The organism is Endozoicomonas atrinae (assembly GCF_001647025.1).
Taxonomy (GTDB): domain Bacteria; phylum Pseudomonadota; class Gammaproteobacteria; order Pseudomonadales; family Endozoicomonadaceae; genus Endozoicomonas; species Endozoicomonas atrinae.
In genome coordinates, this window is record NZ_LUKQ02000007.1 from 1 (window position 1) to 51,496 (window position 51,496).

A 51,496-nucleotide genomic window follows, 5' to 3' on the forward strand; every position below is an offset into this window, starting at 1 on the left:
GCGTCATTCGTAAGGCGATCAAGAACCGGAAGATTTTTCGGACTGATGAGTCAGTCATGAAGGTAATCTATCTGGCCATGGAAAAAGCTTCCGAGAAATGGACCATGCCGATCAGGAACTGGAAAGCAGCCATGAACCGGTTTGAAATTATGTTTCCTGACCGGTTCAAGGAGTAATAGTTTTGGTGGCGTTTACACAGAATTATTTACAGGCTCGAATTGAACACCGTACAAGGCGGCATTATCTTTGCCTGATGTATTGATTTTCGTACTGCCTTCGTCAATATTAAGATTCAGTTTCATACGGTTGTAACCAAGGGTTCCACCAACAAAGTATTTTGTATTTTCAAGTTGAAGCAGATTGTCGACATAGTCCAGAGATATGCTCAGCTCCTGATTTTTGATTTTTCCCTGTGTTGTTCCATCTTCATCGCTGTCTTTTTCAGTTCCTTTTACCTGGCTCAGATTTGCGTAAACACGAATGTTATCATTAATAAAGGTACCTGCTCTCAAGCCAGTGTAGGTATCCTTGAATTTTGGTTTATCACCCTCTTCATCTGCTTTGAATCCATGATTAGCACTACCGACGGTTGCACCCACAAACCAGTCATTAGCCATAACGGCTGAAGAACTCATTAATACAGAAGCAGCGATGGTTGCGGATGCGATATGCTTTAACATTCTTTACTACCTTGAAGATAAATCTGTGCTGATTCGAATACTATTTTCGAACAGAAGGTTAATTGAGTTTTGGGTTTGTTCAGAGTGAAATGAAAACAGTGATGTTTGCTCAACTTTATTTCAGTTCACACTCTCCCTGTTAGTGGGTGCCATTATGCACAGTGAACCTTAATGGATTCTTAACCGGTGAATGCTTTTTAACAGCATAGGGGAAGATAACTATCAAGATAGGGGGAGGCATAAGTGCCGCTTATATAGGGCATTCATGCACTCTCCATTTGTTTTAGATATGTCTGTTAAGCCACACACAAAGCTGATCAATAACTTCCTTATTGTTTGTTTCATGAAACAATTCATGTCTTGCATCTGGATATAGCATTAATGTTGTATTGCTGTGGCCAGAATTGATCAATGCTTTTTGCAGGTCTTTTAAGCCATCTGGTGCGCTGACAGGGTCTCGATCCCCCCCCATAATCAGTATTGGCAGCTGGTGCTTAATCTTCTTTAACGTATTTTTAGAGCATATTTCCTGCAGGCCCCCAAACAGGTCATACCAGAGCTGGTTGCTGCAGCGAAAACCACAAAGAGGATCTCTAACATATTGCTTAACTGATTCAGGATTGCGGCTTAACCAGTCAAACTCCGTCATATTGGGTTTAAAACTGCTGTTGTATCCGGCAAACGTCAGTTGGTGGATGACAGGGCTGTATCCCATAATTCCCTGGCGCAGGGTTTCGAGTTTTGCCACTAGCCTGCCCAGAAGGAGCAATGGCTTTGCCACAAAGTTTGACCCAGAGAGAATGACGCCAGATATCTTCGGGTTATGTCTGCTCAGGTAACTTTGGAGTATATAGCTTCCCATACTATGACCCAGAAGAAAGCAGGGTAAAGAAGGGTGTTGAGCAAGAATATGGTCAACAACAAGCTTCAGATCCTGAACCACATTATTCCACCCATCATGGTTGCCAAAATGTCCCTGGTTGGAAGTTTGGCCTTTTATAATGGTCGCTCCATGCCCCCGGTGATCGTGAGCATAGACATGGAACCCTCTCATGGTCAGTTGTTCCGCCAGCTCCTGATATCGAGGACCGTGTTCAGCCATACCATGACTGATATGTATCACCGCTTTTGGATTTTTTTCAGCCAGCCATTGGTAAACTGGAATACGATGGTTGCTTGATTGGCTGTTGATCGTTACGAATGACGGTGGAGACTCAGGGGGTGCCATACAACGTCCTTAAATAGGATAAAAGATTCATTTTATTATGCTGCTTATAGCATTATGGTACTGGATGATTGCTATAGGCCGCCAGAGCTATCGCTTGTGCTTACCGTCTGTTCAGTTGAATAGATACTGGCTCAAGTATCTTAACTGTTATTGTATGGAAGTGTGGCTGATTCAGACAGTCAGCAGTGATCACGGATAGTGCTTCGACCTCAACCATCTGGTCAATATCAAAAGTCGAAGTGTCACCAGAGCGGCTATCGACCAGAGTGTGTTTCTGAAGTGATAATATCGTCCTGACTGAAACATCACCGTTATCAAGAATTCGTGCTTCAGTTCTTATTTCTCTTTCAGGCAATGATAAAATCAAATTTTTTCCAATGAAATAAAGATTTAATAGGTTGTGGAAAATATTGGCAGATTTTTGGCTGCAGAAGAAAGCCAATGTGTGTACTAATTTGGGAGAACCTAGGATTTTATCAAATTTTGCTTTGATCCGGGCTTGGAACTTCTTTTCTTGAGTAACAAGGTCTGTAAGGTTGTCTGTGTCCAAAGTCATTTGTTCAAGGATATTACCGCTTTCTTCACTTTCTTCGTATGAGCAGGTTTTTGTATTGCCATAAATTCTAAGCAGTACATGTCCTGATGGCGAGTACAGGGCAACATTCATTCCTCGTAATAAGTCATTTGAAAAACAAAAACTTAATTTCATGGTGGAGGATATTTCGAGATCTTTTTGATGTTCTGTTTGCAGGTGCATGTTGCACTCATCTAATTCTTTGTGCTCTGGATCGTCCATGGACATTGTGTAATGGCTTTGTGAGAGGTTTGTTAAATGCCTTTTTATATCAAAGCTGTCATTTATACAGGCTTCGACCTGATTAAGAACGGCAGGAAGAGCCGATGCACGCATGGGTGGATGGTTTGGAGTTCTTAAATGGTGTTCGACTGTTTTTCTGTCATTTCTAAAGCCCTGAATAGCTCTGTTCAGATGTTCCCCGAATTTAATGACGTAGAAGTTTGTGAGTGTTTGCAGTTGCTCGTCATAGGTTAATGTCAGCGCATTTAATTGCTTTGTAAGTGCGCTCACTTTGTTGGGGAAAAAGAGGCTAATGATAAAATTCTTAAGTACGTTTGTTTCAGTTATCTGTTGCCAGAGGCTTGTAAATTCATCGATTAACTGAGTTCTATTGTGTCTTTTGGGTAATAAAGGCTTACTCTCGTCAGGGTGAGACATTTCTGTCTCGATATGAAGGGGGATTATGGGGGGGAGGCTGGCTTTTTGTTGAAGAGGAGCAACCATCAGGGATACAGTTCTCTCAGATAGATTTGTCCCCTGTGATGGTTTCATGTTGGGTGGAGTTACTAATTGGGGCGTGGTTAATAATCTGTCGGCATCATGGCCATTAGCTGGCTGTTTGTAAGTAGCAGCTGAGGCATAAATGTTGGTCATTCTGTCCATTGACGTTTCTCTTGTGAATAATATTGGTTATGTCTTCGTTGAAAACTAAGTTAGAAGTATTTACCGTAGGTCGTCTATCAGGAGCAGAAGAAAACTGATAACCTCGGAAAATTTTCCAATGCGATAGTTTGCAAGACAGGTTGAACAGTTTGCGAGCCAGTTTTTATCCTATACAGCTTCATCATGGATGTGGGAGGCTTACCCCATGACCACCGGTTTCTGGAAAGACAAGTATCCGGAAGGCATTCCTGCAACGATTGATGTTGGGCAATACCGCTCGATTATTGATGTTCTGGAGTACAGTACCCGCAAGTTTGCCAGTAAGCCGGCATTCAGCAACATGGGGCATGAGCTGAGCTATTCCCGTCTTTATGAGCTCAGTGGCCATTTCTGCAGCTACCTGCAGAATCATACCGATTTGCGTCCTGGTGACCGTATAGCGATTATGCTGCCCAACGTTATGCAGTTTCCTGTAGCGGTTTTTGGAGCACTTCGAGCCGGGTTGATTGTGGTGAACACCAATCCGCTCTATACCGAGCGTGAAATGGAACATCAGTTCCGTGATTCTGGGGCCAAAGCGCTGGTTGTGCTGGCCAACATGGCCCATATGGCTGAGAAGGTCATTCCCAAAACAGCGATCAAGCATGTTGTGGTGACTCAGGTCGGTGATATGCTGCCGACATTCAAGCGCACACTGGTAAATCTTGTCGTTAAACACGTCAAGAAGATGGTACCTGATTATTCGCTGTCATCAGCCGTGCCGTTTACTACGGTTCTCAGTCGAGGAGCCCTGCACCATTGCTCGGATGTTCGCAGGGAAAATGACGATGTTGCCATCCTGCAATACACTGGCGGAACAACCGGTGTCGCGAAAGGTGCCATGCTGACTCACCGAAATATTCTCAGCAATATGTTCCAGGTAAAAGCGCTTGTTGGGGGTAACCTTCGGGAAGGTGAGGAGCTGATTATTGCACCTCTGCCGCTTTATCATATTTTTGCTTTTACCGTGCATTGCATGGTTGCTATCTTGCTGGGTGAGCACAATATGCTCATTACCAACCCACGGGATATGAAATCCTTTATTAAGGATCTGACCGGTAAGCCCTTCAGCATGTTTATTGGTCTGAATACCCTATTTGTTGGTCTGATGAACCAGGAAGCCTTCCGTCGCCTTGATTTCTCCTATCTGAAAAACACCATTTCCGGGGGTATGGCACTGCAACTGGATACGGCGGAGCGATGGGAGAACCTGACAGGCAGTCGTATCTGTGAAGGTTATGGTATGACGGAAACTTCACCGGTCGTAACGATTAACCCGCTGGGTAAGATCAAACTGGGTACCATTGGTTTGCCAGTGCCGTCCTGTGAATTAAAAGTGGTTGATAGTGACGATAACGACCTGCCCATTGGTGAGGTGGGGGAACTCTGCATAAAAGGTCCCCAGGTGATGAAGGGTTACTGGCAGAGTGAGCAGGCCACTGAAGAAGCCATGCTGGACGGTTGGCTGCGAACCGGGGATATCGCCCGAATCGATGAGGAAGGTTATGTCACCATTGTGGATCGTAAAAAGGACATGATCTGTATTTCCGGTTTCAATGTTTACCCGAATGAACTGGAAGAAGTGCTCTCCGCCCATCCTGATGTTACTCAGTGTGCCGTGATCGGTGTTCCCGATAAACGCTCCGGAGAGGCAATCAAGGTGTTTGTGGTGTCCAGTAACCCAGGGCTGACCAAAGAAGAAGTGATTCACTTTTTCCGTCAGAATCTGACTGGCTATAAAGTTCCAAAGCTGGTTGAGTTCAGAGATGAGCTGCCCACGACCAATGTGGGTAAGATCCTCCGTCGTCATTTACGTGATGAAGAGCTGGCTGCCCGGAGCAGTCAGTAGCGGAAAGAACTACTCACCCTGAGCGATGAAAGTTGCCTGGGAAGCTTAATGAGTGGTTAGAATTCCTGTCAGGCGGCCATTCAGGCCGCTTTTCCAAACCTGTATAATCAGCTACTGATTTTATATAAACGGGAGTACCTGGGTGTCCGGCTTTTCCGATAAGCAACTGCGCCAGTCCATCAATCAATGCATGATACGTGATCGTTACCGCTTGCGGGGGCAATTGCGTCGGCTTAAGCGGGATGATGAGACAGGTCTGGACCGGATCCAGAAAAAAATAGAGTCCTCTCTATCGCTGGTAGAGCAGAGACAAACCTCTCTTCCTGAGATCCGTTATGAGCAGGAGCTACCGGTTGTTGACCGGAAAGCGGATATAGCAAAGGCTATCCGTAATCATCAGGTGGTGGTGATTGCCGGTGAAACTGGGTCTGGTAAGACAACCCAGCTGCCAAAAATCTGCCTTGAGGCTGGCCGTGGTATTTTTGGAACGATTGCCCATACTCAGCCTCGCCGACTGGCCGCTCGTTCCGTTGCCAATCGAATTGCTGAAGAGCTTGGTGGAGTGCTGGGAGAGCAGGTCGGGTATCAGGTGCGTTTCACCGATCACTCCACAGAAACCACCCTGATAAAGTTGATGACCGACGGTATTCTGCTGGCTGAGATTCAGAATGATCGTTTTCTTAACCGCTATGACACCCTGATCATTGATGAAGCCCATGAGCGCAGCCTGAATATCGACTTTCTTCTGGGCTATATAAAGCTGATTCTGCCTAAACGACCAGATCTGAAAGTGATCATCACTTCGGCCACCATTGACGTTGAACGGTTTTCAAAGCATTTTGATAATGCGCCGGTGATCGAAGTCTCTGGCAGAACCTATCCGGTAGAGACTTTATATCGTCCACTGGAAGATCTCGAGCTGGAAGGTCGGGATGCTGACCAGCGATTACAGCAGGGGATTCTTGCAGCACTGGAAGAAATTGATCACATTGAACGCTCAGGAAAGGGCAAGCGACTGGGAGATGTGCTGGTTTTTCTCAGTGGTGAACGGGATATCCGCGAAACTCATCAGTTCCTGCGGGATGCAAAACTGCCGCATACTGAAATTCTGCCCCTGTATGCCCGTCTTTCTGCCGCAGAGCAGAACCGCATCTTTCAGGAGCACTCTGGTCGTCGTGTTATTCTGTCGACCAACGTAGCAGAAACCTCGTTAACGGTACCAGGCATTCGCTATGTGATTGACCCGGGGACTGCGCGTATCAGCCGATACAGTGTCCGTTCAAAAGTTCAGCGACTGCCGGTAGAAGCTGTGTCACAGGCGTCGGCAAATCAACGTAAAGGGCGGTGTGGCCGTGTCGCCGAAGGTATCTGTATTCGGCTTTACTCTGAGGAGGATTTTTTTTCCCGCCCGGAGTTTACCGATCCAGAGATTCTCAGAACCAACCTTGCTGCCGTTATTTTGCAGATGCTGCGGATGGGGCTGGGCGATATTGCTGCGTTTCCATTTGTTGATCCACCGGATGGCAAAGCGATTAATGATGGTTTCAAGCTGCTGCAGGAGCTGGTGGCGGTGGGTAAAGACCGGCGCATTACCCCGGCTGGCCGACAGCTGGGGCAGCTGCCTGTCGATCCACGTCTTGGACGGATGCTGATTGAAGCGAATAAAAATAATGCACTGCATGAAGTGTTGATTATTGTCAGTGCCCTGGCAGTACAGGATCCAAGGGAGCGCCCACAGGATAAGCAGCAGGCCGCAGACCAGAGACACCGCGAGTTTTATCACGAAGACTCGGATTTCATGACCTATGTGAATCTCTGGGAAGCCTATGAAGAGCAGCGGCAGGCACTGTCACAGAATCAGCTGCGAAAATACTGCAATAAGCAATTCCTGTCTTTTATGCGCATGCGGGAGTGGCGCGATCTCCATCGACAGCTGACATTGGCCTGTAAAGATCTGCAATTCCGGTTGAATGACAGTCCTGCCAGCTATGGCGATGTTCATAAGTCACTGCTATCGGGCCTTTTGTCGCAGTTGGGCAGTAAAGATGACGAAGCGGATTACATGGGGGCCAGAAACCGGCGCTTCTATCTGTTTCCGGCATCGACGCTGTATAAACGAAAGCCAAAATGGATTATGGCGGCGGAGCTGGTAGAAACCTCCAGGCTCTTTGCCCGAACCAATGCCAAGCTGGAGCCGCAGTGGATTGAGCCACTGGCAACGCACTTGGTTAAGCGGAATTATTTTGAGCCGCACTGGGAGAAAAAGCGTGCCCAGGTGGTAGCGTTTGAGCAGGTTACTCTTTATGGGTTGATTGTAGTCGGTCGTCGTCGGATAAATTATGGTCCAATCGATCCAGTCGTTGCCCGGGAGATCTTTATCCGTGAAGCCCTGGTTGAAGGGCACTTTGATTCCAATGGTGCGTTTCAAAAGCATAATCTGGCATTGATTGAAGAGGTGGATGAGCTGGAAGCGAAGTCCCGACGTCGGGATATTCTTGTGGACAGTGAAACGCTCTATCACTTTTACGATGAACTGATTCCTGCTGATATCTGTAATGGTGCGGGTTTTGAAAAGTGGCGCAAAGGTGCTGAACGGCAGCAACCTGATTTGCTTCACCTCTCCAAAGACTACCTGATGCAGCATGATGCAGAGCATGTCACGGTCAACAGGTATCCGGATCGTTTACGTTGGGAAGGGTTGGAGTTGCCCCTGAGTTATCACTTTGCCCCAGGTGAGCCTGATGACGGTGTAACCCTGACGGTGCCTGTAGAGGCATTAAGGCTGTTGCCCAGAAATCGTTTGGAATGGCTGGTGCCCGGAATGCTGTTCGACAAGTGTGTTGCGCTGGTTCGATCCATGCCTAAACCGGTGCGCAAGAACTTTGTGCCTGTACCTGATTTTGTGAATGGTGCGCTGGAATCTCTTTCTGCCTGTGATGAGCCTTTGACAGAGATGCTTGGGCGGCAGCTGACTCGTATGTCTGGTGTGCGAATTCTCGAAGAGCACTGGAACACAGAGGGGCTGGATGCGCATTTGCTGATGAATATCCGGGTGGTGAATGAGGATGGTGACATCATCGGGCAGGGCCGTGACTTGAACCAGCTCAGGCAGCAGTTCTCTGATCATGTACAGGATACGATCCGTAAGCTCGCCAAAAGCCATTTAGAGCAAGAAGGTTTGCTGGACTGGACCTGTGGTGAGTTGCCTCATGAAATTACCCGAAAAGCCGGAGGGCTGGTATTAAAGTCATACCCTGCTTTGGTTGATCAGCGTGATTCAGTAGCCGTTCAGTTGTTTGAAAGCCCCGCCATGGCTGACTTTGAAAACCGTAAAGGGTTGACCCGATTACTCAGGATAAGGCTATCCACACAACTTAAGTTTGCCCTGAGTAAGATGGCCAGATTGAAAGAAACCAAGTTGCTGGCCACAAATCTGATGAATCAGAATCAGCTTGAAGATGACTTGCAGAGTCTGATTATCAGCGGCGTCTATCTGAATATTGACAACGAGCTGCCCAGAAACCGGGAGTCATTTCTGGAGTTACTTGAGAAGCATAAAGGTGACATTGTGCCTTTTGCCGAAAAAGTTGATCCCATTATTAATGAGGTCTTTCGTATCGCTCAGGGGGTTAGTCGTCAGCTGAAAGGTAAGATCAGTTTTGATCGAGCTCTTGCTCTGGCTGATATCAAGCAGCATGTACAAAGGTTGTTGCAACCGGGGTTTATGACGTCTGCTGGTATGGAATGGCTAAGCCATTATCCTCGTTATTTCAAGTCGATTGAGGTCAGGCTGGAGAAGCTGCCAGCCCAGGTAAACCGTGATCGTGCCTGGACGGAAGAACTGACCTCTCTTCAGCAGAAGTATGAGAAGCGCCGGGATGCTCACAGTCAGCATAAGGTGGTTGATCCCAATCTTCAGCAGTTCTATTGGATGATTGAAGAGTACCGGGTATCTCTGTTTGCCCAGCAACTGGGCACTCGCTTTCCGGTGTCGGATAAACGACTTCGAAAATTATGGGAAGAAGTGGAAGAGATTTAAATCATCAGCGCTTTCCCTCTATGACTCTGATGTTATGGAGGGAGGCTGTTTTGTTGTTGAAATAAAAGTTTCATTTGACGTTAACCTGCCTGAAATATCCCGCCTCCAAGATACCTTCCGCAGTAATCAAAAAGTGCCAGGGGAAAATGATTAAATTAGTGACACTCTTAATAGCTGTTACTAATCAGAATCGTTTTGGCACTTAAGGACAACAAAAAATACTAAGTGAGAGTATCTGGGAATGAAACTTAAGCCAATTGCACTTTTTCTGGGGATGAGTGTTTTTCTGCAGGCAAACGCAGGCGTGGTTAAAACGGAAGGTGACGATATTATTGTCAGCACCAAAAATGGCGGTCTTCAGTTAAAAACAGAAAGCGGTGATTTCTCTTTTAAGCTCAGCGGCAAGCTCCAGTGGGATATTGCCAGCTATGATGATCTTTATGGACAGGACACTGCGAATTTAGCAAATCCCAAAGATGGCTTAACCTCTTATATTCGGCGGGGTGAAGTCAAGGTCAGTGGTAAAGCCTATGATCTCTGGAAATACGGACTTAAACTGAAAACAAACAGTGATGATTCCGTCGATCTGGATGATGCCATTATTGGTTATACCGGTTTTAGACCTGTTGAGATTGCTGTCGGTCGCTGGGATATGGATTTTGGTTTGGAAGACTCTACCAGTTCTTCATGGATTACCGGCATTGAAAGGCCTTTTGTCTTTAACATGATGAATGGTGCCGGTGGTAATGATTATGGTGTGAAGGCATCCAGCTCGGCAAAAAACTACACCGCACAGTTGGCACTTGTTAATACCGGTAACAGCGAAAGCAATAACACCAGTAAAGACCGTATCGGTTATTCATTCCGGGGTACTTATGTTCCTATTATGAATGACAATATGCTGTTACATCTTGGCCTCAGTATCTTTGATGGTAATCCCGACAGTGCTACTGTTGAGGGTGACACCCGGCTGGGAATCAAGAAAGGTCAGGAGAGTACCCTGTTCAGCAGTGTCAGTAATGTGACCAGCGATCGTGAATACGCAGTTGAAGCAGCCTTTCAGATGCAGTCTTTTAAGTTGCAGGGCGAATATCTGCAAAGGAACATCAAATCTGGCGTTGCGAATTCTGATGTTAAGCTGAATGGTTACTATGGAGAGCTTTCTTATATGTTGGGTGGTGGTAAGCGATCCTACAAAAAAGGAAGCTTCAGCAAGCCAAAAGGGGGTAAGTGGGAAGCCTTCGCTCGATATACAGCAATGAATGTTGATGCCCAGAGTGCTGTATCAAAAGGTATTAATGGTAAGGATGTAGACGCTTCCAGCTATACCGTAGGGGCGAATTACTTCCCAACCTCGAATATTCGAACCAGTCTGAACTATGTGACAGGCCAGCTGGATAATCACGTGGATATTGATGGAGTAGCCAATGCAGAGGATAAAGGATCTGCGATTGTTGGTAGAATTCAGTATGTATTTTGAGTGAAATGGTGATTTCAGGCCCTGATACCCATCAGGGCTTTTTGCGTCTTTAAAGACTAAATAATTTTCTTTTATGATTTTTTGAAATAAAAAACAAACAAAAATTTGACGAATCTGTTTTTTGGTTCTTTACTGAAATAATAAGAGGTAATTTAATTTCGAAAATTTTTATCTACGCTGTATAAATTAACCGGATGACAAGGATAGTCGTCTTATGGAAACAGCTGAACAGGTACTCATCATTGAAGACGCGGAACAGCGTCGGCATGACTTCAGCACCATTCTGCAGTTCATGGGCTATCACACAGTGGCTATTGGTGCAGCCTACTGGGAAGATGCCGTCAGTGCTTTTCCTCCGGAAACCTTCAGTGCCTTATTCCTGGGTGATTTTTTACAGGCAGAAAGCTCCCTGCAGGGAATGCTTTCCAGAGTTCAGGGCTGGTGTGGCGGGGTTCCGGTCATCCGGATTTCTGAGTCACTGCCAGATAACTTGCCAATAGCACTTGCCAGGCAGATTATTGCCCGAGTTGACTGGCCATGCAGCAAGCCTCAACTTTTATCCAGCCTTCATTATGGTCAGGTCTACCGTGAGCAGTGGCGCCAGGCTCATCAGACTGGCTATAACCAACAGGTACAACTGTTCCGTGGACTGGTTGGTAAGAGTGAGCGTATCCGAAAAGTGCGGGCCGCGATGGCTCAGGTGGCTGATCGGGACGTCAATGTTTTGATCACTGGTGAGTCTGGAACAGGTAAAGAAGTGGTTGCCCGTAACCTTCATGAGCATTCCTACCGCAGAAGTGCGCCTTTTGTTCCGGTAAATTGTGGTGCAATCCCCACAGACCTGTTGGAAAGCGAGCTTTTTGGTCATGAAAAGGGTGCTTTCACTGGTGCTGTTACTACTCGAAAGGGACGGTTCGAGCTGGCTCAGGGCGGGACGCTGTTTCTTGACGAAATAGGCGATATGCCTCTGCACATGCAGGTTAAGCTGCTAAGGGTTCTGCAGGAAAGAACGTTCGAACGGGTGGGTGGAACAGAGCCAATTGAGGTGAATGTTCGGATTATTGCTGCAACCCACAAGAATCTTGAAGGTATGATCACTGAAGGAAGCTTTCGGGAGGATCTTTATTACCGGTTAAATGTATTCCCTATCGAGATGCCTTCTCTCAAAGAGCGGCCCGAAGATATTCCGCTGATGATTAATGAGCTGACTCATAATATGGAAAAGCAGGGGAGAGGGTCCATTCGACTCAGCTCAGCTGCAATATTGTCGCTTTGCCGACATGACTGGCCGGGAAATGTCCGGGAAATGGCAAACCTTCTGGAGCGTCTTGCGATCATGTACCCCTATGGGGTTATTGGTGTCCAGGATCTGCCAGAAAGTTTCTGTCACCTCGATTTGATCAGTCAGGAAGATGATGGTGTTGCTGATTTATTTCCGGACAGTATTCAGCCAGCAGGCGCTGCCACTTCGGAAGACCTTGCTGTATTGCCTGTAGGGGGATTAAACCTTAAGGAATATCTAACCCGACTGGAAAAGAGTTTGATTCAGCAGGCGCTGAGTGACTGCAACAGTGTTGTCGCCAGAGCTGCAGATAAGCTGCAGATACGGCGAACGACTCTAGTGGAAAAAATGCGCAAGTATGGTCTTCAAAGGTATGAGGATTCTGTTAAAACCTGATATACAATGATACAAAAAAAGGCTACATACTCATGTAGCCTTTTTTTTGGGCTAGTTAGCTACTATCTACACTCATGACGTTGTGTTTTTAGATTTATTGAGTTGGCCAACACTTCCATATATTTGTTTCTGTGTTGTTCTGCTGTCGTTCGAACTTATTCTGTTTCTTGCGATCTTGCATATTGAATCACTCTTGCTGATTGGTTCTTGTATGGTCTGTATTTGTGTTTTGATAGTTCCTAAATGATTAATTCATAATGCTCGCAGCGTATGGTTGGAGGTGTATCGTATTTTTCTTTACAGTTTTATTCGATCTTTCTAAAGATGCTGTTTCTGTTCTCAAGTTATATGATTTAGCGTCGAATGGTTGAAGGAGCTATGTCCAGTTTATTGATTTGTCTTTTTCCTCCTTTCTATTGATTTAGCTCTGCCATTTTTGCGTCACTATAAAGTGACACTGTCAAATAACTATCTTTTTAGATGGTTCAAAAAAGTGTTCAAGATATTATTAAATCAACCGAAAAATATTCTATGTCAAAAAAATAGCGAATTATGAGTGGTAACGTTTTAGAAAGTTGTTTAAAAACATTGAGTTGTGTTTTTTTGTTTTTCTTTATGTGTTCTTTTGGGGTTTGACAGCTGTTTTTATTTTTCAAATCAAAGTTGGCACGCTCATTGATAAGTATATTTTGTCGTTTTTCTATATGCGTTTCTTGAGCAATTGAAAAATTAAAGTGAGAACGATGGCGCAAGCAAAGAAAAGAGTGATTGCGGTTTCAGGGTGTAAAGGAGGTGTTGGTAAAACCGTAGTTGCAGTAAATCTTGCTCTGGCTCTGGCAAAGCTGGGTCAGCGTGTCGTTTTGATGGATGGTAACCTCTCTGTGCCAGATGTTGAGTTCACCCTTGGGATGAATCAAGATGGTTTAAAGAGACAATCGTCGTCTGACTTGATTTTTTCATCTCCTGCTGAAGGTGAGTTAGTAAGTGAGGCCTCTAGCCATCAGCAGAAAGGATTATTGGATGGTCCTTCAGGTGTTAGGGTATTTACACCGGCTGCTCAAGGGGACTGGAAAGACAGTATTCAAGTTATTCAGGCAGTGGAGCTGATTCAGGACATGGATGATCTTGCATCGGATCTGGATACTTTGATTATTGATACGGCTCCGGGCTTGGCCCCGGATAATGTAACTCTCATTCAGGCTGCAACAGAGGTAGTCGTTGTCGTCAGCCCGGAAGACGTGTCTGTTATTGATGCTGTTCGACAGATAAGGCTTCTGTATCGGATTTTCAATGTTCACCAGTTTTATATTGTTGTTAACTTGGTAAGCAGCAGAAGAGGCGGTGCTAAACAGTTTGAGAAGTTACAGGAGTATCTGAAAGACGACAAACAGATAGTTTTAAGCTATCTGGGGGCAATTCCACATGATAAGACTGTAAGTGAAGCTGTATTAAAGCAGTCGGCACTTTTGACTGTAAGTAACGATTGTCGGGCTGCAAGAGCATTTCACAGAATTGGACATCAGTTATCTAAATTACCGGTGCCTGAGCCAAAAGGTCGTATAGAATTCTTTTTGCCTGGTAGGATCAAGGAGAGGATCTAATCATGACAGAGACCGCACAGGAAGTGCAGAAAAAGACATTGAGCATGGAAGAGATGGTTGTAAAGCATCGCTCATTGGTAAAAAGAATTGCTAATCATCTTGCCGCAAGAATGCCAGCCAGTGTGCAGATTGATGACCTAGTCCAGTCAGGAATGATTGGGTTGCTTGAAGCAGCCTCAAAATATGACGCATCCAAAGGTGCCAGTTTTGAAACGTTTGCGGGTATTCGAATTCGTGGCGCAATGCTGGATGAAATTCGAAAAGGCGACTGGGGGCCAAGATCGGTTTATCGAAATAGCCGTCGTATCACTGAAGCCGTTCAGGTTGTTGAAGCCAAACTGGGAAGAGATGCCCGGGATGCTGAAGTGGCAAAAGAACTTGATGTGAAAATTGATGAGTATTACACCATTCTGAGTGATTTAAGAGGGTGTCGCCTTTTTAGTTATGAAGAGCTGTTTGATAGTGAAGAATCAAGAATGCAGGCTCGGTCTGGAGATAGAGGGCCTTCTGCAGATATTCAGGAAGAAAAATTTAAAACAGCTTTGATAGAAGCCATTGATAAGCTGCCTGAAAGAGAAAAGCTGGTATTGATGCTTTATTATGATGAAGAAATGAATTTGAAAGAGATCGGTAAAGTATTAGGGGTCAGTGAATCAAGAGTAAGCCAGATTCATTCTCAGGCTGCCCTTCGCTTAAGGTCGCGGCTTCAAAGCTGGCTGAGTTAATATCTCAGCCACTCTATTATAAAAGGGAAGTGACAAAATACCGTCAAGCGTCGGGGAGCTGGTCTTTTTGTTTTTAATTTTGACAAAGTTTGGTTGAGTTGATCTGTTTTCAGAAATATATGCCGGTTATATGCTGAATTGCTTTGAACATTTTGTTTTTAGTTTCTTATTGTTCCAAGTAGGTGGGTCTTAGCTCCATATACTTCTTTAATAAAGTTGTTTAATAACGGACCTGCATTATATGAAATGGACTTCTATCTCGGCTGTCATACTGTTGTCGGCGCTTTCCTTTATGCTTCCGGCTCAGGAAGAAGCACCAGAAGAAATTAACGGTGTTATTACCATCAATACTCACCAGGCAAAACGCCTTCATGATATCGGTGCACTTTTTATTGATGTGCGCCCCTATCAACAGTGGCAGTATGGGCACGTAGATGGATCGCATAGCCTTGACCTAAGAGGTGGGTTTCGTCAGCTACTGGTTCCCGGGGTTCTGGAAAAAGAGACCCCTATCGTGATCTATGGTAACAGCACATACCATATGAGAGGGGCTATTGGCAGTTACCTGGCGGCATTATGGGGTTATGAGCGCGTGTTTTTCCTCAGAGATGGTTATTACTCATGGTTGGCGCTGGATTATCCCGTGACATTAAAGTCTGATGCCGTGGGTGAGTCCTACACAACAGGCGTTATGGATCAGTAAAAGCTCTTGTCTTCCCGCGGGGGCTCTTCTTCCTCAATACTTTTATCTTCACTTTCTCGATTGGAAGTGAAGATGGGGATGCTAAAAGACCTTCTCAGGCATCTCCAATGCTCCCAATAAAGCGTATTTACCCCCGCAGTCAGCAAAAAATCCTGATATAATCGCGTCCCTACGCTAATTAGGGACATCAGATAAAGCAGGGCTTTCTCATTGCTTATGGCTTTGCTGCTTTGCGAATCCGGGTCTCAGCGATACACGCTTTTGGTGATTGTTAGAAGATTCAGGAGCTCGCTTTGCTGAATGTGGTTCAGTTAAGTTGTGAACGAGACGACAGGATGCTCTTCAGCAACTTGTCCTTTCAGCTTGATCGTGGAGAAATTCTCCAGATTGAGGGGCGAAACGGCGCAGGAAAAACATCGCTGCTTCGTATTATTGCTGGCTTTTCATCCAGTCTCGATGGGGATATCTTTTGGAATGATCAGCCTTTATCGAAGGTTTATGCTGACTTTCGCCTTGATTGCTTCTTTCTTGGTCATAAACCTGGGCTGAAACTTGACCTGACCCCCTTGGAAAACCTTACCTGGCGGGCCAAGCTGGCCAATACAGCAATCAATCGAGAAGTGTTGCTCTCGGCTCTTGATCGAGTGCAGCTTACTGGTTATGAAGACATTCCCTGTAGCCATCTATCGGCCGGACAGTTACGGCGGGTGGCTTTTGCTGGTCTGATCGCCAGCCGGGCGCGACTCTGGATTCTCGATGAGCCATTCACTGCGATTGATATTGAAGGTGTCTCTTGGCTGGAGAGACTCTTTGATGAGCACACCCAACACGGCGGTATGGTGCTGATAACCAGCCATCAACCATTGAATGACCGTCAGGGAAAACTGCGCAAGTTGAATTTGGAACGCTTTGCCTTACAGAGAAGTGCAGAAGAAAAAGTTGCTGATGACAGGGAGGCCCTGGATGTCGAACTTTGATAAGCAATCCATGCATGGTTTTTCAGCCTGTCTTGCTCTGATTCGCCGGGACCTGACGCTTACATTTCGGTCACCTGGTCAGGCAGTTAATCCAATGGCGTTCTTTTTGATGGTGGCTACTTTATTTCCCCTTGGTATTGCGCCAGACCGGGAAGTGCTTTCAGAACTGGCGGCTGGAGTTATCTGGATTGGCGCTTTATTGGCTGTTTTGCTGTCGCTTGACTCATTGTTCAAAAGTGATCAGGACGATGGGGCTTTGGATCAATTATTGATGTCACCACACCCGCTTCCCTTGCTGGTATTGGCCAAAGTGTTCAGTCACTGGTTGACCAGTGGTTTTTGTTTAACACTGATGGCGCCATTGCTGGCCATCATGCTGCACCTGCCAACAGAGGCCTTTTCCGCTCTTATGGTGACGCTTTTGTTGGGAACGCCTGTACTCAGTCTGGCAGGGGCTATTGGTGCTGCATTAACGGTAAAAGTGCAGCGTGGTGGAGTGTTGCTGACTCTGCTTTCTCTCCCGCTTTACATACCGGTACTGATTTTTGCCACGGGAGCCGTTAATGCGGCAATGCAAAACATGCCATATACAGGCCATATTCTCTGGCTGTCTGTTTTTCTGATACTTGGGATATGTCTGGCACCGCTGGCGATTGCCGGGGCATTAAGGGTGATTAATGAGTAATGAATGTTTTTCAGGATATGGTAAAGAGTCTTGTCTTTATTCAGGCAATTTCTTGAAAAATGAAGAGATTTCCAGCATTGTGTCCCTGCAAAATCAGGTCGCATTGGTGGCGGCCTCAGTAAGTAGAACAAGATCATGAACTGGACGTTTTTTCATAAGTTAGGCTCTCCCAAGTGGTTTTATGATATCAGCGGGAAGTGGCTGCCCTGGCTTCAGGTGTCGTCCCTGGTGCTGATATTGGTGGCGCTTGTCTGGGGACTGGCGTTTACTCCACCGGATTATCTGCAGGGTAACAGCTACCGAATCATCTTTATTCACGTGCCTGCCTCATTTCTTGCCCAGGCGGTCTATATGATGATGGCAACGGCGGCGGCAGTGACTTTGATCTGGAAAATCAAACTCGCCGATATGGCACTGAAAGTTATGGCGCCCATTGGGGCTTCTTTCTGCATACTATCCCTGGCTACCGGAGCCATCTGGGGGCAGCCGACCTGGGGTACCTGGTGGGTATGGGATGCGCGCCTGACTTCTATGTTGATTCTGCTTTTCCTGTACATCGGCATTATTGCCCTGCGCGGTGCAATCCATACAACGGAAGCTGCAGCTAAAGCCTGTGCGATCCTCAGTCTGGTAGGGGTTGTGAATATTCCGATCATCAAGTTTTCTGTGGATTGGTGGAATACCCTCCACCAGGGGGCCACACTGAAGCTGACTGAAAAACCATCCATGGCACCTGAAATGCTATGGCCCCTGCTATTGGCCATTCTCGGATTTTATCTGTTTTTTACGCTGGTGATGGTGCTTCGTCTGCGTATAGAAATTCTGAGTCGTGAACGAAAGACCCGCTGGGTAAAAGAGCTGGTGAGTTGATGTCTATGTATTTTGACAGTTGGAGTGGTTTTCTGGCCATGGAGGGGCATGGGCTTTATGTCTGGAGTGCCTACGCCGTTGCTGCGGTAGTGATTGCTTACAATCTGATTTCACCGGTTATGGCAAAACGGCAGGTAGTTGCGCAAGTAAGACGACAGGAACGATTGGTCAAAAGAAAAGTCGTCGTAAATGACTTCAAGGTCACTACAGATAGTGGTAATGACCTAGAACAACGCTTTGCCAACCCTGAAAGCGCACAACAAAAACATCGCGCTGAGCGGCAGGAAGAAAGCCTTGAGTCTGTAGAGGGGAGTGCCCAATGAATGCAGTTCGCAAACAGAGATTGATACTCGTATTACTGCTGCTGGCAGGTGTTGGGTTGGCTGTGGCTCTGATGTTGTTTGCGCTTCGCGAGAACATTAATCACTACTTCTCTCCCGCTCAGATGGCTGCTGGTGAAGCGCCGGTTGGTCAGCGGATGCGTGGTGGTGGCCTGGTGGTTCCGGGCTCAGTTGAGCGTGATACCGAAAGCCTGAAGGTGAGCTTTCGCATCAGTGATGGTGCGGGAGAAGTGACTGTCCGTTATGAGGGTATTCTGCCAGATCTTTTTGTTGAAGGTTCTGGCGTCGTTGCCCTGGGGAAACTCAGTAATGACGGCGTTTTTGAAGCATCGGAAGTGCTGGCCAAGCATGATGAGAACTATATGCCCCCGGAAGTGCAGAAAGCTATTGATGACGCACATCCAAAGTCGGGTTACTCAAAGCCGGCTGCACAAACCACTGCTCAAAGTGAGTTGAGGAGTCTGCAAGATGGTAGCTGAAGCTGGCCTGCTGGCTCTGATTATTGCTCTGTGTCTGAGTCTTTTGCTCAGTATCTTCCCGTTGGTGGGCAGTTACACCGGTAATATCCGTTTGATGAATCAGGCCCGCTCCCTGTCCTGGGGCCTGTTTGCCTTTGTTGGCTTTTCTTTTTTATGCTTGGTCTGGGCATTTATTACTGACGACTTTTCTGTGGATTATGTCGCCAGGCACTCAAACAGTCTGTTGCCTGTACAGTATAAAGTGAGTGCCACCTGGGGTGGTCACGAGGGATCGCTTCTGTTGTGGGTCCTGATTCTAGTCGGCTGGATGGCGATGGTTGCACTTAAAAGCTACCGCCTGCCTCCTGAACTCTCCGCCAGGGTACTCTCTGTCATGGGGATGATTACCGTTGGCTTTTTGCTGTTTACTCTGCTGACGTCAAACCCGTTTAACCGGATCCTGCCTTTTTCTCCGGAAGATGGTGCAGACCTGAACCCTCTGCTTCAGGATTTTGGCCTTATCGTTCACCCGCCCATGCTTTACATGGGCTACGTTGGTTTTGCCGTTGCCTTTGCCTTTGCCATTGCCGCACTTCTGGGTGGACAGCTTGATACTGCCTGGGCTCGCTGGGCCAGACCATGGACGACAGTGGCCTGGGTTTTTCTGACCCTGGGGATTTCACTGGGTAGCTGGTGGGCATATTACGAGCTTGGCTGGGGTGGCTGGTGGTTCTGGGATCCGGTAGAAAATGCTTCTCTGATGCCCTGGCTGGTGGGAACGGCACTGATTCACTCTCTGGCAGTAACAGAAAAACGCGGACTGTTTAAGAGCTGGACGCTGCTGCTGGCCATTTTCACCTTCTCATTGAGCCTACTGGGTACATTCCTGGTTCGCTCAGGTGTGCTCACATCGGTCCACGCTTTCGCCAATGATCCGGAAAGAGGGGTCTTTATCCTTTTTTACCTGATGATTGTCGTTGGTGCATCGTTGACGCTGTTTGCCCTCCGGGCGCCTGAGGTACGCAGTCGAATCAGTTTTTCCATGGCATCTAGGGAAACACTGCTGCTGGTCAATAATATTTTGCTGACCGCCAGCGCTGCGACGGTGCTTCTCGGAACTTTATTCCCGTTGCTTCTGGAATCTCTCGATATGGGCATGATTTCAGTTGGGCCTCCTTATTTTAATTTTGTGTTTGTCCCAATGGCCATGTTGCTGGCCTTTGCCCTGGGTTTTGGTGTTCTGCTCAACTGGAAGAATGGTTCCGTTAAATGGCTGATCAGTCAGACTCGATGGATTTTGCTGGTATCCATCATAGGTGGTTTAGGGTTCAGCCTGTTCTACGGTGAAAGCTTCCTGATCAGTGAAGTGCTGGCCATGGCACTGGTGCTTTGGATCGTGCTCACCATGGTCCGGGATATTCTGAATAAAACCCGAAACACCCGGGCTAGAAACGGACTGATGGAGGCGTTAACGCGACTGAAACCCGCGTATTACGGGATGCATCTGGCGCACCTGGGCTTGGCCGTCACTATTGTTGGTGTCGCAATCACCAGTGGTTACAGCAGTCAGCGTGACTTGCGGATGGCTCCCGGTGACCGGGTAACCCTCGGTGAGTATCAGTTCCGTTTTGATGGTGTCAGGTTGCAACCCGGGCCTAACTATACATCCGAATACGGTTCAGTGACTGTATACGAAAATGGTCGTCAAATAGCGGTGCTGCACCCTGAGAAGCGAGTCTATACCGCGCAGCAGATGCCCATGACAGAAGCCTCCATTGACCCCGGACTAACCCGCGATATTTATGTTGCGCTGGGGGAGCCATTGGGTGATGACGGCAGCTGGGCCCTGAGACTGCATATTAAACCTTTTGTCCGCTGGATCTGGCTGGGCTCCATATTTATGGGACTTGGTGGTGCTGTGGCGATCTCAGACCGGCGATACAGAATGAAAGTTCGTCAGAAAGTGAGCGCATTGAGACCGTCTGGAAATGAGGGAGTAGCCAGCGCATGAAGCGACGTTTGCAACTGTTTTTGCCGCTGGCGATTTTTCTCGGGCTTTGCCTGATGTTTTATGTGGCGCTATTCCGGGATAACCCGGGAGAGCTGCCATCCGCCTTGCTGGATCAGCCTTTACCGACATTTGAACTGGCAACGGTTAAGAATCCTGACAGAACAGTGACCAGAGAGAGCCTGCTGGGTGAAGTCGCCCTGATCAACGTCTGGGCCACCTGGTGCCCTGCCTGTCGTGTAGAGCATCCATATCTTGTGGATCTGGCCAATAAAGGCATTCCCATTTACGGTGTGAACTACAAGGATGATCAGCCTGAAGCCAGAAAGTGGCTGAAGACGCTGCATGACCCTTATCGCTTCAGCATCAACGATAAGAGCGGTTCTCTGGGCATAGACCTTGGCGTTTATGGCGCACCGGAAACCTATTTAATCGATCATCAGGGCGTTATTCGGTATAAGCATGTCGGCATTGTTGATGCCAATGTCTGGAAAAATGACCTTGAGCCCAGGTTCAGGCATCTGAAAGAGAAGGCGCTCAAAGCATCCGCAAATAACCATGAAGGGGAGGCCAGGTGATGAAGCGCTTAACCTCCCGGTTGATCATTGCGCTGTCGACCATTCTGTTTATGGGGACGGCTTATGGTGTTATCGATTCCTATGAGTTTTCTAATCCTGAGCAGGAGCAGCGCTTCTTCGAACTGACCAATGAGCTGCGTTGTCCAAAGTGTCAAAATCAGTCCATAGCCGATTCTAATGCCCCCATTGCCCAGGATCTTCGGCGAGAAGTGCACCGCCTGTTAAATGAAGGTGCAGACAACCAGACTGTTGTCGACTTTATGCTCGCACGTTACGGTGACTTTGTGCTCTATAAACCCCGTCTTTCAGGGGTGAACCTTGTGCTTTGGCTTGGGCCTCTGTTGCTGCTGCTGGCAGGTCTGACAGTGCTTGTTGTTGTCGTTCGCAAGCATAAAGTGGCTGTTGCGGAATCCACACAGGCTGTTCCTGATGGACAGAACGTCGAAGAGGAAGCGTTGCTGGATCAAAAGCTGAATAGATTTCTGGCAGACTCGTTGAGCGAGCGTTCATCAGAAGATAAAAAAACGGATGGTAAGGAGTAATGATGGAGTTCTGGTTAGTTGCCGCATTGCTGATTGCCATTGCTGTGCTGGTTTCTGTCTGGCCATTAATAAAACCAGCAGTGTCGGCTCCGGATGAGTGTGAATCTGAAGAGTCTGCCAACGTTGCCAGTTTTCGTGATCAGATGGCAGATCTCGACTGGCAGTTCCAGCAGGGGCTGGTGTCAGCAGAAGAGGCGGAAAAGCTGAAACTTGAGTTAAAGAAAAAACTGGCTGATGAGTTAGGGGATGAAACGCCAGCCAGTGCGTATTCCCTGTTGAAAAAGCCGGGGTTTGCACTGCTCATTGCACTGATTGTGCCTGTGTCCGCTGTACTCCTTTATTTTAAGCTGGGTGCAACCACCGAGATCGCGGTAGTCAACGCCATGAGAAATGGCCACCTCAATAGCGAACAGGTGGAAACCGTTCTTAAAGACTGGGTGGCCAAACGACCTGAGAATAATCAGGCGCTGTTCATGCTGGGCAGTCATTACCTGAGAGCAGGCAAGCTGGATGAAGCGGTTAAAACCTATCGACACCTTGCCAGTATCAGTAATGGGCATCCCCAGGTAACCGCAGAACTGGCTCAGGTATTGTTTTTAAGCAGTAATAATGTGGTGACACCTGAAATCCGGGAGCTTTATGAGCAGACACTGCTGAAGGAGAGTCAGAATACCACGGCACTAGGATTGAAGGGGATTGATGCCTTTTCCAATGGTAACTACCAGGAAGCGATTGCCGCCTGGCAGCTGGCGTTGACCCATGAAGTCGATCCGACAGCCCGGCAGTCGTTAAGTGCGGGCATTAATCAGGCTCGCTCAATGCTGGGTGATACCGTGGTTGCTCTTCGGGTCATGATTGATCTGGACCCAGAGATGGGTGAACTGCCGGATGATGCGCGTGTGGTAGTCTTTGCCCGCCCTGCCGGTGATGCTAAACAGCCCCCCGTGGTTGCTGTTCCGCTGAGTGTCAGAGACCTTCCCCGGGAAGTTGTACTTGATGATAACAGTGCGATGATGATGGGTGGACAGCTGTTGTCATCAATCGACAGCCTTGATATCACGGCACGGATCAGCCTCACTGGCAATGTGATGTCCCCTGATTATCAGGTGCAGGCTAAAGGGGTGAAAACCACGGCAACCGAGCCGGTCAGGCTTACCTTTACGCCAGCAGGGTAAACTGTGATTCTTTGAACTAAAGTGCTTCAAAGCAGTCTCAAGTTATTAAAAATAATGGAAGTCGCCTTTTTCATTTCGGAAAAGGCGACTTTTCTATTAACTGTGGTAATGTGTAAGATCTGGATTGAAAGAAATATAAACTCTTTCAAATAAACGATTCGCTATGACAAGGAACCGGAGCCCAAAGCAACATGCTATGAATGGTGGTTTTACCGGAGCATAAAGCCCCATAGCGTGAACTATTGGTCAGTATTCAGGCTTGTATATTCTATACAGAGCCGGGCCCCGACAGTGAAGAGCTAAAGGAAACGATGCGTTTAAAATCCATCAAACTGGCCGGATTCAAATCTTTTGTGGACCCCACAACGGTTCACTTTCCCTCCAATATGTGCGGTGTTGTAGGCCCCAATGGCTGTGGAAAATCCAATGTTATCGATGCCGTCCGCTGGGTAATGGGGGAGTCTTCTGCCAAGCACCTGCGTGGCGAATCCATGACCGACGTTATTTTCAAGGGTTCCAATAGCCGAAAGCCTGCGAATCAGGCGATGGTAGAGCTGATTTTTGATAATAATGAGGGGCGGGTTACCGGTGAATTTGCCGCCTATCGCGAAATTTCTGTTAAGCGCACTCTTAATTCGGATGCCAAAAACACCTATTTCCTCAATGGCAGCAAATGCCGACGCAAAGATGTTATGGATATCTTCCTGGGCACAGGTCTTGGGCCCAGGAGCTATGCCATTATCAGTCAGGGCATTATTTCCAACCTGGTAGAGTCGAAACCTGATGAGCTTCGGGTCTTTATTGAAGAAGCTGCCGGTATTTCCCGCTACAAAGAGCGCCGCCGTGAGACGGAAAACCGTATCCGCCGGACCAATGAAAACCTTGAGCGACTGACAGACCTGCGGGAAGAGCTGGGGCGTCAGCTTGGCCATCTGCAACGTCAGGCTCAGGCGGCGGAAAAGTACAAAGAGTACAAAGCTGAGGAGCGGCTTAAAAAGGCTCAGCTCCAGGCGTTGAAATGGCAGACCATCAATACTGGAGCTCAGTCCCAGGAACAGGCTATCCGTGAGTTTGAGGTCCAGCTGGAAGCGGCGATCAGTCAACAGCGTTCGGCGGATGCCGCCATGGAAGACGATCGTGTCCAGCAGATGGAGCTGAGCGATCGTTTTCATGAAGCTCAATCCAGCTATTACGGTACGGGTAATGAAGTTACCCGTATTGAACAGACCCTGCAGCATCGGGAAGAACGCTCCAAAGAGTTGAGTCACGACCTTGAACAGGTGGAGCACAGCTGGGAAGAAGCCCGTGAACAGCTGGCGGATGATCAACAGCAGCTGGAAGCGTTTCAGGAAGAGCTGATTGAGCTGGAGCCGGAGCTGGCCATGCTGCAGGATCAGGAGTCGGACTCCGGTGATGTTCTGACCCAGGCAGAAGAGGCCATGCAGCGATGGCAGCAGGAGTGGGATAATTTCAATCAGCGATCCCATGAGCCAAAACGAACCGCTGAAGTTGAACAGTCCCGTATCAATCATGCCGAGCAGGTGATGGGGCGTTTGCAGGAACGGGAAGGGCGTCTGAAAGAAGAGTCAGCCGCTCTGGGTGGCACTGAAGATCAGGAGGAGATGACCCTTCTGTCGGAAAAGCTGACCGAACTTGAGTTGACGGCAGAAACCGTTGAGCTGCGTATTGAAGAGTGTGTCGAAGCGGTTGAGCAGCAGCGTGATCAGGTACAGAACCTGACGGCTGAGCTGGAAAACAACCGGGATGAACTCAGCATGGTGCGTGGTCGACACGCATCTCTGGAAGCCTTGCATCAGGCATCACTGCATCAGGATACAGGAACCATTGAGTGGCTTGAGCAGTATCAGCTTAATGAACATACCCGTTTGATGGATAAGCTTCAGGTAGATACTGGTTGGGAACGTTCAGTCGAAACTGTCCTGGGCGACAGCCTGCAGGCAGTGTGTCTGGATAGCCTTGATCCAGTGGCTGATGCGCTGGGTGCGTTAGAACAGGGATCTCTGGTTCTGTTGGAAGCAGGTACCAACCATCGGTATTCTCCTTCGTTAAGTGAGCTGCCACTGCTGACAGACAAAGTGATCAATGGTCAGGAAGCTCTGCCCCTGTTGGCAGGCATCTATGCCGCGGATTCACTGGAAGCAGCGCTTTCCCTTCGTTCAAAACTCCAGTCCGGTGAATCGATCATCACGCCGGATGGCATTTGGCTCTCTTCCGGCTGGCTGCGGGTTAACCGAGGTGTTGATAATAATGCCGGTGTTCTGGAGCGCCAGAAGGAAATGGATGCTCTGGGTGAAAAGCTGATCACTCTGGAAGAAAGCAGTCAGCTATTGAAAGAGCAGCTTGAGAGCGCAAGAGGAAAGCTTGAACAGCACGAGTCCCAGAGGGAACAGCTGCAGAAGCAACTGTCCGATTTAAATCGGAATCAGGGTGAGGTTCGGGCCGACCTCGGCGCTCGAAAGGTCAGGCTTGAACAGTTTTCAGAGCGTCGTCGACGCCTTGAACATGAGCTGCAGGAAGTCAGGGAGCAATATGAGCTTGAGCAGGAAGTGATTGGTGAGTCCCGAATGCGCCTGCAGGAAGCGCTGGACCATATGGAAGAAGACATTGGTCGTCGGGAAGTGATGCAGGAGCAGCGTGAGAAGCTGCAGACCCGTCTTGAAGAGGTGCGTCATCAGGCACGTTTTGATAAAGAACGCGCCCATCAGCTTGCTCTGCGCCAGCAATCCATCAATACCCAGATTGGTTCTTTGAAGGCAGCGATTGAGCGTTTAAGCCAGCAGTCTACCAAGCTCCGTGAGCGACGGGAGTTTCTCAGGGAGTCCATGTCAGAATCCAATTCTCCAGAAGGTGATCTGCGGGAACAGCTGGAGGAAATGCTGGCCAGACGCCTTGAGGAAGAAGAGGCGATGCAGCAGGCGCGGATGGCGCTTGAAGAAGTTGAACAGCGAATTCGTGCCGGAGAGAAGGTTCGCCACAGTGCTGAGCAGCAGGCACAAAAAGTTCGGGAGCAGCTGGAAAAACTGAGGATGGACTGGCAGGGGATGCAGGTTCGTCGAACAACATTGGCTGAACAGTTGAAAGAGGATCAGTTTGATCTGGAAACGGTACTTGAGAACCTTCCGGATGATGCTTCCGAAGAGCAATGGGAGCAGGAACTGGAGAGGATCGCTGCACGAATTGAGCGTTTGGGTGCCATCAATCTGGCGGCTATTGAAGAGTACGAAACCCAGTCAGAGCGAAAGCAATATCTGGATGCCCAGAATGATGATCTGGAGTCAGCTCTCAATACACTGGAAAATGCCATTCGCAAGATTGACAAGGAGACCCGTCAGCGGTTCAAGATGACCTTTGATAAGGTTAATTCTGGTCTGCAGGAGTTGTTCCCCCGGGTATTTGGCGGTGGGCAGGCGTATCTGGCGTTAACCGGTGAAGATCTGCTGGATACCGGAGTAGCTATAATGGCTCAGCCGCCCGGAAAGAAAAACAGTACCATTCATCTGCTTTCCGGTGGTGAAAAGGCACTGACGGCGATTGCACTGGTATTTGCCATCTTCCAGTTGAATCCGTCGCCCTTCTGTATGCTGGATGAGGTTGACGCCCCTTTGGACGATGCCAACGTTGGGCGGTATGCCAAAATGGTTTCTGAAATGAGTGATAAAGTGCAGTTTGTTTACATCACTCACAACAAAATCGCCATGCAGGCCGCCAGCCAGCTGGTGGGTGTGACCATGCATGAGCCCGGAGTGTCCAGACCAGTATCGGTGGATATTGAGCAGGCCGCGGCAATGGCTGAGTTGTAAGTATCCATAGTGGGATGCTTAAGAGTTGGATAAATAAGCTATGACTTTGACACTAAGCAGTCTATAAAGCGCGTAAAGTAAGCGTTCATAGCTTAATTTGTTATTTTTTTATTGTAATATTGCAACGTTGGCCGATTGCAGCAGTAATTAATGCAGATGTGATAAATGACAGTGGTCTATTTTTCATAATGGTTATTGTCATAAAGTGTTATCACAGGGAAGCAGACTGTAATTCGGGCGTTGTTTCAAGGTCTACAGGGCAGCAAGGACATGAGTTTGCGAGAATGGCTAATACTCATAGGAATACTGGTAATCGCCGGCGTATTGGCTGACGGTTATCGCAGGATGCGACTGGCCAGAAAAAGGTCATCGGAAATCAGCTTTGGCCTGGAGGAGGTCAAAGGCTATGACGATGATTTCTCCAGTGAACTACCTAATGGTGGTGCCCGGCCCAGTTCTCTGAAGGAAACTCTTCTGAAAGAAGGGTTTGCCAAAAAGGATTCTGCCAGAACTCGTGTTGAACCCGGGTTTTCAGGGGGGGATTATTCCGATGACTACTCAGAAGGGGCTGTTGAAGAAGCGCCTGTTTACCCTGAATCGTTGAGACAGCGTCACCGTCATTCTGCTGGAGAAGCTGAATTACACGCTGAGGAAAGTTCAGCAAGGGACTCTACTTCCAGGGAAAAAGTGAGAGCTCAAAGGGCACTTGACCTGGATGAGCCTGTTCCAGTGCTTATGAATCTGGATGACTCACAGCAATCCGCAAGAGAAAAGCGCCTTTCATCTGCCGAGGATAAGTTACAAGCTGAAGGTTTTTCACAGACTGAAGACTTTTCACGAGTTGAAGGCTCTGACCGATCTGTTCGCTCTCGTGAAACGTCCAGACTGGATGCCGAGCCGGAAGAGATTGTTGGTCGCCCAAGAGTGGCAGCCAGCCAGGGGAAGGCTCCGATTCAGGAACGTGAAGTTTCGGCCAGAGAGAGTTCGAACCCGCAGAAAGAGCTCAATCTGGGAGGCCGTGAAAAAGCTGAGAAATTAAAAGACCGTCCACCTGCCAGTGAAGTGATTGTCATCAACGTGCTGTCAAAAGGTGGTGGTATTTTTGCGGGTGAACAACTGATGCAGTCCATGCTGGCCTCAGGTATGCGCTTTGGCGATATGTCGATTTTCCATCGTTATGCGAATGCCGATGGTACCGGAAAAATTTTATTCAGTATGGCCAATGGCGTTAAGCCAGGTACCTTTACCATCGATAATCTGGAAGCCACTGAAACGCCGGCGTTGAGCCTGTTCATGAGTCTGCCGGGGCCAGAAAAACCCATGCAGGCATTTGCCCTGATGGAAGAGACAGCTCGTCGTCTTGCCCTTGATCTGGGTGGAGAACTGAAAGATGAACAGTTCAGTGTGATGACTCAGCAGACCCTTGAGCACTGTCGTCAGCGTATTCGTGAATATGAACGCAAGCAGTTGGCGAAACAGCCGGTGCATTGATATTCCTGCGGGCGGGCTATAGCCATTCAGGGTGAAGCCAGCGGCCTGATGTTTTCTACAGCGGGTTCTCTCTTAGAGAACCCGCTTGCATTTGATAATCTCCATGAGCATGACTTCTTCAGATCTTCTTTCCCCTGAGCTAGCAGAGCAAGAGATACTTCAGCTGCGTCAGCAGATCAGTGAGCACAATTATCGATACTATGTTCTGGATGAGCCGGAAATTCCGGACAGCGAATACGATAAGTTGTTTATCCGCTTGAAATCGCTTGAATCTGAATATCCACAATTGATTACTGAAGATTCTCCTACTCAGCGGGTTGGAGGTACTCCATTGAAAGCGTTTGGTCAGGTTCGTCATGAACTGCCAATGCTCTCTCTGGATAACGCTTTTGATGAAGAAGATCAGGCGGACTTTAATCGCCGGGTTAAAGAACGTCTGGGTACCACTGAGGATATTGAATACGCCTGCGAACCCAAGCTCGATGGTATCGCCGTCAGTCTGTTATACGAAAATGGCCTTCTGGTCAGGGCGGCTACCCGTGGTGATGGTACTACCGGGGAAGATATTACCCAGAATATTCGTACGATCGAGTCCATCCCACTGAAGTTGATGGGGGATGACTGGCCTGAGCGTCTTGAAGTCCGTGGAGAGGTGTATATGCCGAAGGCCGGTTTCGAGCAGTTAAACCGGCGGGCCAGTGCTAAAGGTGAGAAGACGTTTGTAAATCCGAGAAATGCGGCTGCTGGCAGCTTACGACAGCTCGATTCACGCATAACGGCCAAGCGCCCTTTGACGATCTATTGCTACAGTGCAGGCGTTGTGGATGGTGGAGTGCTGCCGGATACGCATGGTGAGATTCTTGCCTGCTTCAAAAAATGGGGATTACGGATCAGCCCTGAATTAAAGGTCGTCAAAGGTGTTCAGGCCTGTGAAGACTACTATCAAGCCATGGCTGAAAAGCGTGAGGGGCTTCCTTACGAGATTGACGGTATTGTTTATAAAGTTAACTCCATTGCCCAGCAGCAGGCTTTGGGGTTTGTTGCCCGGGCTCCTCGCTGGGCTATCGCCCGTAAGTTTCCGGCACAGGAAGCAATCACTACGCTTAAGGATGTGGAGTTTCAGGTAGGGAGAACCGGTGCGATCACTCCGGTCGCCCGTTTGCAGCCCGTGTTTGTTGGAGGGGTAACGGTCAGTAATGCGACCCTGCACAACATGGATGAAATTGAACGCCTGGATATCAAAATAGGTGACAGTGTCGTTATCCTCCGGGCTGGTGATGTTATTCCCAAAGTGGACCGGGTAATCCATTCCATGCGCCCTGATGACGTCCGGGATATCAAGTTTCCTGATCGCTGCCCGGTGTGTGATTCTGAACTGGAACGGGAAGAAGCCATCTTGCGTTGCTCTGGCGGACTGTTCTGTTCCGCTCAGCGCAAAGAGGCCATTAAGCATTTTGCCTCCCGCAAGGCAATGGATATTGATGGCCTTGGGGATAAACTGGTTGAGCAGCTGGTCGATCGTAAATTGATAGAAACGGTTGCAGATCTTTTCAGTCTTTCTGCCTTGGAAGTTTCCAGCCTTGAACGTATGGGTAAAAAATCGGCTGAAAACCTGATCAATGCCCTTGATCAATCCAGAAAAACCACGCTCTCCCGTTTTATTTATTCTCTGGGTATCAGGGAAGTGGGTGAGGCAACCGCACAGGGGTTGGCAGGTCACTACCGAGATTTGAATAAGTTGATGGCTGCCTCCGTTGAAGATTTGCAAACCGTTGATGATGTTGGCCCCATTGTCGCAGGTCATATTGAGAAGTTTTTCCGTCAGGAGCATAACCGTGAGGTGATTGATGCGCTTCTGGCGAAAGGCGTTGCCTGGGAAACCGAATCTTCCGTTGTAGAAGAGGGTGATCAACCGCTTGCTGGTGAAATCTGGGTATTAACCGGAACTTTAAACGCAATGACCCGCGATGAAGGCAAAGCCATCCTGCAAAAGCTGGGCGCCAAGGTGACTGGCTCAGTTTCCGCAAAAACGTCAGCGCTGCTGGCTGGTGAAAAAGCCGGTTCAAAACTGGTCAAGGCAGAGAAGCTGGGAGTGCGCATCGTCACTGAAGATGATTTTATGCAGATGCGGCAGGAGTGGGGCGTGTAGTGCCTGTGGCAATTTGATTTGAGTTGAACCCCGGAGTTCACAAAGTTCCGATAAATACTCCTGAAAGTCGGAATTGATCAAGCGGAATAAAGCTTATCTTTTCTCTGTGTGCTTTGTGATCTCTGTGGCTGAAATTAGGAGGATGGCGGCTGAATGTCAAACCTGAGCCGAAAGCTGTTTGTTTTGATCGTGTCTGCAGTACTGGCAGGCTGTGCCACCAAGGCACCACCCGAGAAGCCCCACAATCTCTGTAGTGTCTTCAAAGAAAAACGTGGCTGGTATAAAGACGCCAAAAAATCAAACCAGCGCTGGGGGACGCCCATCCAGATCATGATGGCCATTATGTATCAGGAATCATCTTACCGGCACGATGCCCAGCCTCCGCGCCCATGGTTTCTCTTTATTCCATTACCCCGTGATTCTTCTGCCTACGGCTACTCCCAGGCTCAGGATGGTACCTGGGATCAGTATGTCAAAGAGGCAGGGGGCTTTTTCTCCAGCCGGAAAGATTTTGGCGACTCCATCGACTTTATTGGCTGGTATACCCATAAGTCCCGCAAGATTAATGGAACTTCACTCTGGGCAGCGGACCATCAGTACCTGAATTACCATGAAGGCTGGTATGGTTACCGCAAGGGAACCCACAAGAAAAAGAAATGGCTGCTGAATACTGCCGGTACGGTTAAACGAAGAGCCAGTGACTATGGTGAGCAGCTGCGCCGCTGTAGCCTGTAATGGATATAGAAGGCTTTCAGGCTGTAAAAGTGATCTGGGTCGTCGATAAAATAAGTTGTCTTAAATAAAGTTGTAATTGCCCCATTTTGGTCTGTTGCCAAGGTATTCCAAAGGGAATTGATAATGCCTTCGCGTACATTTTTTCTGCCATTTCTGCTACTAATGGCCTTCCAGTTACCCCTGTTCGGATGCTCGTTGGTTTTCGAAGAGGGGTTTGATTCTGATCAGAGCAGCCAATTCTGGTTGGCCAGGTCTAATCCTGAAGCCTTGGAGGTTCTACGCTTCTGGTTTGAAGAGTGGGATGCCGACATGGAGCAGGGGGGGGCGGGTCGATACAATGAAAAATGGTTTCCCCATGGTCCAAATGGGCTGGCAGGTAGCCAGGAGATTGACCGTCTGACCCGTGAGAAATTCCTATCACTCTTTGAGTTCGTAGTTTCTGGTCAGCATGACTGGGATATTCATCGTAATCCTTTTGATAACCTTGCTTACATTATTCTGATTGATCAGTTCAGTCGAAACATGTTCCGTAACCAGGGAAGAGCTTTTCGTTATGATGGTTTGGCTCGGGATGCGGCGAAGGTCAATCTGGAAAAGCAGTTTCACAAGCACTACTTCACGGGCTATCAGAAGTTATTTGTTATTTTTCCCATGATGCATCATGAAAATCTGGCTTCACAACAGGTTGCTCTTGATTATCTAAAAGCATTGAATGAACACCCTGATCATCCGTATGAATTCCTTAACGCGCTGAATAAAGCTTTTGAGCACTACCAGATGGTGTATATGTTCGGGCGTTTTCCACATCGAAATCAGGCGAAACACAGAATATCTACAGCGCTTGAGGAGGCGTACCTTTCGAAGAAAGGCACCAAAGGGTTTATCGATGGTGCCAGCTGGTAGTCATCGTCGACGGTCAGGCGTCCAGCTCTCTCAGGATTTGCTTTGCAACATCCTTGTGCAGAATATTGGGTGTCTGGCTCTCCTGATCAAATACGATCACCATCTCTCCAGATTTTAAGCGGGATAATACCTGCGCTACTCTCTTGGAAAGTGTTTCGTCATAGCCGTTATCCGTCCCTTCACGGCTGACGAACTCTTCGATCAGACTCTTAAGCGTTTCCGGCTCAATCATGTCATGGGGAATAATCATTGCCCATTACCTTCCTTTGTATTCTCATCCAGTTTAAGGGGCTCCAGCTCTTTCACTAGGAAGTGATGGTTTGTGTATTCCCAGACCACATTCAGATCCCATAAGGCGGTGCCATGGCGCCGTTCGGAGGTTCCCCTCAGGTAGGCCGGTCTTGGATCCTGACCAAGCACCTGCTCGATCAGCAGAATCAGTTGTCTGCCGGTTCGTTGTTCATAACGCAGGCATTGATTCATGGCCTCATCGGTGAACTTCACTTCGGCCATTTGCATGGGTAAGGGAGCAAAGCCCCCCTTGGCATTAGGCAGTGCGTCGGCATAAGGCAGGTAGGGTTTGATATCTATAACTGGAGTACCATCAAGAAGGTCTACAGCCCCAAGGTGCAGTTTCAACTTACCATTTCCTGATTCAATTTTACGCAGTTCAACCACGGACATGCCCATAGGATTGGGGCGATGTGTCGAGCGGGTAGCAAACACCCCCATGCGCTGTCGGCCACCCAGCCTTGGTGGGCGGATGGTCGGACGCCAGCCTTCATCCATGGTCTTGTGGAAGATAAAATGGACCCAGATATGTGAAAAACCATCCAGACCACGTACCAGATTTTCCTGATTGTAGGGTTGGATAAGTTCCAGTGTGGCTTCAGCGGCAGTGACAATACCTGGCTGACGGGGGATTCCGAATTTCTGGCGGTAACAGGAGCGAATAACACCGATCTGTTCAAACTGGAATGAGTGGGTGGTGGCTTCTTTCACGGTGAATCTGGCAAGTTGTTGGGTCGGATATAATGACGCCCGGCAGTGCTATTGGCAACAGAGTATTTTTGAGCCATAAGGAGCACGAAGCTCACAAAAGTAATCCTTCTTTTCTTTGTGATCTTCGTGCTCTTTGTGGTTTTCAGAGCTGTGCAACAGCTGTGGCTATTCGTTTAACTCCCTCTTCCAGCAGAGATCTACTGCAGCCAAAGTTCAGCCTCAGGTAATTTTCATCACCAAACTGTTTTCCTGGTGAGAGGCCTACACCGGCCTGTTCAAAGAACTGGTGTGGGTCTTCCAGTCCCAGTTCGCTGACATCAATCCAGGCCAGGTAGGTTGCCTGCAGTGGTTCCATGGAAAGGCCCGGGATGTTATTGATGGCTTCCAGCAGGTAATCATGGTTATTACGCAGATAGTCCAGTAATGACTGCCGCCAGGGTTCGCCATGACGATAGGCCGCTTTTGCTGCAGTGTAACCAATCAGAGTGCTGTCCGTTGAAGGTACGATACCGGTACGAACCCGGTTGAACTGATGACGTAACTGATTATTGGGAATAATGGCAAATGCACAGCCGAAACCGGCCAGGTTGAAGGTTTTGGACGGTGACATCAGGGTGACTGAGTTGTCTCTGGCAAATTCGCTGATGGAGGCATAGGGAATATGTTCGGCATGGCGATCAAGAATCAGGTCGCAATGCACTTCATCTGAGCAGACGACAAGGCCATGCTTTTTACAGAGCTGCTCAAGATTTTCCAGCTCTGTCCGGGTAAATACCCGACCATTCGGGTTCTGAGGGTTGCACAGCATCAGCAGCTTCGTGCTGGGCGTGATTTTCTGCTCCAGGCTTTCGAGATCAAGAACCCATTGATCGTTTTGCTTAATCCATTCGACACCAATAAGCTCACGTCCTGCCAGCTTTGGAGCCATCAGAAATGGGTAATACACAGGAACAGGGGAGATAACCCCCTCTCTTTTGCCCGCATAGGCTCGAACACAGACATTCAGTGCCGATACCAGGCCTGGTGTCCAGACAATCCATTCCGGCTCAATATCCCAGTGATAGAGATTGCGACAGCGCTCAACGACAAGCTGTTCCAGCTCACTGTCGGGCTCGGTGTAACCAAAAACCCCATGGTCGATACGTTGGTGCAGTGCTTCGATGATTTCAGGTGCTGACTGAAAATCCATATCCGCTACCCACATAGGGAGAACGTCAGGACTGAAACGTTCCCATTTTAGGCTTGAGGTCTTGGTTCGATTCACCACTTTATCGAAGTCGATGCTCACTGCTTTATCCTGTTATCGTCGTTTTTCTAGTAAGAGGTGCTGCTCTATAAATACAGCCTCAAACTCCCCTGTGAGGCTGAGTATTTTATCAATGCTCAGGCTTGCGCTATTGTATCGCTATTTACCAGCAATGTGCTGTAGCTCTCCTGAATCTTCTTTCGATCTCCCCGGAAGATAATGTCACCTTCCTTCTGCTCCAGCTGATAGTCATACATGGGGTCGTAATAATTGCTGAGCAGGTCACTGATCAGAGGGCTATAGCCTTCTATTACACCATCCGTTTTATGTTGCTGAATGGCATTTTCCAGAATGTCGGTTAATTGCTGATAGCGCTCTCCACCCAGTCGGCGGCGAATGCGGTAAAGGCTGCCGGAGAGGCCTTCGGCAAACTGATCAAAGCCCTGTTGCTCACCATAAGCATCAATAAACTCGGCAAGATTGTCGGTAACATATTCCTTAAGACCAATTTTTACCCGTTCTTCCATGGTCTCTTCGAGCAAAATTAACGGGGATTGCTGCATTTTGTCCCGCATCTCCTGAGGCAGGCTGCAGCGGCCAATCAGTTTACTTTCGTCTTCCAACAGAACAGGCATGCCGGGGTGCTTATGGCGATGCTTCAGCAGCGCGATGGACAGACGATTTTCGAAATCGATCTGACTGGGCTGCCCACCATATCGTCGGCCAAAACTTGAGCCTCTATGGTTCGCGAGACCTTCCAGATCAATGCTGTAAGGCAACTGTTGAATAAGGTAGGTTTTGCCGGTACCGGTTTTACCACTGAGGATAATAAACGGAATGTCTTTAATGGAGCGTTCCAGTTCATCAATCAGAAAGCGTCTCAGTGCTTTATAGCCACCTTTGATTAATGGGTAAGGGTAGCCTGATTCTTTAAGCCACTGCTGGGTAATATGGGAACGCTGTCCACCGCGAAAGCAGAACAGATACCCCTCTGGATGTTTATTAATAAATGATTGCCAGTCTTCGAGTCGCTGTGCTCGAACATCGTCAGTAGCCAGCTTATAGCCTAGTGCTACAGCCGCTTCAGGCCCTTCTTTCTTGTAGCAGGTACCAATCAGATCGCGCTGCCGGTCGTTCAGAATGGGGGCATTCGTAGCAGTAGGGAAGCTGCCTTTGGCAAACTCTACAGGGGCGCGAACATCCATCAACGGGATGTCCTGAAGAAAAATAGACAGGAAGTCTTCAGTATTGGCTCTTTCTTGATGTACGGATATCGTCATTGAGGGCTGCAGTGGCTGATCAAAACTGCATAGTGTCGTACCCGAGGCAGTGATTTGGCAAGTCTGAATATGTGAAAGGGTAACCGTAACTACCCTTACATAGGCTGAATCAGAGTCATAGCAATTACATTTTCTAACCCTGTGGCAGTTAAAGGTCGTGACAGATGCAGCTGAGTCATCTCATATTTAGAGCATAGAGTTGGTATAAGTTTTAGTGGGTCATAAATGCTCAAAATCTGGTGGTGGCGATCAGTTTTCTTATGATTTTTTACTGATTTTACTGGGTCTCAGAAGGTTCCCGGTAAAATTATCCATCAAATCTCGAGTCAGTTACATTGACACTCTGGTTAGTGACTCTAAAGAGATATCATTCATAATTCTGAGCTCTGACAGTTAGAGGAAATGTGTGAACAAGTCCACTCTTGCCTTTGGTAAACCTTGGTATTAGTGGTGATATTTTTGGAAAAAGGGACTTACTCGTAGCCTCCACAGGTAAGGCATATTTAATGCTCTAAGGAGCTGTCCTGAAATCACTTCCCTGTTTTCAGTCAGAATGCCCAATGAACAAGAAAGGGATCAAGTGTTACCTATAAAAGTTAAAGTCCAGTTAATGACCAGTTATCAGTTACCAGTTTAATTAATTTGAATTGAGGTATAAAAATGAATACAGAAACCGATTTTCTGTTAAGGCGAATCCAACAGGGCGAATATATTATTAACAATGAAAAAAAAGCCATTGTAGGAACAAAAAATGGGTTCTCTGTTTATCTGACTGATCATGGTCGTTTTGCTTATGTTAATGATGATTTCTCAGAAAACTACCGAACTTCAATACGTACTATTTATGAACTGGCAGAAACTCTTCTCAGCAGTAGAGATATTTCATCACAGATACCACGTCGTAACCATGTGGCAACACCAAAGCGGATAACAAAACAGAATACTGGTATGGCTGGTGCAACAGGTGGTGAAGTATGTGCTTTAGTGCCTATTGTGGTTGCGGGACGATGTCATAGAGGATGTGTTTATCCTGAGAATCCTGATGGCAAGCCAGCTAATACTTTAATATCACCAATTGAAGCGGGAAGGGAACAGTCTGTTACTCAGAAGGAAATAGCTAGAAAGCCAGGCAAAATAACTCCATTGATGCATAATGAAAGGTCCCGTTTCAATCCTGATGTCAGTGCAGCTTGCTCAGTTGATGTATCTAATTTTCCTGGAGCGAGAGAAGAAGCAACCCAGCTGGATGATGATTCTCTTAAGTTTCTTAAAGAGTTGAATGAGTGCTGGGGCGATAAGGATAAAAACAAGGGCGTTATAAGGAGCAGTGGCTATTATCTCTCGCGAGGTGCTGACGGTATTGTCTTAAAATTGCGTTTGAAAAATGGTCAGTATGTTGTTGGAAAGTTGCCATCATCTAGTTCGGCAGGAAATCTGCTCGATAGGGATATTAGCAAAGGAAAAACATATCGTACTACATCTAATGCTGCTAAATCGCAAATAGTAAGAGGAAAATTGGATCGAAATGTCACCATAACCAATTTACCAGAAGTTGCCTTTGTTATTTCGTTTAGCAAGTATATCCCGGGTGTAACCCTTCATGAAAAGCTGAAAACTAAAGAAAGCCCTATATTTAAGCCGGAAAATATCAAAGTATTTGCCCGTCATTTATTGAATGAGTATAAAGAACTCTGGAATACAGGGTATATGCACGTTGATGCACATGCCTCCAATATTATGATAAAGCCAGATAATATGCCTTGCCTTCTGGATTTTGGTCGTGCAAGAGGAATGAGCGAATATTGGGTAAAGAGAGAGCTCATGACCATAGGACATCACTTACTGACACTGGCACTCAAAAATCCTGAAATTACGGCAACGAAATTTGGTGAAAAAAATCCATGGCCAATGTCAGTTATTTTGCCTTCAGGTGGTCAGTTCTCAGGCGGTTACACTTTAGATGAAAATCCACATCTAAAGACGTTTATTTTTAGTAAAGCAAGCGATGAGTTTTCAGATCTTCGATCATTATTGCAGTGGCTTTACGATGAGAAGACGAAATTCACCTTGGGTTCATTTAAAGAGCTGGAGCTGCACCCTTATTTCAGGGATTAATACTTCTTTGGTTTGGTTAACTGATTATATCGTCAACCCGGTGATCAGATAACCCTGCTCCAGCTGATATTTCAGAGCATCTTCCGAACTGCTGCCCTGTAACCAGTCAACACCCGAGAGTTCAATAGTATTGCTCCATTGATGGGCTGTTGCACTGGCAAGATTCAGGTTAGTGCTGCTGCCATTGGCGTTCAGCTCCATGTAATCATAAGGCTGAGCGCTGGCTTCTGCAGGCAGAAAACCTGCGATATCGATAACGTCCTCTGCATCGTGAAAATTGAGTATTCGATCATAAGCGGGTGCTGCTTCGCTGCCAGCGTCTTCTTTAAGCCAGTAGAGCGTATCCATTGCATGGGTGGTTGGGCTTAGCTCCAGAATATCGTTGCCAGGCCCACCTCTCAGTTTGCTGCCCTCATTGCTGGCATACAGGTGATCATCTCCAGCACCGGCATTCACAATGCCATCGCCTTTCAGTTCAGCAGCTGGTGGTGCATACAGGGTGTCTTTTCCTTCGTGGCCAAACTGATGGGAGACGATCAGCTGACTCTGTTCAACCAGTGAGCTTAAACGTTCTGCGGGATCCATTGCGCTTCCACCCGGCAATAGCGTTTCCAGTGGTATAGTATCCAGTGTAATAACCTCGGATAGTGCAGTTATTCGCGCTTTTCCATCCATTTCATCAACAGTGACCAGCTTTGCCAGATCGCTACTGGACCACACATCGTCCAGGTTCAGAAGCTTGCTCAAATCAATCACATCCACGCCGGGCTCGAAGTCCTGGATAGCGGTTGTGCCTGTATCGCCAACCTCAAAGAGGAACGTATCACGGTGGCCATCCCCTGAGCCTGAGTACTCTCCGCCCCATACGATATTGTTCCCTGAACCGGGTAGTATCTGGCTTTCACCTCGGCCCCCGGCAATAAGATCGTCCCCATTGCCTGCGGAGATCTTCGGAGCTGTTCCATCGGAAACAATAATATCGTTGTCTGGTGTGCCACTGATGTTTTGACTTCTTTCAACCACCACAACGTTCAGGGGTATGACATCACTGTTTTGGTTATCCCCATCACCGACATCGGAGATGGCCTCAACATCCAGAGTATAACTTCCAGTTTGATGATCTTTAAGGTACAGGTCCTGAAGCTCATTGCTCACCAGTGCAATACCTGCAGGGCTGGTGGACGGAGTACCTGTTGATACACCAGCATGGTTAACCAGCGATGCACTGCCCGGAAGTCCCTGGACGAGGGCATAGAGCTCTGTACCGACCAGGTTACTGACAGTCACAGCCGGATTGATCACTGAGGCCTGGATAAAAAGAGGTGCCGGTGTTTCAACGGTGGTAATTATGCTTTTTCGATCAATCTGCAGTGAGGGTTTGTCGGACTTTGGCGCAATGGAAATAGTGCTGTCCATCACCACTTCAGGGCCATAGGCTGTTGTCAGTCCATCGGTTTTATCCACAGAGCGGACGGCCAATGACATCAGCAGTGTTCCATGACCATCACCCGGGTTAAATTCCAGGTTGGGCAATGTGGTATCTGCTGTTTCTATGGTTGCGGTGTAACCACCTGAAGCATTGGGTGAGAACGTTGCTGGTGTGATGCCTGGAATGATAAGGCTGGGTTTGATGGCCTCTGGTTCTGGAGGTATCAGTGTGGTAGCGCTGCCCGGTAAAATCGTGAACGTTGCCTGAAGACCTTCCGGATGGTCATGGCTGTCTGAATAAGTGTCTGTGGTTTTGGCATTCAGATGAAAAACGATGGGAATGTTTTCATCACCCGTCAGAGCCTTGGGAATTTGATCCAGTGTGATTGGGTCACCCACAGGCTGTACCATAATCTGAAATGCTTGCTCATCACTGCAAACCGTACTCAAGCTCTGTTCGTGGCTGTGACTGTTCAGGGTCAATTCAACAACACCACTGAAGTCTTTTACTGGCCTGAATGACAGTGTTTGTATATGGCCAGTGTTATCCATTAGGTTTTCTGGAATCTGCCACTTCCCATTCCCGTTAAAGGGCAGGGGGGGGCCAGAACTATTCTTGATCACCGCACCATCAGGGACGCCGGAGAGCACAACAGAGATAACCTCAGAACCATCATTATCGTTCAGTGCAGCAATCAGCCCGGTGATAGGAATATCTGAGTCTTCATAACCTTCCTGATTGGGTGCAGTCAGGGTTGCACAGTGGTTGACCGGTTTGACAATCAGGTCGATTGATTTGGTAAATACTTTTCTGTCGGTATCTCCCGTTCCCGGAGCGGTATCCAGTACTTCCACCTCAAGTGGCAGGGGATAGGTTCCGGCGGGCAGTCCCGGCCCGGGAGTAAAGGTGAAGCTGGCTATCCGTTGCTCAAACTGCGCTTCTGTTTCGGATACTTGCCGATAGACCGAGTTGTCTGGTTGAAGTCCATTACCACTGATGACGATATTTTCGGGTGGTTTAAAAACAACTCTTTCGATGGTTTCCGAGCCATCAATATCGGTGGTTCTTAACTGCAGATGCATGAGCTCGGGATGATCCGCATCCTTCCACTCATCGGCTTCGGCAGCCGGTTCTGTCCAGGCTCTCAAGTCATATACCGAATCCTCTGGTGGTTCATCCGGTGAGTTTTCCACAACCGGAAGTACTCTGAATGAGATCTTGTAGTCAGTTTTGCTGGTATGGTCGGAATCGATGTTTCTCTTTAATATGTGATAGGTGATGCTGTCCTCTCCGGAAAAGTCCCTGGGTGGACGGAATTGAAGGTTGCCAAAATCTCCCGGTTTCGTGATGTATTCGGTGACTTCGCCATCGTTATTCCAGTACACCGTTGTGAAACCCTTAAGACTCCATCCGTGAAGATCAGCCACCGTTATGCGGAATGTGGTTTCTTCATCGGTCGAGGTATGGGTCTGGTCCAGGTTGATGCAATGGTCTGGAATTGAGAAGTAGTAATCCTCTTTTCCTTCTACCGGTTCTGAGCAGACAAAGATGTTTTCCGGTGTTGTTGGTTCACTCGGACCGCCAGTATTTTCTTCAACAATGACCTGCATCCGGGCATATCGGGCTTCTTCGTCCCCAATGTCTTCAACAATGACTTTAGTATGGATAAAGTATGTGCCCTTCTCGGTAAAATGAACCGATACGCCATCGAGTCCACCACTTTGGATCAGCCACTCATCATTATCAAAGATCAGATCCTGTCCTCCAGAGGTTTGAAGATGCCAGCCTCCTGTTACCTTATTTCCCGCTGGATCATAAACAGCGATCTCATATTGAGGTCGTTTGTCGTCTTTTATCCGCTCACTGCCATCCTTATCGGTGGAGGCAAGATGTAATGTTTCCAGTGAAAAGTCATTTCCTGTAAAAGGCCCGGGATTATCGATGGTAACCTGGGTATTTTCATCCGGATTCAGCGGTGTAGCTGGTGGCTGTTCACCATCAACTTCACCCCGCCAGTCAATATGTCCACTGGCGGTTACCTCTTTTTTTGCCGTTAACCCATTCTGCTGATCCGTTATTTCTACAGTAAAACTGAAGTCGGTGCTCTGGCTGGTGGGTGTTGGATAATCACTGTCAATGGTTCCATCGGAATGGACAGGCACAATGCGGATATTCCCTTCAGCAAGCGTCCTCTTCAGTGCTTCCAGGCCACCCAGGTGTTCAGCCAGCGACCCACACTGGTTGGCCATTAATGCGCCATTTACCATCAGTTGGAAGCCATCAGGCAAATTGAACCCGGTAATATCGGTAATGGACTCACTGCCATCACTGTCGCCCAGGGTGAACCCGGTAAGGGCAAGTGGTGCACCACCCGAGAGAAATTTACCGACTCGGTTCAGTTCAACTTCTTTACCCTGGATAGGCTCGATGGATTGATCCCGGGTATCCACCACCGGTTCAAAAATGGCGCGAAGCTGATAGTCAAAAATGGCATAGGCTCCGTCCAGCTCTGTTACCAGAACCTTCATGGGCACCAGTACCTCACCGGCATAGTCCAACGGTGGTTTCAGCAGATATTTACCAGAGATAAGGTCGGCTGGCGTTATCTGGTAAAGCGGTTTGCCATTAACGACATAAGCGATGGGAGGCTGTCGTCCATGGTTATCTTCCAGGCGAAACCGGTTGTCTTCGAGGGCAACAACCGAGTTAAGACTTTCGGAACCATCGATATCCGTTGAGTGAAGATCAAATACCAGTGGCAGTCGCTGGTCTTCTTTACCATGGCCAATCAATTCATAGGTATTGTCCGGGCTCATGGTCCAGGTATCATTAGGCGTCACTTCTGGAATATCTGGAACACCTTTAATACTTATTTGAATAAACCGGTCTGGTGATAGGGCTTCTTCTTTTCCAGCCGCTGGTGCAACACCATCCTGAGTAGACTCACGGCTGATGGCATTAATCTGCAAACGGACATCATCAAAGTTTGCTGAGCTTCGATCTTTTCCGGGTTGATAGTAAAGGTGGTCAATATCCGGCCCTGTTGCTTCAAAACTATTTGTTGAGCCTGGCTTTATTTCTGTCCAGTTGCTTCCCTGAAGAACCCACAGGCTGCCTATGTCTTCTCCAGGTTTAACCAATGGCGTGACTTTCAGGAAGAGACTTTCAGATCCGTCCATATCCACAAGGGCAGCCTTGATGTGACTGCCAATGGCAATGCGCTCATCTTCATTCCCGGTTATCTTAACGGTATCAGGGTCTGCACCGGCTGGCATGACCACCAGTGTGGGAGGGTCAGCCACAGGTTGAACATTGACGACAATGCTGGCCGGTGATCGTGCGGTTTCAACCGCAAAATAACCCTGCTCTGTCGCAATAGCGTCAACCTTTATTTCCAGCCTGCCACTCCAGTGTTCATCAGGCTGAACAACCAACTGCCCAAACTGTTCTGATGTAAGGGTGGTCCCGGTACTAATTTCCTGTCCATGACAAAACAGCTTCATGCTATCGGGTAGATGCGTTATCTCGTATGAGAGGACTTCTGATCCATCCGTATCCTTGAGTTCCGCTTTTATACTGTTGCCCAGGGGAATGTATTGATCCTCCTCGCCGGTGACCACCGGTATCTGTTCGGGCCAGATGGGAGGATCAGCAACGCCTTTAACATGAATAACCACCGGGGAGCTGAGGTCTTGATCAGGGCCGGGGCTTTTGGTGATATGAGCCTTCAGGTTGAGGGTTATCTGGTGATCAGTGAAGGTATAGTCAGAGGCATCTTCAGCAGGGATATAGCCCAGATTTCTGCTGGTGTAGATTCTGTCGCCATTGACATCCTTGACTTCCAGGCTGTCTGGAGGAATCAGTACTTCACCGGCAGTGTCCGTGACAGGAAGTCCGTTCAGGGTCAGGGTGCCTCCCTGAAGATCTCCTGCATCAATGGACAGTTTGCTGATGCTTTCGTGTCGGTCTATATCGCCAAGGTTCAGCTGAAAGAGGAAAGGTATAGGCTTAGGTGGATCCTCAAGACCCTCTGCATTTTTGATATTTTCAAACCGGGCCTGCAGATCTGCGATCGTAATGGTAAAAGGGGCATTAGAGGTATCACCATCCCCATCAATGATTGCCGCGTTGAGAACCGCAGTAAAATTTTCACCTTGACTATGATCTATATGAGGCAGGGTTTGCAGAGACCATTCACCATTAGAATGAAGTGAAAGCTCCCCGACATCAGTATCAACACTTATACTCCTGCTCCAGCTAAGTGGAAAAATATTGTTGTTATATTCCACCGCATGGATATGGGCCGGATCAGCGTCAGCCTTCAACTCGTCATTAATCAACAGGTTTCTTTCTGGTGAAGCATAAAGGAGAGTGCCTTCTTCTGCTATGGCATACCCATTGTAGAAATGATCCGGATGGGCGGTTGGGTTAGTATCAATAACACGGAAGATCAAGTCCATGCTTTTGGTGACAATGTCTTTGTCGCTGTCTCCCAGAAGTATAGGGATACATAACTCAATGAGGTCGTCCTGGTCTCCGGGTTCCTTTGGGTGATCGAGGTTATCCAGTTGTTCAAACAGCACCGTTGCACGGTCAGCTTGCAGATTCTTTATGGAAAAGCGTAAAACCGGATGTCCGTCCTGACGACTGATGGTTAGCTGAGTGTCTGGCGTATTGATCAGCTCAAACTTATCCAGAGACTGAGCATCCGACTGGATACCTGAAAAGGTTGTTTTAATGGTATCGAGATCAAAGGCTGGTACTGGCCTGTCTGATCCAGCTGTGAAGTGAATAGTACCTTCTGAGTTATTATGTTCGCCCCAGTTAATATCAATGACCTGAGGTGGGTTCACTATTTCACCAGGCACAGGCAGAGCGCCATCAAACAGCTTCAGGGTGAACTGGTCTTCTACCGTAGTGCCATCACTGTCTTTGGCCTGAACCGTCAGAGTTATGGGGATCAAGTCTTTGTTTTCGCCAGTTGCTGTCAGGTGATCAAGATAGTGATACCAGATAACCTGTAGCCGGGTGCTTCCTGTTGTATTGGGATCAATGACGATGGGAGTGCCGTCGGGAGGGATCGATGTCAGTGCGAATATTTTTGTATGCTGGGTACCGGAATCCATTGACCAGGCTTCCCAGGAACCGTCCGAGCCATAAAAATACTTCAGTGGTTTACCTCCGGCCTTGAGCTGCTGCCCATTATTTTCAATCGCATAATCCTGTGTATCTACTGCAGGCTTCAGGAAGTAAACCTCACGAACCGCATCCGTGCCCGCATCAATGCTGACCTGGCTGTATTCATTGACCGGAGCACCCAGGTAGAGAGGCTCCATCAGCCCCATGTCATCCAGGGCGATATCAATACTGAGGTTATCGTCTCTATCAATGACATTGACGATCAGGTTCCGCTGAGTGATATCACCATCATAATCCTGAACTTCAGTCAGCACTTTCAAAGGCCAGGTCCCTTTGTCCTGATCCATGGCCTGCTTGAGTGTCACCCGATAAAAAAGGGTTGTGATGTGCTCTGGGTCTGGGTCATTCGTCAGCTCAATGGTCAAGACTTCCTGGTCGGGCACACTTTCTTCAAAAATATGTATCTCTCTACCGTTGACAGTGTATGTCAGGGGGAGACCATGTGAATAAAGTCCCTCAAGGCCGGGCTGTGCCGAGCTGAACTGCCAGCTTGATGGAACAATTGTGTCAGACGATGGACTGGTAATCATTTCCCCGGTACGACTGACGGGAAAATTCTGCTCTTCCAGCGTTACGGTTGCTATATGGGCAAGAAATGGAGGAGAGCCGTCAATAATGGTGGAGGTGAACGTTCCTTTCTTCAGGGCAGGTGTTCCATCATGATCGCTAAAGGAATAGGGAAGCTTTAAGGTGATTTCATGATCGGTAATATCGACGAACTCTGAGCCTGTGGCTTTATTGATATGGTCCAGCGGTCGAAAGAGTTCGCCCTTGATTTGCACCTGCAGGTCTTTACCAACAGGTGATACCGAGGCGATTTTGAAATCAATCACAGGAATCGGTTGCAGGCCTGGAGGACTAACTATGCCTCTAAGTACATGGTTCTCTCGTTGAAAGGTGACTGGAAGTCCAGTTGAAGTGAGAATGTTGTCCAGCGCACCATGGGGAAAGTCAAAGTGAAGGCTATCGGGAGCGACGGGATCTGATCCATCACCATGCAGGGTGTAGATGCCAGTTGTCTTATATTCAGGGTAATACGGAGGGTGGCTGAGGTTGGCTTCAGTAATGATCAGAGTGGCATCTTTACCGCCTGTTGGGGCAGCACCATCCAGAATATCGATGACGGCTGTCGCCGTAGCAGTATCACCGCTGCTGTCTTGTACGGAATAGTCAAAGGTAAATGCGATTGGGTCGGGGTTATTTTTCAGGGAGTCATGTGCCCTGAACACATAGTCTCCATTACTCTGAACAACCAGACTGCCTAAAGGGGTATCAATGGGGGTTGAAGGTAAAAAGCTGACTCTGAACTGATCGTTGATTTTGCTGGTTCGAAAGGCGGTCTCATCAATGGTGACCTGTGTAACTGTAACCGCATCCATACACAGCTGGTCATTGGCCAGTAAATTCCCGGTAACCGTTTCTCCTTCTATGACTTCAGCAAAATCATCGTGAAGCGTAATACCCCCATCAATAATGGTCAGAGCAACGCGGTGAGTTACGGTATTGATATCATGATCACTGGCCGTAATGGTGAGAGGAAGGCTGGCAGGTTCAGGGCCATAGACATCAAAAGAGTTGAGCTGTTCTACATTAAGCGTCGCTGCCAGGTTGCCTTCAGAGGTTGTGTTGATATTGATAAGGCTGATCTTGAAAACAGGAGAACCATCAATTGTTGAAAGTGTCAGGGATTGGGTTGCCGGGTCAGGGTGCAGATTTTCCAGATCAAGGGGAATGCCATGACTGTTTGGATTTTTTTTATCTAATGATGCTTTGAGCTGCTCGCTGGTTGCTGTCAGGTCAAACGTAAGCTTTTCGGGTGGTATGGGATCAGATCCCTTAATGATCAGTAACTGGCCATTGTCTGGTACAGGCTTTGGCTGGTCACACTCCTGATCTATGGTCATCTCACTGACGGAATCACCACTGAAGGACAGAGGGATTCCATCTGCAACAGCAAAGGTGATGTGTGCATCACTGTTGTCACCATCAAAGTCCGTCAGGGTAAAGGTAAACGTATCATCCAGGGTTTCTCCCTGCTTATGAACAAGATCAATTTTTGCTTGATAAACCCATGTACCATCAGGTTTGACATAGAGTTGTCCATAAGTGCCGTCAAATGTGTAATAGCCTGCAAGCGTACCATCATGCACTTCATTAGCTGTATCCAGTGCAATATGGTTGATGTGCGATAATTGGCCACCATCCGCTCCAGTATCCTGCTTATGAAAGAGTTTTCCGCCACTGTCCTCCCAGCTTCTCTGTTCTCCTTCCTTTAAACCCACCGTTTCATGGTCGATGGCTTCAGGGGTGTCATCTACGACGGTAATGTGAACGCCGGCCTTTGAGTGGTGAAAGCGGGAAAATGTAGGGGAGTAGCGGCTTTTCTGGTAAGGGATATCAAACTCAATGGTATTGTTGCCAGCACCATCAGGGTGCTTCAAAGGGGTGTAGAGGGTTAATTCGGAAAGCCCATTACCGGTCTCTGGTACAGAGAATGCCAATGCTGTTTTTAAGTTGCTATTGATCTCATAAACAGCTTTCAGTTCCTGTGGTGAGTCAAGCTGCCAGCGAATGGGAAAGATACGCCCGGAATCAATAATTGACAGGTTGTCAGGAAGGTCTGAGAGAAAACCAGTCTCAATGGATAAGTGGGTCTCCTGATCTGAAACGGGATCAATGGATACGCTGGAGCCAAGGTTCTCTTTCTCAGTCAGTGTCACCGGTAACGGATTTCCCAGAGTTACTACATGGTCACTGGCCAGGTTACATGCCCGATCGCGAACAACAGCGACTACATGGTAAGGGGTGCCGGGGTTTATGGGCGTAGGAGGAAGGTTGGTGCTCCACAGGTTGTCATGCACAACCGGTTTCGCTGTGAAAAGAGAGGAAAAATCAGAGGCATCGACATTCACCACCTTACCATTGGCGACGCCACCGGTTTCACCGGAAATTTTTGGTTCAAATTGTGTTTGTTGAAAGGTGTCCAGGTCATTGACCCATACTTTGGTATAGGTATCGATGGTGACTTCCAGACTGCTGGATGCTTTATTGCCGGCAATATCCGTGGCGGATGCCGTCAGGTTATGTACGCCATCCTTAAGGGGGGTGAGGATTCGGATTGACCACTGTCCATTATCATCAACCTTAATGCCTTCAGCTACCAGGTTTCCATCGTCGAAAAGATTAATCGATGCCCCAGCTTCTCCAGTACCCTGAATTAATGGGGTTGTATCGTTTGTCACATTATCCTGATCATCGTCACAGGAGTCGCTTTCAGGAGCGAGATCGATGGTGACTTCTGTCACCGTATCCAGCAGGAAAGTTGCTATGTCCTCGGCATGATTACCGGCAAGGTCACTGGTTTCAGCTTTGATGGTGACAGGGCCATCAATCAGCCCGTATCCTTCGGCGGCAAGTTTTTCAACGGGAGTAGTCCAGCTCAGTGCATCGGGGAAGACAACGGTGTTCAGCTCAACGCTATTGCCCAGGTTATCGGTCAATGTCAGAGTAACTGGCTGTCCCGCCTCAACATGATAAACAAAACCGCTTATATCAAATGCCAGTGACTCCTCATGATTAATGATATTGTCAGCAGTAATGGGCTCTCTGATAACGATAACCGCCTGGTCGTCAATATATTTCTGTTCCGCCGGGGGAACCCATTGGGTCTCATTTTTTTGCAGAAGGTCGCCAGTGTCTGTAGGAAAACCGGCAGCCGGTATTACTTGCAGGGGAATGAGCGCTATAGCCCAGGGCTCGGTTAGTCCATTGACCGCCTGATCTTCTGAAGTTTCCTCATCGTCTGTTTGGCGGTTTGTTCCTGTTAATCCTGGCCTTCCTATGAAGAGCTGATCGGTACGAAGGTTTGTTGTTTTATCTACAGAGGTGAAGTCAATTTGGGCGTTGTCATCGAGCTCTATGCGATCTCCTGCATTCAGTTGTTCATTCTGAAGTAAAGGGCGCTGTGTTCCATCAGGAAATAGTTTCCATGCTTCACCGGTGATTCTGGAAACAACCTGTGTACTGTCCAGTTGAATGACTTTTTTCATGATCTCCCTCAATCACTGAAAGACTGGCTGAGGAAAGGTTTGTGCTGACCATTTTCTGAGTGGACGACTCTGTTCATAAATTATCAAGGCGGTAACCCGTCGATTTGCCAGGTTTGCTTCAGACGTGTTGCCTGGCTGTGCCGGGTTTTTTTCACCTCGCCAGCGGGTTTTGATTTGATGGCTGTCCAAACCAAAAATATGGATCAACCTCTTGCGGATATGTTCTGCACGCTTCTGAGAAAGAGTCAGGTTATAAGCTTCTGAGGCAGGTTGACTGGCATAACCAGTTAGTATGATGGTGCTTTGGGGGTAATCGGCCGCTATTCTGGCAATGGCTTTCAGGGCCTTATGAGCTTCAGGGGCCTCTGTCATAAATGAGTCCCTGTCAAAATGGATAATGTATTCATACTGGTTCAGAACAGCTTCCCACTGTGGACAACCACTGTTGTTTACCAATGCACCTGTCGGTGTTTCGAAGCAGAGGTCTCTGGCATTGATGACTCCATCAAGGTCATCATCATGAAGGTCAATAGTCTGTCGTTGATAAGGGGTGATTTCACGTTCATGAGTTACACAACTGCTGACCAGAATGAGTATGAATAATGTCAGTGAGAGTTGTCGTATGGGGGAATATTTGTTCATCAGATGCTGCCTACCTGTAAACTCCGGCATGAGCTTTGTGACCTTGACTATTTGCCGAAGCACTCTCAGAGGCTGTCGCAAACAGAGCTGCGCTTGCCAATACCGCGTTAAGAAATAGCTCAAAATGCTCATTTACTATCTGTAAACTGCGCTTTTTCGCCATTTTTTGCCTTGTCTTGCCTGCGCTCGCTGCCTTTTGCGACAGCCTCCTCAGGTATCCAGTCTTGGGGAAGTGTTAATCGGAATGCATCAAGTAGCTGACCCGTGACATGAAGCAGGCGGTAACATGAATCCAGTTGTGCTGTCCAGGCCCGGTTCCAGGCCAGTTCGGCTTCAAGGCTTTCATTCTCGGCATTTAATACATCCAGTAACGAACGTTCCCCCAGAGCAAATTGTCTTCGATAAGCAGATACCGTATCCAGACTGAAAGTGACGTGTTTCTGCAATTGAGGGATTTGCCTTTTGAGTTGACTATGAGCTTCCCATGAGAGTCTGGCTTCTTCCTGAGTATCCAGCAGTGCGAGGTGATATATATCTTTGGCTTCATTCCAGCGGCTCAGAGAAGCCTTCATGCGAGCTGAATCAGCGCCACCATTAAACAGGTTGTAACGGGCATGGAACATCAGGTTGTAATCATCATCACGACCAACAATGCCATTAATGTTGTAGTTCCATGAACGGGTCGCCTCAAAGGATATTTCGGGGTAGAAGCGCCCCTTGCTGGCTTCATACTCACTTTCTGCTGCATTGTTGTCCTGAAGCGCTGATTTGAGTAATGGGTAGTTTTTCCCTGACAGTATGACTGCCTGCTCAATCGTATCCGGTATTAATTGATAGTCCGGTACCGGCTCGTGAAGAGCGTCAGCGGGTATACCCACCAGTCTCATAAACTGAAATCGCGCATCCTGCAGATTATTCTCTGCAGAAATGGTGTTGGATTGCGCTCTGGCCAGTCGGCCGTTAACCAGGCTCAGGTCAGCAGTACTTTGTATGCCCGATTCTGAGCGCTTGAAAATGTTGTAGTAAATGTCTTGATGAACCTTCAGGTTTTGTTCTGACAGTACCAGTGCCCGTTCTGCCATAATTACGCCCAGGTATGTCTGAGCCACTTTCAGAGCCATTTCTGAAGCTGTTGTGATCAGACGAAATTGTTCCGAGCGTGTTGCTGCTTCAGATCTTTTGCTGTCATTACGTGTTGAAAAACCGGCAAAGAGAACCTGCCGAAGTGATATTGATGACTCATACCGATGAAGGCTGTCATCGCTGTTAGGGCCTCCAGCTCGGGTGGTTGGATTGGAAGACCATTCATACCCTGAGCCACCCTGTGCGTTAAGTGTTGGCAGAAAGCCTGCTTTGGCAACCGTTTCTTCATGAAGGCGGGTTTGTACTTTCTGAATAGCCTGATGGAGCCTGGGGTTAGTCATCAGCGCTGTGGAAACGGCCTCCTCCAGGCTTTGTGCTCTTACTGACGAAATATGCGAAGCAAAGAGCAGAGCAGATAGCCAGAATCGAAAGAAATACATACAGGAAAGACGCTTCATACTCATAACAGTGTTGGAAATGTTCCGGGGATGATCTTTCCCGCAGTCGGGGTCAGGAGGCTATCTCAGAATAGACTGCCTACTACGGTGGCAAAAAAATTGGGTTTGCTCGGCAAATGGCATCAATACTCACCTCACAAAACCGGTTTTTTGTCCTCAATTTTCTGCTGCTCTCGCCAAGGGCCCTATTCTTGGACGGCCTCCCAGAGGGAGAAGTAAAACTGACCGAATCAGTAGGAAAAAAGTCTTCTGAGTAAGAATAGATGATTTTTAGGTGCTTGGCTGAGAATGGCGGAGGAAGCGTTTTTACTCTAGGTTGTATCTGTCTTTGCTTTATCAGAACCTGACACCTCACGGAGCAGCAATGGCGCAGAGTTCTTTATTGACCAGTTTGATCTGGATTGCCAGGCATCATGGAATTAATGTCATTGCAGAAAAAATATTAGCAGGTTTGCCGGTTCACTCAGGCGAGTTGACCCAGGAGTATATAGAGCGAGCTGCCGGGAATGCAGGGCTTACTATTTTTAGCAGGCAACTGTCCCGTCAATTATCACTGGAAGAAAACTGCCCACCATCCTGTCTTCCCTGTATTGTCTGGCTTGAAAAGTCTCCAGTCGTTGTCGTTCAGATTGAAAAAGAATTTGTTGAAATTATACCAATCGCATTTTCTAAATCCTTAAGCTGCCGCCAACTATGCTTAGGCATCATTACCATGCATTATCTAGAACAGATGTCTCGTCGACCACAGCTACCCGAAGGTTTTAATGATGTTGATTTTC

Annotated in this window: 33 protein-coding genes and 1 pseudogene; 24 read left to right on the forward strand and 10 right to left on the reverse strand. The window is 47.9% G+C overall.

What is annotated here, in order from left to right; translation table 11 throughout:
* Positions 1-176 (forward strand): annotated as a pseudogene (locus AK963_RS31750) (IS256 family transposase); the annotation flags it as partial.
* 15 nt (positions 177-191) lie between these two features.
* Here the strand turns inward: AK963_RS31750 and AK963_RS02055 are convergent.
* From AK963_RS02055 to AK963_RS02065, 3 genes are all read right to left on the reverse strand, one after another.
* A complete protein-coding gene (locus AK963_RS02055) occupies positions 192-680 on the reverse strand; it encodes an outer membrane beta-barrel protein (protein WP_066013704.1) in 489 nt (162 codons plus the stop codon).
* A gap of 283 nt (positions 681-963) precedes the next feature.
* A complete protein-coding gene (locus AK963_RS02060; RefSeq protein ID WP_066013707.1) occupies positions 964-1,908 on the reverse strand; it encodes an alpha/beta hydrolase in 945 nt (314 codons plus the stop codon).
* 100 nt (positions 1,909-2,008) lie between these two features.
* On the reverse strand, positions 2,009-3,367 hold the full coding sequence (locus tag AK963_RS02065; RefSeq protein WP_066013709.1) for a hypothetical protein: 1,359 nt from the start codon (positions 3,365-3,367) through the stop codon (positions 2,009-2,011).
* 205 nt (positions 3,368-3,572) lie between these two features.
* Here AK963_RS02065 and AK963_RS02070 point away from each other — a divergent pair, with 205 nt between their 5' ends.
* The 21 genes from AK963_RS02070 (at position 3,573) to AK963_RS02170 (ending at position 32,214) form a co-directional block, all read left to right on the forward strand.
* Complete coding sequence (locus tag AK963_RS02070; RefSeq protein WP_066013753.1) at positions 3,573-5,255, forward strand: AMP-binding protein; 1,683 nt, start codon at positions 3,573-3,575, stop codon at positions 5,253-5,255.
* Positions 5,256-5,397: 142 nt separating this feature from the next.
* Complete coding sequence (gene hrpA, locus AK963_RS02075; RefSeq protein WP_083232391.1) at positions 5,398-9,294, forward strand: ATP-dependent RNA helicase HrpA; 3,897 nt, start codon at positions 5,398-5,400, stop codon at positions 9,292-9,294.
* 241 nt (positions 9,295-9,535) lie between these two features.
* A complete protein-coding gene (locus AK963_RS02080; protein ID WP_066013711.1) occupies positions 9,536-10,774 on the forward strand; it encodes an OprO/OprP family phosphate-selective porin in 1,239 nt (412 codons plus the stop codon).
* A 214-nt stretch (positions 10,775-10,988) separates the two neighbouring features.
* Positions 10,989-12,452 (forward strand): sigma-54 dependent transcriptional regulator, encoded by a 1,464-nt coding sequence (locus AK963_RS02085; RefSeq protein ID WP_066013713.1) that lies wholly within the window; start codon positions 10,989-10,991, stop codon positions 12,450-12,452.
* A 743-nt stretch (positions 12,453-13,195) separates the two neighbouring features.
* On the forward strand, positions 13,196-14,053 hold the full coding sequence (locus tag AK963_RS02090) for a MinD/ParA family ATP-binding protein (RefSeq protein ID WP_066013715.1): 858 nt from the start codon (positions 13,196-13,198) through the stop codon (positions 14,051-14,053).
* Between the two features lie 2 nt (positions 14,054-14,055).
* A complete protein-coding gene (locus AK963_RS02095; protein WP_066013717.1) occupies positions 14,056-14,778 on the forward strand; it encodes an RNA polymerase sigma factor FliA in 723 nt (240 codons plus the stop codon).
* A gap of 241 nt (positions 14,779-15,019) precedes the next feature.
* Positions 15,020-15,481, forward strand: coding sequence for a rhodanese-like domain-containing protein (locus AK963_RS02100; RefSeq protein ID WP_066013719.1), 462 nt, complete (start codon positions 15,020-15,022; stop codon positions 15,479-15,481).
* A 302-nt stretch (positions 15,482-15,783) separates the two neighbouring features.
* Positions 15,784-16,458 carry a cytochrome c biogenesis heme-transporting ATPase CcmA gene (ccmA, locus tag AK963_RS02105; RefSeq protein WP_238593619.1) on the forward strand — a complete coding sequence of 225 codons (675 nt, stop codon included), beginning with the start codon at positions 15,784-15,786 and terminating at the stop codon, positions 16,456-16,458.
* Complete coding sequence (ccmB, locus tag AK963_RS02110) at positions 16,445-17,143, forward strand: heme exporter protein CcmB (protein WP_202969704.1); 699 nt, start codon at positions 16,445-16,447, stop codon at positions 17,141-17,143. The genes ccmA and ccmB overlap by 14 nt, the downstream gene beginning before the upstream one ends.
* Positions 17,144-17,278: 135 nt before the next feature.
* Positions 17,279-18,013, forward strand: coding sequence for a heme ABC transporter permease (locus tag AK963_RS02115; RefSeq protein WP_066013721.1), 735 nt, complete (start codon positions 17,279-17,281; stop codon positions 18,011-18,013).
* The gene (ccmD, locus tag AK963_RS02120) at positions 18,013-18,336 is read left to right on the forward strand and encodes a heme exporter protein CcmD (protein ID WP_066013723.1); all 324 of its coding nucleotides are present in this window, start codon (positions 18,013-18,015) and stop codon (positions 18,334-18,336) included. Before AK963_RS02115 ends, ccmD begins: the two co-directional genes overlap by 1 nt.
* Complete coding sequence (gene ccmE / locus AK963_RS02125) at positions 18,333-18,833, forward strand: cytochrome c maturation protein CcmE (RefSeq protein WP_066013725.1); 501 nt, start codon at positions 18,333-18,335, stop codon at positions 18,831-18,833. Before ccmD ends, ccmE begins: the two co-directional genes overlap by 4 nt.
* A complete protein-coding gene (locus AK963_RS02130) occupies positions 18,823-20,823 on the forward strand; it encodes a heme lyase CcmF/NrfE family subunit (protein ID WP_066013729.1) in 2,001 nt (666 codons plus the stop codon). Before ccmE ends, AK963_RS02130 begins: the two co-directional genes overlap by 11 nt.
* On the forward strand, positions 20,820-21,398 hold the full coding sequence (locus AK963_RS02135; protein ID WP_066013730.1) for a DsbE family thiol:disulfide interchange protein: 579 nt from the start codon (positions 20,820-20,822) through the stop codon (positions 21,396-21,398). The genes AK963_RS02130 and AK963_RS02135 overlap by 4 nt, the downstream gene beginning before the upstream one ends.
* Positions 21,398-21,940, forward strand: coding sequence for a cytochrome c-type biogenesis protein (locus AK963_RS02140; protein ID WP_083232393.1), 543 nt, complete (start codon positions 21,398-21,400; stop codon positions 21,938-21,940). Before AK963_RS02135 ends, AK963_RS02140 begins: the two co-directional genes overlap by 1 nt.
* Entirely contained in the window at positions 21,940-23,115 is a 1,176-nt protein-coding gene (gene ccmI, locus AK963_RS02145) for a c-type cytochrome biogenesis protein CcmI (protein WP_083232394.1), read from the forward strand. Before AK963_RS02140 ends, ccmI begins: the two co-directional genes overlap by 1 nt.
* Positions 23,116-23,426: 311 nt before the next feature.
* Positions 23,427-26,936, forward strand: coding sequence for a chromosome segregation protein SMC (gene smc / locus AK963_RS02150; RefSeq protein ID WP_066013735.1), 3,510 nt, complete (start codon positions 23,427-23,429; stop codon positions 26,934-26,936).
* A 270-nt stretch (positions 26,937-27,206) separates the two neighbouring features.
* Positions 27,207-28,427, forward strand: a complete 1,221-nt coding sequence (zipA, locus tag AK963_RS02155) for a cell division protein ZipA (protein WP_083232395.1) — start codon at positions 27,207-27,209, stop codon at positions 28,425-28,427.
* Between the two features lie 103 nt (positions 28,428-28,530).
* Positions 28,531-30,576 (forward strand): NAD-dependent DNA ligase LigA, encoded by a 2,046-nt coding sequence (ligA, locus tag AK963_RS02160; protein ID WP_066013737.1) that lies wholly within the window; start codon positions 28,531-28,533, stop codon positions 30,574-30,576.
* 153 nt (positions 30,577-30,729) lie between these two features.
* Positions 30,730-31,311 (forward strand): transglycosylase SLT domain-containing protein, encoded by a 582-nt coding sequence (locus tag AK963_RS02165; RefSeq protein WP_083232396.1) that lies wholly within the window; start codon positions 30,730-30,732, stop codon positions 31,309-31,311.
* Positions 31,312-31,434: 123 nt separating this feature from the next.
* A complete protein-coding gene (locus AK963_RS02170) occupies positions 31,435-32,214 on the forward strand; it encodes a DUF924 family protein (protein ID WP_066013741.1) in 780 nt (259 codons plus the stop codon).
* 13 nt (positions 32,215-32,227) lie between these two features.
* Here AK963_RS02170 and AK963_RS02175 read toward each other — a convergent pair whose 3' ends face one another.
* From AK963_RS02175 to mnmH, 4 genes are all read right to left on the reverse strand, one after another.
* A complete protein-coding gene (locus AK963_RS02175; protein ID WP_066013742.1) occupies positions 32,228-32,464 on the reverse strand; it encodes a YheU family protein in 237 nt (78 codons plus the stop codon).
* Positions 32,461-33,216, reverse strand: coding sequence for a tRNA (N6-threonylcarbamoyladenosine(37)-N6)-methyltransferase TrmO (gene tsaA, locus AK963_RS02180; RefSeq protein ID WP_066013743.1), 756 nt, complete (start codon positions 33,214-33,216; stop codon positions 32,461-32,463). The genes AK963_RS02175 and tsaA overlap by 4 nt, the downstream gene beginning before the upstream one ends.
* 142 nt (positions 33,217-33,358) lie before the next feature.
* Entirely contained in the window at positions 33,359-34,504 is a 1,146-nt protein-coding gene (locus AK963_RS02185; protein WP_066013745.1) for a MalY/PatB family protein, read from the reverse strand.
* A gap of 95 nt (positions 34,505-34,599) precedes the next feature.
* A complete protein-coding gene (gene mnmH, locus AK963_RS02190) occupies positions 34,600-35,742 on the reverse strand; it encodes a tRNA 2-selenouridine(34) synthase MnmH (RefSeq protein WP_066013746.1) in 1,143 nt (380 codons plus the stop codon).
* Positions 35,743-36,402: 660 nt separating this feature from the next.
* Here mnmH and AK963_RS02195 point away from each other — a divergent pair.
* Entirely contained in the window at positions 36,403-37,857 is a 1,455-nt protein-coding gene (locus AK963_RS02195) for an AarF/UbiB family protein (RefSeq protein ID WP_066013747.1), read from the forward strand.
* 24 nt (positions 37,858-37,881) lie between these two features.
* On the opposite strand, the gene AK963_RS02200 is transcribed toward AK963_RS02195, so the two are convergent.
* The 3 genes from AK963_RS02200 to AK963_RS02210 form a co-directional block, all read right to left on the reverse strand.
* On the reverse strand, positions 37,882-48,534 hold the full coding sequence (locus AK963_RS02200; protein WP_066013748.1) for an Ig-like domain-containing protein: 10,653 nt from the start codon (positions 48,532-48,534) through the stop codon (positions 37,882-37,884).
* A 12-nt stretch (positions 48,535-48,546) separates the two neighbouring features.
* On the reverse strand, positions 48,547-49,176 hold the full coding sequence (locus AK963_RS02205) for an OmpA family protein (RefSeq protein WP_175404414.1): 630 nt from the start codon (positions 49,174-49,176) through the stop codon (positions 48,547-48,549).
* A gap of 128 nt (positions 49,177-49,304) precedes the next feature.
* Positions 49,305-50,717: a TolC family outer membrane protein gene (locus AK963_RS02210; protein WP_175404415.1), complete on the reverse strand. Its 1,413-nt coding sequence runs from the start codon at positions 50,715-50,717 to the stop codon at positions 49,305-49,307.
* Positions 50,718-51,081: 364 nt separating this feature from the next.
* Here AK963_RS02210 and AK963_RS02215 point away from each other — a divergent pair.
* The coding region (locus AK963_RS02215) for a cysteine peptidase family C39 domain-containing protein (protein WP_202969705.1) at positions 51,082-51,496 on the forward strand (415 nt) is incomplete at its 3' end.

What these genes read in the sequence shown, in the direction of transcription:
- AK963_RS02205 (WP_175404414.1), bottom strand. Translation starts at nt 49,176, where the DNA reads ATGAACAAATATTCCCCCATACGACAACTCTCACTGACATTATTCATA.
- AK963_RS02200 (WP_066013748.1), bottom strand. Translation starts at nt 48,534, where the DNA reads ATGAAAAAAGTCATTCAACTGGACAGTACACAGGTTGTTTCCAGAATC.
- AK963_RS02175 (WP_066013742.1), bottom strand. Translation starts at nt 32,464, where the DNA reads ATGATTATTCCCCATGACATGATTGAGCCGGAAACGCTTAAGAGTCTG.
- smc (WP_066013735.1), top strand. Translation starts at nt 23,427, where the DNA reads ATGCGTTTAAAATCCATCAAACTGGCCGGATTCAAATCTTTTGTGGAC.
- AK963_RS02130 (WP_066013729.1), top strand. Translation starts at nt 18,823, where the DNA reads ATGGTAGCTGAAGCTGGCCTGCTGGCTCTGATTATTGCTCTGTGTCTG.
- ccmI (WP_083232394.1), top strand. Translation starts at nt 21,940, where the DNA reads ATGATGGAGTTCTGGTTAGTTGCCGCATTGCTGATTGCCATTGCTGTG.
- AK963_RS02210 (WP_175404415.1), bottom strand. Translation starts at nt 50,717, where the DNA reads ATGAAGCGTCTTTCCTGTATGTATTTCTTTCGATTCTGGCTATCTGCT.
- mnmH (WP_066013746.1), bottom strand. Translation starts at nt 35,742, where the DNA reads ATGACGATATCCGTACATCAAGAAAGAGCCAATACTGAAGACTTCCTG.
- AK963_RS02080 (WP_066013711.1), top strand. Translation starts at nt 9,536, where the DNA reads ATGAAACTTAAGCCAATTGCACTTTTTCTGGGGATGAGTGTTTTTCTG.
- AK963_RS02135 (WP_066013730.1), top strand. Translation starts at nt 20,820, where the DNA reads ATGAAGCGACGTTTGCAACTGTTTTTGCCGCTGGCGATTTTTCTCGGG.
- AK963_RS02100 (WP_066013719.1), top strand. Translation starts at nt 15,020, where the DNA reads ATGAAATGGACTTCTATCTCGGCTGTCATACTGTTGTCGGCGCTTTCC.
- AK963_RS02170 (WP_066013741.1), top strand. Translation starts at nt 31,435, where the DNA reads ATGCCTTCGCGTACATTTTTTCTGCCATTTCTGCTACTAATGGCCTTC.
- ccmD (WP_066013723.1), top strand. Translation starts at nt 18,013, where the DNA reads ATGTCTATGTATTTTGACAGTTGGAGTGGTTTTCTGGCCATGGAGGGG.
- AK963_RS02165 (WP_083232396.1), top strand. Translation starts at nt 30,730, where the DNA reads ATGTCAAACCTGAGCCGAAAGCTGTTTGTTTTGATCGTGTCTGCAGTA.
- ligA (WP_066013737.1), top strand. Translation starts at nt 28,531, where the DNA reads ATGAGCATGACTTCTTCAGATCTTCTTTCCCCTGAGCTAGCAGAGCAA.
- AK963_RS02115 (WP_066013721.1), top strand. Translation starts at nt 17,279, where the DNA reads ATGAACTGGACGTTTTTTCATAAGTTAGGCTCTCCCAAGTGGTTTTAT.
- AK963_RS02055 (WP_066013704.1), bottom strand. Translation starts at nt 680, where the DNA reads ATGTTAAAGCATATCGCATCCGCAACCATCGCTGCTTCTGTATTAATG.
- AK963_RS02090 (WP_066013715.1), top strand. Translation starts at nt 13,196, where the DNA reads ATGGCGCAAGCAAAGAAAAGAGTGATTGCGGTTTCAGGGTGTAAAGGA.
- AK963_RS02095 (WP_066013717.1), top strand. Translation starts at nt 14,056, where the DNA reads ATGACAGAGACCGCACAGGAAGTGCAGAAAAAGACATTGAGCATGGAA.
- AK963_RS02085 (WP_066013713.1), top strand. Translation starts at nt 10,989, where the DNA reads ATGGAAACAGCTGAACAGGTACTCATCATTGAAGACGCGGAACAGCGT.
- AK963_RS02140 (WP_083232393.1), top strand. Translation starts at nt 21,398, where the DNA reads ATGAAGCGCTTAACCTCCCGGTTGATCATTGCGCTGTCGACCATTCTG.
- AK963_RS02195 (WP_066013747.1), top strand. Translation starts at nt 36,403, where the DNA reads ATGAATACAGAAACCGATTTTCTGTTAAGGCGAATCCAACAGGGCGAA.
- ccmE (WP_066013725.1), top strand. Translation starts at nt 18,333, where the DNA reads ATGAATGCAGTTCGCAAACAGAGATTGATACTCGTATTACTGCTGCTG.
- AK963_RS02060 (WP_066013707.1), bottom strand. Translation starts at nt 1,908, where the DNA reads ATGGCACCCCCTGAGTCTCCACCGTCATTCGTAACGATCAACAGCCAA.
- ccmB (WP_202969704.1), top strand. Translation starts at nt 16,445, where the DNA reads ATGTCGAACTTTGATAAGCAATCCATGCATGGTTTTTCAGCCTGTCTT.
- AK963_RS02070 (WP_066013753.1), top strand. Translation starts at nt 3,573, where the DNA reads ATGACCACCGGTTTCTGGAAAGACAAGTATCCGGAAGGCATTCCTGCA.
- zipA (WP_083232395.1), top strand. Translation starts at nt 27,207, where the DNA reads ATGAGTTTGCGAGAATGGCTAATACTCATAGGAATACTGGTAATCGCC.
- AK963_RS02065 (WP_066013709.1), bottom strand. Translation starts at nt 3,367, where the DNA reads ATGGACAGAATGACCAACATTTATGCCTCAGCTGCTACTTACAAACAG.